Source organism: Anabaena sp. 4-3, assembly GCF_001597745.1.
Classification (GTDB): Bacteria; Cyanobacteriota; Cyanobacteriia; order Cyanobacteriales; family Nostocaceae; genus Trichormus.
In genome coordinates, this window is record NZ_LUHJ01000047.1 from 124,940 (window position 1) to 173,427 (window position 48,488).

Sequence of the window (48,488 nt, forward strand, 5' to 3'; positions counted from 1 at the left end):
ACCCCACGGATAAATCCGGGGGCTTGAATTAGTGTTTTTTCACTTTTTTCTTCTCCATAAATCAATTTAGCGCGAAGTCAGAGCGGAGGTTTCCTCCGCTCTGAACTTCGTAAGAGAGGGGCTTGTATCATTGTTTTCTTCGGTTATGAGTGGAGACGCGATGAATCGCGTCTAGAAAATGGTGAATAGTAAAACAGCTTATTTTTGATTAGCGGATTTAAATCTACCAGCAGTAAAGTTGCGCTTACTTAAATGCTTGGTTTGACGTTTGGTGACTCGTTCCCGCCACATCCGAAAACTAGATTCTTTCATTTCTCGGCGCATTAAAGCAATTACCTCTTTTTCTGATAAGCCGAATTGAATTTCAATAGCCTCAAAAGGGGTTCTATCTTCCCAAGCCATTTCGATAATGCGATCTATGGTTGAAGTATCTAATTCGGGTAACTTCATGTTTTTAGAACAGATTTGCAGTTATTAATATTCTAATAATTCACTTTCCAGTATTCCCAATGTAGTTTAAGCGGTGTGGGTGGGAGTGTTATTTTCGGTTTGAGTTGCTAGCTTTTGTCCTATTTTCGGTTCTGTACCAGCAAGTAAACGCTCAATATTACCTCGGTGGCGCAAAATGACATACAGCCCACCAGCTACACCAAATAAAATATAGGGTAGGGGTTGCTGAAAAATGACCATGAAAATGGAAACAGCGATCGCACCAGCAATTGAACTCAATGATACAATCCGTGATATGGCGACAACGATGGCAAATACACCCACTGTAGCTAAACCGACTTGCCAAGACATCGCCAACAAAATTCCCAAGCTAGTGGCGACAGATTTACCACCTGTAAAGCCTAAAAAGATAGACTTACTGTGTCCCAAAATAGCTGCTAAACCTACTAAGGTAACTAGGCAAGGTTGCCAAAGTTTGATGTCTACTGTGGAAGGAATCAGATTTTGACTAGCAGCGAAGTTGAATAACAAGTAAACTAGAGCGATCGCTAATACTCCCTTTAAGCAATCAACTAATAACACAAATGCGCCCGCACCTTTACCCAAGGTTCTCAGAACATTGGTTGCACCAGTCGAACCTGAACCCACTTCCCGGATATCAATCCCCTTGAGTTGTTTCACTGTAATATAACCCGTAGGAAAAGAACCCAACAGGTAAGCTATTAGTACAATTGCACCACACAAACTTAACCAAACAGCCATAGGAAATTTTCAAGAGTTAATAGTTCATAGTCAATAGTCTATATTGAGTCGTCCCAGAGTTTTTGACTAATGACTCTTGATATCAGTTGCGTGAACTACTCCAACTATAGCGTCAGCTTAGTTGGAGCTTCCAACTTCACGGAAGATTGCCGCATCTTGGATTTGCGTCCGCGAATTGGTCTTATATCCTCTCCATTGGCGTTAGCCTCCCCCGTCCCAGAGGAGGACAGTATCCTGATACCCTCTGCTCTAATATTCATTGCCGCATTACCATCTCTATCGTGATGAGTTCCGCAACTTGGGCAAGTCCAAGTTCTCACATCTAGCGGTAACTCATTCACTTGATAATGACAATTAGAACAAAGTTTTGAACTAGGAAACCATCGATCTATTTCTATCAACTTTCCACTACTACGTTCTAATTTGTAGCTTAGGAAATTTACAAATGTTCCCCATCCAGTATCAGATATCGCTTTTGCTAGTTTGCGGTTATGAACCATGCCCTTGACATTGAGGTTTTCGACTACTACCACTTGATTGTTATCAACTATCTTTCTAGACAGTTTGTGTAGGTAGTCTTGACGGACATTGCTAACTTGTTCATATACCCTAGCGACAATCTTGTTAGCCTTTCTACGACGATTGCTACCTTTGTTTTTCCGTGCAGCAATGCGTTGTTTTACAGCTAGATTTTTTTCGTATTTGGATAGATGTTTTGGGTTTTGATATTTGGAAACTTTCTCCCCATCATAAGTCACAGCAAAATCCTTTACACCTAAGTCAATTCCTATAACCTTACCATCTGTCTTAGATGCAGGATAGTCACCCTCATATTCCATCACAACCGATGCGTAGTATTTACCAGACGGGCATTTACTAACAGTTACGGTTTTGATTACTCCATCAACAGGTCGATGAATTTTTGCATTGACAGTACCCAATCTACCAGGGAACTTCAAAGCGTTATCAACCTGTTTCACTTTTTGAGGATATTGAATTGATTGTCTATGATGTTTTGATTTGAATCTGGGATATTTTGCTCTACCTTCAAAAAAGTTTTGATAAGCACGGCTAAGATTGAGACTCACAGATTGTAAAACCTGTGAATAGCACTCCCCTAACCATTCAGTCTCTTTTTCTTTCTTGAGTTTTGGTAATAAAGAATTTAGTCCAGACTGAGACAAGCCTTTGCCAGTCGCTTTATAGGTTTTGATACATTTGTTCAACCCATAATTCCACCACCAACGCGCACAACCAAAATGTTGAGCTAACACTTGGATCTGCTCATCAGTGGGGTATAGCCTGACTTTTACCGCTTGTCGTCTCATCTAAACTCATCCAAGTATCGACCTGTTACTGTCATATACATATTGTGGTAATTCTGCCCAGAAAATATTTGGCTACTCCTCATATATCTCCTTCTCGCCTTACGGCATTGTCGGAGATACAATCGTCGCATCCCGGCTTATATCCCCACATTCCATTCTTATAGGTGGGGACTTACGCCGATTTTGTTAAAATTTCACGCACCCACTGACGAAATGCTCGTCGTGCTGTACTAGAACCTTGTGTCAGACTTAATTGTAAAAATTGCAATATTCCCTCAATTACAGGCAATTGACCAAATATTGGGCTAGTTTCTACCTGAATATACTCTCCTTGCTCCAGTAAAAAAACTTGTAACTTGCCATCTGCATAACACCAAAGTTCAGGTACTCTCAACGCCACATAAGCAGAAAGCTGAGTTTTGGAAGTGACATCAATTTCAATTGCTAAATCTGGTGGTGGGTCAACTGACAAATCTAACCGTCGCTTGCCAATCATTTTACGCGCGTTTTGGATATAAAAACAGGTATCTGGTTCGATACCTGCTGACATTTCTAAACGCTTGAATGTGGTTGAGCCGTAACCTTCCCAGTCGAGTCCTAACTCATCTAGTACAACCTTAACCATGTCACCGATGAGTTCTTTAGTAACTTCATGTTCCGGTAATGGCATCCGAATTTCTAGCACCCCTTGATAATAGGCAACCCGTGCAGCGCGATGTTCTCCCAGTTCATCTAAAATTGCTTCCAACTCTGTCCAACTAATATCCCGCAATGTCAAGCACTGACCTGGTTTAACATCAATTTGACTCAGTTGCAGTGTAACAACCATTTCATCCTCCGTACTGGTGACTGTTCGGGGCTAGTTCCACACTTCCGTTGACTAATGACTAATGACTAATGACTAATGACTAACTAAAAATCATCTTCATAACTTCTCATAGTTTTAGGATCAGGGGCAAAAGCTAACCACAGAGGAAATTGTAGTAATCCCAGGCTAATTTGCTCCTCAGAATCATCTATGAGAATTAAGGGTAGTTGATTAGCTTTAACTAAACGGTCTGCTTTTTGTGCGAGAGCGTCTGCTGTTTCAAATAATACAACCCCCCGGTCAGGGCCAAAATCTGGACGACCGATACCCAGACAATCTTGTAAACCCCGCCGCCATTCACCGAGACGTTCTGGTGTATTAGCTAAGACTAGAGTACGTAGGCGATCGCCATACAATTTATGCAATATCGAAATAATCGCCGAAGCAATCAAAACATTCTGTAAGCGGCTACCCATTGTCCGCAAAGCACCCCGTCCCCCTTGACTAAAAAACCAATTGGCTACTCTTTCGGCGTGAACTGGTTCAAAAGTCCGGCGTAATTGCCAAGCCGGGCCATAATAATCAGGCTTGTTGCGGTATTGATCAATCAGGCGACGAATTTGCTTAGTTGTATCTTGAAATTGTTGTGCAGCAAATTGCGGCGTTCCTGGTTGGGGTTCAACCTGTTTACTTTCTTTGATAACTACTGCTGGTTTTTCTCTTTCAGTGACAGCAGGTACTAGCTCTAATTGCTCTGCTGCGGCTGCTAAATCCTGTAAACTACCCGTGAGATAATCTTTAAAACCTTGTACTCTAATAGCCAAGTCTTGAGACACCCCTGCAAAACTGGTTCGCATTTCATTGCGAATACGTTCTTGGCGGCGTTCTAGTTGCTCAATGGAAATTTGTAGGGTTTGTTTACGTTGTTCTAATTGTACTAAAGACTCCTGGACAATTTTTCCCAGTGCGGATTGAGTTTCACTGAGTTGTTCTTTGAGAGTGTCATAATTAGCTTGCAGTTCAGCTATTTCTTGTTTTAGGGCTGCTTCAGTGCTTTGCAGTTCAGCTATGCGTTGCTGTGCTTCTGCTTCTGATTGTATTTCTGATTCCGGTGCTGTGTCTTCTGCTTCTAACTCTTGAAGCAACTCTACTTTTGACTCACCTGTGACATCTTGCACTTGATCAGGGACAGGCAAATCAGAATTTGTATTGTCTGATGGTAACTCAACAGATTGATGTTCGGCTACTATCTCCACAACTGACTCTTGAGAGGATGTTTCTTGATTTTCTGGCTTTGGGTTTTCTAATTCAATTTGCTCCAACCACTCATCAATCGGTTCTGGGGTTTGAGATTCCTCTGGGTTCATAGACTATAATGCAATTCCTATAATGCGAATCAATAGTTTTGACTTGCTTGAAAATTCCTGAGTCATCAGTCTAACTCGAAACTACTCAACACAAAGCAGTTGCTACTAAATCCGTGGACAACGTTCTTCTAAGCATTGTCTGAGTGTAGTAGGGTCAAACAAAATCGGCAGAAAGTGAATACTGTTAATTTCTTTAAAATAAAACAAGATAGGGACTTTATTCCAGAATATCCGCCAGTTTTGCCATTCTTGGTAAGGAAAACGGCGAATTAGAGTTTCACCGCGTTTAATATCTAAGTCAGTGGCGGTAAATTGCAAACGTATCGTTACAGTTTGGAATAAGAGAAATAAACCCAAAAGCGCAAACACCGCTCCTACCACGGGTTGTATAAACATGAGTGGAATGGCAGTAATTACCAGAATTACAGGAATATTGTAACTAGGTTTAAGTTCCACAGTTGATGCGGAGTTTGGGGCAATTGAACTTGTCACAGTTTCCCGTCCTGCTTTATTAATTGACACTAACCCCATTTTAGAAGTTATGTGTCAGGTAGGGGAGATGAGGGAGATGAGGAAGATGTAGCTTGCTTCTCTTTCCCTACGGGACGCTCCGCGAACAGAGACGCTACGCGAACCCGCAGGGTGGGAGATGAGGGAGATGATGAAGATGAGGAAGATGAGGGAGTGGAGGAAGCGGAGGAGAGAAACCAATGACTAATGACTAATGACTAATGACTAATGACTAATGACTAATGACTAATGACCAATGACTATTAAAATCCTTGTAACAATGCGCTACCTGTGCCTTGAAACATTATCCAGGAGAGGAAAAAGTTGCTAATAAAGATAATTAGCAAAGCGGTAACAACGGCGGTTGTGGTTGATTGTCCTACACCTTTGGCTCCCCCTGTGGTGGTTAAACCCCAACTACAACCAATGACTGCAATTAACATTCCAAAGCAGCAAGCTTTAATCATCGCGCTGAAAATATCCCAGATACCGACAAGGTTACGCGCTGAATCGAGAAATACAGTATCAGATATTCCATACATATTTGACGCAATCACCAACCCCCCCAACATTCCTGTCACCAAAGACAGAAGGGTTAAAATGGGCAGCATCAAGCAACAAGCTAGTAAACGGGGAATAACTAAATAATCAATAGGATCGGTTCTGAGCATTAACAAAGCATCAATTTGTTCAGTCACGCGCATTGTACCTATTTCGGCTGCAAAGGCAGAACCAACACGACCTGCTAAAATAACGGCTGTCAGCACGGGTGATAATTCTCGTGTTAAAGCTACCGCCAAGACTCCCCCGACAAGATTACCCGCGCCAAAATTAATAAATTCTCGCGCTACCTGAATTGTAAATACTGCACCAACAAATACAGCAGTTAACAGGGCAATAAATAGAGAATCTGGTCCTACTGCTGCCATTTGCTCTGTAGTGTTGCGCCAGTGGATTTTACCCCTGAGTAGGTGAACTATAGCCTGTCCACCCAGAAAAACCGCCGCCAGCAATCGCTGACTCCACGTTCCTAACCCCGATTTGGATGTAGTTCCAGTCAATGTTCTGTAGCTAACTAAGTGACTGACTTAAGAATAGCGAAAGGAAATAGTTAATAGTCAATAGTTAATAGTTAATAGTCAATAGTCATTAGTCATTAGTTTCTCTCCCCTGCTCCCCTGCTCCCCTGCCTCCCCTGCCTCCCCTGCCTCCCCTGCCTCCCCTGCTCCCCCTGCTCCCCCTGCTCTGGAAGCTTACTCTCTGGGGAATCTTAATTTAGCTTAATGTTTTTCTCAGATAACATTGCTTTGCATAAACAGGTTAAAAGTTGTAAATTACCGATATTTTAAAATATAAGCTTGATTTAATAAGGGTTTTAGAAAATATTATGTTTCTTGAAGCTAATGCACTGAGTGTACCCGGTCACTGTGTTTTTTAATGAAAACTTAAGATTTTTGACAGATTGACCTTTGGGGGGCGATCGCTCGTATTGTAGAAGAGAACGGATAGCTGATTGGCTATTTTTGACTTGATTTTAGAGGATGTCGGAAATGTCTACCTTTACTAACTATCTTCGCTCGTTGATGCTTTCGGTTATTTTTAGTTTCGTGACTCCTTTCGTGTTCATCGGTGGCGTATTGCTATTTTTGGGTGTCAGTGGCTATATTCCCCTTCTGCAAGAGTTGGCTGAATTATGTGCCTCTGGTATCTTGACTTTTTTATCTATTTTTGGTAATGGCTCTAGTTTGAATGGGATTTTGGTAATTAGCCTCACTTGTGGTTTTGTGGGTGGGCTGTTTGATACTTACGTTTACTACCGTTACCAAATTTTGCGTCTTGATTCCTAGTGAGAGAATTGCGATCGCCAGATGTTGAGCAACTACATACCAAAATGCCAAGCATTCTCAAAACTAGAGTGTTTGTAATTCCTGACAGCAGTAAGTATTGGAGTTAATCGGTGAGTATTAATTAAGTTTATAAAAAAGCATCAATTAAAAAGTCATTAAATTACTAAAATCTATATATTTACTACCTTGCCTGAGTACAGCTAAAATTTTTCATGCTGGCATCCAGGAAACAAACCTATGTCTATTGACAAGGAATGTCTTTGTTGCTGGTTTAAGTTGTCAGGGATCAAATTCAATTGCTATGCAACGAGAATAGCAAACAAACATCTACGCCAACCAGAAAAATTTCATTAAAATTCTGAATGGTACTGCTGAAAAGAGAAGTGCTAAGGCGATAAATTAGTATTTTTACTTAGAAATCAGCACTAGCGATGCTCACAGAACTCGCCCTAGTTGGGTTATTTTGCCGCTATACCATTTATATTGAAATTATTACTAGGTTTTTTAGTTGCTCATGGTTTGGCCTTTCAAGTCCAAGTTTCGGAAACAAATTGCACGAATTGAAATTACAGGTGCGATCGCTAGTGCTACGCGCAAACGGGTATTAGAAGCCTTAAAGACGATTGAGGAAAAGAAATTTCCCGCTTTACTGCTACGCATTGATAGCCCTGGAGGTACTGTTGGCGATTCGCAAGAAATCTACAGTGCGCTCAAGCGTTTACGCCAAAAAATCAAAATTGTTGCCAGTTTTGGCAATATTTCCGCGTCTGGTGGCGTTTACATTGGTATGGGTGCGGAACACATCATGGCTAACCCCGGAACTATCACGGGTAGCATAGGTGTAATTCTGCGTGGGAATAACTTAGAACGCCTGTTAGAAAAAATTGGTGTTTCCTTCAAGGTAATTAAGTCAGGCCCTTACAAAGATATTTTGGCATTTGATCGGGAATTAACCGAGCCAGAACAACACATCTTACAAGAGTTGATTGACACCAGTTATCAGCAGTTTGTTCAAACTGTAGCCGAGGGGCGGTCTTTAGCAGTAGAAAAAGTGAAAAGTTTTGCTGATGGACGGATTTTCACTGGGCAACAAGCTTTAGAATTGGGTATTGTAGACCGCTTGGGAACGGAAGAAGATGCCCGACGTTGGACAGCAGAGTTAGTTGGACTTGATCCTGAGAAAACCCCCTGTTATACCTTAGAAGAACGTAAACCCCTATTAAGTCGGATTTTACCAGGGAGTCGTCAAGTTTCTTCTAAACTAGGCGCAGGAGTTGACTGGCTGGAATTTGAAATGTCTACCAGTGGTTTACCGTTATGGTTATATAGACCGTAGCGCAGAAAATAGGGAAGTGGGGATTGGGGGAATGAGGGGGATGAGGGGGATGAGGGAGATGAGGGAGATGAGGGAGACAAGAAGAATAACTAATGACTAATGACTAATGACTAATGACTAATGACTAATGACTAATGACTAATAACTAATTCAGGAGGATTTTGGCGTGGAGTGGCGAATGCAAGCGATTCGTGGAGCAACAACAGTTTCTGAGAACACAGTAGAAGCGATGCGAGAAGCGGTGACAGAACTACTAGACGAACTGGAAAGACGAAATCAACTCCACCCACGGGACATGATTAGTGTTACTTTTTCTGTGACGCGAGATTTAGATGCGATTTTTCCGGCGGCGATCGCCAGACCTCGCCCCGGTTGGGATAATGTAGCTATGCTAGATGTGCAGCAAATGCACGTTGAGGGTAGTTTACAGCGTTGCATCCGGTTTTTAATCCACGCCTATCTACCAGTCTCTACCCCCGTTTATCATATTTACTTGCGCGAAGCTAAGAAACTACGTCCTGATTGGAGTTTACCCCAGGCGTTACAAGCCCCACCGCAAGCAGTAGAGTCAAAAGTTTAACTCGGTTAGAAAAACTAGCTTCCGCCCGATTTTGCTAAATTCCAGGGCGGATAATTTTCTCAGCTACTTGGGGAAGCGATCGCTGGAGGAAAAACAACAGTTTAGTTTTACCGATTCGCATCTCATAGCGATCGCTTGTAAAATTATCCCAGAATTCATCTACCAACGCATCAGGTGAGATTTTCCCTTTACCCCGTCCTTGAGTCATCGGTGTATCCACTAAAGGCGCAATAATTTCAAACACTTTAATAGATGTGCTTTCCAATTGCCACCGCAAGGCTTTTGTAGCAATATGTATTCCCGCTTTACTACCGCAGTAGACAGGCGCACTTTGTTTAGGAACTAATCCTAAACCAGAGGAAACATTAACAATAGCCGCTTCTTTTTTTGTCAGCAAATGGGGTAACATCAATTTAATCAATTGCAATGGAGCAATTAAATTAGTGCGTAATTCTGTCTCAATTAACTCTAATTTTATCTCTGGATTAATAAATTCATAGTTGTATTGAATCCCTGCATTATTAATCAAAATATTTACATTTGGGTAGAAATTAACTAGCTTTTGCAAAGCCTTGAAATCATTTAAATCAGCAACTTCAGTGATTATTTCAGGGAATATTTTCTTAACATCAGCTAATTTTTGGGGATTACGTCCAGTAATAATCACTGTATTGTTTTCTTGCAGAAACTTTCGCGCCAGTGCTAAACCAATTCCTGATGAACCGCCAGTAATTAAAACTGTATTACCTTGGGTTGACATTGTAAATTTCTTCACTGAACACTTGACAGCAACAGCAGCTACAAGGATTTGGGCAGCACTGAACCAATAAGGTGTAGATGGGCTAATGTTTTGATATAACCAACCAGCTAACAATGGGGCAATCATTCTAGCTAAAGCTTGTACTGTCTGAATATTGCTGTTGATTCGCCCTTGAGTTTTTTCCCCAACGCTTTTGGACATCAATCCAATTAAGGAAGTTTCTGCTAAAGGCTGTCCAATTCCTACAAGTACAATACTGATATAGAGAACCATCACTGAGCCAGTGATTGCGAATACGCCAGACAAAGTAAAAGCTAATCCGGTGATTAACGCACCATAAAATGCCATGCGGACTTCGCCCCATCTGGGCAATAACCACGGAATAATAATTGCTTGATCGAAAACACTAATTACACCAAATAGGGCAAATAACGGGGCAATTTGTGATGCTTGCCAATTAAATTGCTCATTTGCTAAAGCAGGTAAGTTAGAAATGAGCACAAACATCGCCATATTGACAATCAAAAAGCTTAACATCAGCCAGCGCAGATGCGGCAGTGCGAGACAGGCTTGCAATTGCGTGAAAGGATTTAACTGAGCAAAGCTAGGTTTGGGAGAACGCTGGGCTGGTGGTAAAGTTTCTGGCATGGCGAAATAGCCCCACACCAAAGCCACAAAAAAGGCGATCGCCACAACATACACAGGTAAACTAGGATGAATCCCAGACATTACCCCACTCACAACCGGGCCGACAATCAACCCCAGGGCTATCATCGCACTCACCCAGGAAAAAGCACGAGTGCGCTGTTGATGGGTGGTAGAATCTGCGATCGCTGCAAACGCAATGCTAGCAGTACCATCAGTTAGCCCCACCATCAGCCATCCCGCAAACAGTAACGCTAATGCGCCACCACTCCCAAAGATGAAATATCCCAAACTAGCCCCGAAAAGGCTCACCAGCATCATAAATCGCCGCCCATAGACATCACTAAGACAGCCGATTCCTGGCAAGGTCAAAAATTGGGCTAGTGAGTATGCGGCATATAGCAGCCCAACTTCCCACGCTGTGCCACCATAAAGCCCCACCAAAGTCGGCATAATCGGATTTAGGACTCCGAAGCCCAAAAATGCTAAAAAGCCTGTGTAAAGGATAAAAGGATGTAGGGTTGTTTTCACCATTGCCAGTTGAGTGCGATCGCATTAGATAACATCTTGTTTAGATGTAATCTGAAACAATGGTGAAGTCATTAACTTATGTTAATTTTGCTGAAGATTTTTGCGAATGCGACTGAGAGACACAGGTGAAATTCCCAGATAAGACGCAATATGATATTGCTTAACTCTATTTTCTAAATTGGGGTACTCTTTCAAAAAGTTTTGATATCGTGTGGTAGCGTCATCAAGAAGTAACTCCGCCTCCCGTTTCTCCTTCTTAATAAACAACGCCTCAACCAATTTATGATTAATAGTTTGCCAGCATGAATGAACTGCACATAATTGCACGTACTGACTATAATCTACAACTAACAATAAAGAGTCTTCTAAAGCTTCAATAAAAAATTTGGCAGGTTGGTTTAAAACTAGCGCACTGTAGGCAGTAACAAAATGATTTTCTGGACAAAAGGATTTTGTGAATTCAGTCCCGGCTGAATTCACATAGTAGAGGCGTAAAATACCTGAAACCACAAAACCAATTTGGGAGGGAATTTCACCCGCCCGCATCAAAAAATCTCCATTCTTTAAAGTTAGTGGTTGAAAGACACGAGATAATTTTGCAATTTCATCGGTTGGAATCTCAACCAGATTTTGCAAAACCTTACTAAGTTGGAGATATGCAGAACTAAACATAGAGTTTAATCTTTCGAGAATTCTATTCCTGATGATGATGAAATCGAATCCCTAAAAAGATGTCATAAACAAACTCAAAAAAGTCTTTTTTCTGCAACAAACCTGAAGTTTGATAACAGCCTTTCTCATCTAACAATGGTTTCATCACATAATAAGCTGGCTGGTAATTATACCAGGGAATAGAAGGCCACAAATGATGAATTAGATGATAATTCTGCCCCATAATCAGGATATTGAGCAGTTTTCCAGGGTAGACACGGGCATTTTTCCAGCGATCGCGCTCCACAAACGGACGATGAGGGAGATAATCAAAAAATAACCCCAATGCTATCCCCACAATAAAAGCCGGGATAAACCAAAAATTGAGAATATAGCCTAAAAAGTGGTACTGAACGGAAATATACACAATTGAGACTACAATCAAGCGGCTGATAAACCACTCTAGTAATTCATACTTACGCCACAGTTGCCGTTGAAAGAAAAAGACTTCGTGATACAAAAACCGCACAGCAATTAGCCAGAGAGGCCCACCAGTGGAGACATAATGATCAGGGTCGTCTTTAGGGTGGTTAACATGGCCATGATGCTGCAAATGCACCCGCGTAAACACAGGAAACGCAAAAGCCAATATCAACGCACTACCATGTCCTAACATCGCATTAATTACCCGGTTGCGGTGGGCAGACTTATGACAAGCATCATGAATCACTGTCCCCGCACAATGCAATGCTAAGGTGTTAATGCTAAAGCATAACCAATGAGGCCATTGCCAAAGCCAATAACCAAAGTTAGACAACACCAACATGACCACAGCTGACAGAAATAACAGCATTGTGGGGTTAAAATCACCAGGAGGCTCTAAAAATTCCTTCGGTGGGACTTTTAGCGGCTGCTGTGCCTCCAATGTGAGCATTACTATCTCCTTTTTGTTCAAACATTACGAATATACGACAAAGATTAGTAAATAATAAAGTTTTGTAAGGTTTTGTTGAGCAAGATTTATCTACAAACTTTGTCTAGTATTAGATGAATAACGCTATCATTCCAGACAAGACTTGATCATTTGCTGATTAGGGTGTGCTATCCGCATCAGGAATAATCTTGATGTAAAAATTTCTCAGTGAGGAAGGATGTAACCCAGATTGGTGTACGATATCTACTCTGTGTCACAGTTCCGCCACCTCTAGCGTCGTTTAAGTCACGGATATAGCAGTGACTGAAAATCAAACGCTCCTCAATTTACTATGACTCACTAAATAGCTCCCTTGAATCAGCCCCTATGCAATTAAGAGATTCTGTACGCCGGACAAAAATTGTCGCAACAATAGGCCCCGCCACTAGCAGCCCAGAAATGCTAAAAGCAATTATTGAAGCGGGTGCAACAACGCTGCGGCTCAACTTCTCCCACGGCTCTCATGCCGACCATCAGCGTAATATTCGCTTAATTCGGCAAACTGCCTTTGAACTAAATCAGCCAGTGGCAATTCTCCAAGACTTGCAAGGGCCAAAAATTCGCTTGGGAAAGTTTGAAAACGGGTCTATAGTCTTAGCGAAAGGCGATCGCTTCACCTTGACAAATCGCCCAGTTGTCGGTACTCAAGAAATAAGCTGTGTCACCTACGATTATTTAGCAGAAGAAGTCCCCGTAGGCGCGAAAATTCTCCTCGATGATGGTCGAGTAGAAATGATGGTAGAGGCTATCAACCGTGAAAAAGGTGATTTACATTGTCGTGTCACAGTTGCAGGTAAATTATCTAACAACAAAGGTGTAAACTTCCCTGGGGTTTACCTTTCCATCAAAGCCATGACCGACAAAGACCGCGAGGATTTAATGTTTGGTCTAGACCAGGGTGTAGACTGGGTAGCATTATCCTTTGTGCGTAACCCCCAAGACATCATCGAAATTAAAGAATTAATTTCCAGCACCGGGAAACAAGTCCCAGTCATTGCCAAAATTGAAAAACATGAAGCTATTGAACAAATGGAAGCAGTTCTAGCTTTATGTGATGGCGTAATGGTAGCCAGAGGTGACTTAGGTGTAGAACTACCAGCCGAAGATGTACCCGTACTGCAAAAGCGGTTAATTGCTACAGCCAACCGCTTGGGAATTCCCATCATCACCGCTACCCAAATGTTAGACAGCATGGTGAGTAACCCCCGTCCCACCCGTGCGGAAGTTTCAGACGTAGCCAACGCCATTTTAGATGGCACAGATGCGGTAATGCTTTCTAATGAAACGGCTGTAGGTAGCTACCCAGTGGAAGCCGTGGCGACAATGGCCAGAATTGCCGAACGCATCGAGCAGGAAGAAGACAACGCCGCCAAATTACGGCAAGTACGAGATAATCGTCGCTCTATCCCCAACGCCATTAGCCAAGCTGTCGGTCAAATTGCCGAACAATTGGGAGCAGCCGCAATTATGACTCTCACCCAAACCGGGGCAACAGCTCGCAACGTCTCAAAATTCCGTCCTCACACACCAATTTTAGCCGTCACACCCCACGTTAATGTCGCCCGACAGCTACAGATGGTATGGGGAGTTAAGCCATTATTAGTCTTAGAATTACCTTCCACTGGTCAAACCTTCCAAGCTGCAATTAATGTGGCGCAGGAGCATAAATTGTTGTTTGAGGGTGATTTGGTGGTAATGACAGCTGGTACACTGCAAGGCGTTTCCGGCTCAACCGATTTAATTAAAGTTGAGGTAGTAACAGCAATACTCGGTCAAGGTATTGGACTCGGACAAGGTTCAGTCAGTGGTCGTGCTAGAGTAGCTCACACAGGTTTAGATACCAGTAACTTTAGCCCTGGTGATATTTTAGTCGCTGCTCACACTGGTGCTGAATATGTAGATGCGATTCGCAAAGCCGGCGGAATTATTACAGAAGATGAAAGTTTAACCAGTCACGGTGCTGTAATTGGGTTACGTCTAGGTGTACCCGTAATTGTGGGTGTGAAGAAAGCTACAGAACTAATTCGTGATGGCGCAATTATAACTATGGATTTGCAACGGGGTATAGTTTACTCTGGCGCAGTGGGAACACCATAAAAATTCAAAATGCAAAATGCAAAATCCAAAATTATCAAAAATAATTTTGGATTTTGAATTATCTCACATTATGGCTGTTGCTTAATCACAATTTTTGTAGGGTGGGCATTGCTTGAGATGCGCTCAAATCCTCAGCTTTACGTTTTTAGCAATGCCCACCTGACGCTGATTGAGAATAGTGCAAAATGTCAGATTTTGTAGTTGTTAACAACAGTTAAAACACATTTTCCATAATTATTTTATTGAAAATTTCATTTTAATTAATTGTAATATTTCTCCATATTTTAGCTTCAGCAAAGCGACTTAAGTGCTTGACATTGGTAGTAGCAATTACAATATAACGAGCCGGAAATTCTTCTTTCAACATTTGCCACTGACTACAAATAATAATATCAATATCAAGACTTTTATTATCTGCTGTCGGGACACCTTGAATGCGAGCGTCAGCCCAAAGACTTGATGCTTTTTTCAATAATTCTGATGTGACTGGTAGGAAAGAAATAATTTCTCGAAGTTCATCTAAGCTTTGAATGCTGGGCGGTTGAGTCTGCTTGAGAGATGTTAATATTAAACTTCTTCTAATCTCGTAATCACACAATTCAGAAGAACAAACATAAATTCCGCGAGAAAGTAATCTATAAAGCCATTCTTCACAATCAAATACTTCACCAGTTTTGTGAGGATTAGTTAGAATTCCCAGCACGCCTGAATCAATAAAAACTATCATGACTCTGAATATAATTTTTGTCCCGGAAGTCTTTGTTCATCAACAGTCTTTTTGAATTCTTCAAAAAATTTTTGTCGCTGTAATGATTCAGTATCAGACATATTTTTATTCTGTTCAATAAGTTTTGCTAAAAGTTCCATAGCTCGTTGGTTTTTCAGCAATTGCTTTTCTCTATCCCATCCTGATTGATTTGTGCTATCTGTGTTGTCTTTCTCTAATTCCAGAAATTTTTTCAAACTCTGAGCATCAGATAATTCCAAATTAATAGGGTGAGGATATCCTTCTAAAATCAGTTGATAACTACTATTGTCACTGTCGCTAGCTGGAAGCAGAGCAATAAACCGAGCAACATTTAAAATTTTGCCACTAGGTAGTTCTATTGATGTATTCATGTTGTGATTAATCCGCTTTATTTTCAAAATTTACACGCTCATAAATCTGGCAATGGGGAATTTGACAGTTAGCAGAAACTCAAGTTAAATTTAGCCTACCATTTTTGACTATCTCCCGCCCAGATTATGCAGAATATTCTGTGAAAATTAGCAATAAATTATGTCAGTTCAATTTGACAATCATCACCAATCAAAAATCGTAAGGCTTTAGGACGACGGGGAGCAATAGTTAATTGTGCGCGTTGACCAATGACGCTATCAATAATACGCTGATTAATTCCGACAATTTTCGCACCTTCTAAAATGACGCTGTGTTCTAAATCTGTATCGATCAGCGTGGTATTATCAGCAATGCTACTATAAGGGCCAATGAAGCAATTTTCTAAATAACAATTGCTGCCAATAACTACTGGCCCGCGAATTGTACAATTAATAATCTTAGAATTAACACCAAGTTGAACTCGTCCAATTATCTGACTTTTGCCATCAACTTCGCCTACATTAGATGTTGTTAAATAGGTATCAAGAATTATCCGGTTAGCTTCTAGTAAATCATCTTTTTTACCAGTGTCTAACCACCACCCATTTAGATTACAAGCTACAACTTGTTTTTGCTGATCTATTAAACATTGAATAGCATCGGTGATTTCTAACTCGCCTCTTTTTGAGGGCTGAATTTGAGAAATCGCATCATGAATAATGGCAGAAAAAAAATAAACACCCACCAATGCTAAATTTGATGGTGGAACTTTGGGCTTTTCAATTAATTTTAATACCCGTCCTACATCATCCACCTTAGCTACACCAAAGGCGGTAGGATTGACAACCTCATGCAAAAGAATTAAAGCATCTGGTTGTTGTTTGGTAAATTGTCGCAGAAAGTTTTTTAAATCCCCTTGTTGAATCAGGTTATCACCCAGATACATAATAAAGGGTGAATCGGCTAAAAAAGGACGGGCGACTTTGATAGCATGAGCAAGTCCGGCTGGATGGTCTTGTAAAATATAGGTGATTTTAGCTCCAAAACGCTGGCCATCTCCGGTTTTAGTTTGTACTTCTTTCCCTGTTTCTGGGCTGATGATAATACCAATATCAGTGATACCAGCCGCAACCATTTCTTCAATTCCATACCATAAAATTGGTTTGTTGGCAACTGGGACAAGTTGTTTTGCACCTGTATAAGTGAGTGGACGTAGACGTGTACCTTTACCACCGGAAAGAATTAGTGCTTTCATAATATTTATGAGTTTAACAGTAAGTCTTTGAGCATTAGTCTTAGTCTTTGTCGCCAATGGGGGGGGTAAGTTCCGAGAAATTGTGATATTTTTCCACAAGCCAAAACAGAATAAGCCGGGCGACGGGCTAAGGTGGGATATTCGGCTGTAGTGATAGGAACAATGTTTTTAATTGTGAGGGGAAAGTTTAGATGTTGAGATTCTTCCCAAATAGCCACAGCGAAGTCGTACCAGCTAATAACGCCACTGTTGGTATAGTGATAAATTCCCGCAATTGCTGGTGTTAACTGGGGTATAATTTGGGCGATGACGTGAGCGATATCTTGCGTCCATGTGGGAGTACCAATTTGATCTGCTACTACACGGATTTCTTGGCGTTCTTTACCGAGTCGTAGCATAGTTTTGACAAAGTTACTTTTACCAAATGTTCCATAAACCCAAGCTGTGCGGAGAATGATGTGATGGGGGTGAGTTTGCCCAATTGCTATTTCTCCGGCTAGTTTGGTTTTACCGTAAATATTTATGGGGTTGGTTGTATCTGTTTCTTGGTATGGGTGACTTTGTTCACCATCAAAAACGTAATCTGTGGACAGGTGAATTAAAAATGAGCCGAGTTTTTGACTTTCTTCGGCAATAATTTGAGGTGCGGTTGCATTGACGGTTGTGGCTAGTTCTGGTTCGGTTTCGGCTTTGTCTACAGCAGTGTAAGCGGCGGCGTTAATGATAATCTGTGGTTGGATTTCGCGGATAATTTGACGCAGGTTTTCGGGTCGAGTTAGGTCTATGCTAGGGCGTGCAAGTGCGATAAGTTGGTGATGGGGTGAAAGGATTTGCTGGATTTCTTGCCCGACTTGACCGTTGCTACCTAGTAGTAAGATTGATTTAGTCATATCTTGCAACATTCTCAATCAACTTCAGGCGATGCACAGCTAAAAATATAAAACTCCGAATTTAAGCAAATCTCAAGCAATGCCCACCCTACAAAAGATGTGAGTTTACTCATAGACTTGCGCGCTTTTAAATGGCTTACCATTGCTATCTTTGGCTGATAATATTGGTGGTTGTTTAATAGGCCAGTCTATGGCTAAATCTGGGTCATTCCAGAGAATAGTGCGATCGCCTTGTGGATAATAGTAATCTGTAGTCTTATAAATAACTTCGGCAAGTTCGGAAAGTACGAGAAACCCGTGAGCAAAACCTGGAGGTATCCACATTTGTTGTTGCTTCTCTGCACTCAGTTCATTACCTACCCATTGTCCGAAGGAGGGGGAACTTTTTCTTAAATCTACGGCTACGTCAAAAATATTACCAACAACGACGCGAATCAGTTTACCTTGGGGTTGAATGATTTGATAATGCAGTCCGCGCAAGACATTCTGTTTTGAACTAGAGTGGTTATCTTGCACAAAGTTGGCTGTAATACCCAGTTTATCTATAAATTTTTGTTGATTGTAGGATTCAAAGAAAAAACCGCGATCGTCTGTAAATATCTGCGGTTCGATGAGGAGAACATCGGGGATGGGGGCGGGGATGATGTTCATGGGAATGTTTTAATAGATGCTGGGTAAATCTGGCGATGTGAAATTTCGTAGTTTACAGCAAGTTAAAATTGTAACGGCATCGTCTGATAGGTTTACAAGAAGCGTAATAAAACTTCAACGGTCGTTTTTCCCGTGTTTTCCCAACTAAACTGATTTGCTCTAGCTATACATTGGATGGAAAGCTGCGATCGCAATTCTAAATCATTCACCATCATCTGCATCGCGTCGGTGATTTCTGCTGTATTGTAGGGATTGATCAGAATCGCCGCATCACCAGCTACTTCCGGGAGAGATGACAAGTTAGAGGTGATGACTGGTGTACCGCAAGCCATTGCTTCTAGTACCGGGAAACCGAAACCTTCCCACAGACTAGGAAAAACGAGAGCGATCGCCTGATTAATAATTGTAGGTAATTCACTGTAAGATACATAGTTGAGAAACTTTACTTGATTAGTTATCCCCAATTCTTTAACCTGCATTTGTAAACTTGGCGTGTAACGCGAATCAATAGGGCCTGCTAACCATAGTTCATATTCACTCTGATTTTTTAACCCAGCAAAAGCGGCGATTAATCGATGCAAGTTTTTATAAGGTTCGTGTCGCCCAATGTAGAGAAAATAGTTACGGGTAGGTAGATTTAAATAACGAAAGTGAGTGCGATTATATGCTAAGGGAATAGGAGTAATTTTACTGTCTGGAATTTGATAAAATTCGGTGATGTCCCTAGCTGTAGCTTGAGAATTGCAGATAATGTGTTGAGCCTGTTTCAAAACTTGAGGAACGTAGTAACGATAATAGGGTGTGATAGGCGAGAAGCGTTTGGGAAAGCGCAACGGTATTAAGTCATGAAACATGACAACATCACGGCAATTACTATATAAAGGTGCTTCTGGTATTGGACAAAATAACAGATGAGATTTCAACTGATGATAAATTTTTGGCAACTGCAATTGTGTCCATATTAAGCGACGCAAATGACCTTTTGCGCCTTGTACTGCTGTTTGATTAGGCGGTACTAAATAGCAATTATAGTCAGCCAAATTTTGAGCAACTAAGAGTGTAGGCTGAAGTTGTTGTAAGTGAGGTAGAAGGTTCAACGCATAAGTTGTTGTTCCTGTGGGTTTGGTTAACAGAAATGCCAGATTAATTAATAGATGTTTTGTCACGCGCTCAGGTTATAAAAAATTTATTGCTTAAGTAGCTGGTTGCAATTAAATATAAAATGTGGGATGGGCCGGACAGCCCGTCAACAGGCTAGAAGCCTGTTCCACTATCTAACAATTAATTAAGCCTACTTACTTAGTAAGTAACTGAAGAATTTTTGCAGTTGCTAATCCTCCACCATAGAGATTTTCGGAAACTTCCCTACCAGAAACATTCAGCAACGCATCTGATATACCATTAGCCACATCTGAAGAATTTAGCGGTGGTAGTAGGCGATTCCAACCCAACTGTACTAACTCTATCCACTCCGTTTCTGCTCGTAAAGTGACACAAGGAACACGATAGAAAAATGCTTCTTTCTGCACCCCACCGGAGTCAGTCGCTATAAGTTGAGCATTTTTCTCTAACATCACCATGTCTAAATATCCTACTGGCTCTATTAATTGTAGGGACTGACTAGCTTTTTCCCATAACCCTGCGCGCGACAAAGCAGCACGGGTGCGGGGATGAAGTGGTAAAACTACGGGGATATTCTGAGATATTGCCGCTAAACCTGTAAAAATTGCTTCTAAACGCTTGGGGTCGTCAGTATTTTCTGCACGGTGAATAGTAGCCAAAATGTACTTTTGCGGAGTCAGACCCAGATGTTCTAAAATCAGACTTTTTTGCTCTGCTTTTACTCCATAGTCAATCGCCGCATCATACATGACATCGCCAACCAAGTGAATTTTTTCCTCAGTAATTCCTTCATGGCGTAAGTTGTCTACAGCCGCAGTAGTGGGAGCAAAGAGTAAATCGGCAGCGTGGTCAGTGAGTACACGATTGATTTCTTCTGGCATTTGGCGGTTAAATGAACGCAAACCAGCTTCAACATGAGCTACAGGAATGTGTAGCTTGACTGCGGCGATCGCTCCTGCCAAAGTAGAGTTTGTATCACCATAAACTAGCACCCAATCAGGCGACTCAGCCAGCAAAACTTTTTCAATGGCTTCTAACATCCTTCCTGTTTGTGCGCCATGACTATCAGAACCAACACCTAAATGATAATTAGGTGCAGGAATCTCTAACTCTTGGAAAAACACATCAGACATATTTTCGTCATAGTGCTGACCCGTATGCACCAGCACCTCTTGAATACCAGGATGAGATTGTAACCTTCTAGAAACTGCTGCTGCCTTAATAAACTGTGGACGTGCGCCAACAATTGTGAGAATTTTCATTTATTTAGTGTGCTATAAGTTGTATACAAATTTATTAACTACATTTTCATTTTTCAAAATTCACATTAAAACGTTCTGCCCACAGAATTAAGTTTACCCAACGCCAAATACGGAAATCAAAAACAGATTTTCCCTCTACTACTGCTTGAAATTCTGCTCTCATTTGGGGTAAATTTAACGCAGGAATTTGGTTGGCAATTTCACTGTTTAGCACCCCTTCCACCCAAGGACGTAAACTGTTCAGCCATTTTTGCTCAGGTGTAGCAAAGCCGATTTTATCTTGACGGTCTAAAATAGCATTTGGGACTATACCGCGCATCGCTTGGCGGAAAATTGCTTTAGAAGTTCCATCCTCAGCAATAATAAATTCTTCTGGTAAAGAAAAAATAAAATTCACCAAAGCAGGTGTTAGAAAAGGAACTCGACTTTCAATCGAGTGTGTCATCGAATTACGGTCTTCATAACGTAAAAGCATTGGTAAGCTGGTTTCTGTGAGAGCAGAATAAAGTTCTGAGCGTAGTATTTCTTGAGCAAATTTACCTTGATAGATTGTAGGAATTAGTCCATTTTGATGCAACCAGTTTCTATTTAACCAGCTAGGTTTCACGTCTTTGTTCACTAATTGTCTGACTGATGCTTGAATATTTGGGGGTAAAAGTAGTCCTATAGCCCTTAACAACAACTTATTTTGATTAGTCCCTGGTAATTTTGCTACCCGTTGCCAAAACTCTCTAGCCTTTCTATATTGCCCTTGACATAATAAAGAAGCGAGTCGTGCAGCTAAGTAGGGACGGTATCCACCCAAGAGTTCATCTGCTCCCTGTCCGTCTAACATTACCTTAATTCCTGCCGCTTTTGCCCCTTGGAAAACTCGATACTGAGCATAAATGCTGGTACTACCAAAAGGTTCATCTTGCAAGTCAATGAGTTGATTCAAATCGGTGATTAAGTCTTCAGGAGCAGGTTGTATTTTATGTGCGACAACATTCGCCGCTTCTGTGATTGTATCCACCCATTTTTCTTCACTCAGAGATGAATCTGAGGCGATGTAGCTGAATGTATGGAGTTGTAGTTTTTCACCTTGCAGATGTCGCATTGACATAATAATGGCGGAAGAATCTATACCTCCTGAAAGAGCAGCCCCGACTGCTACATCGCTGCGTAAATGTAAATTGACGCTTTCTAAAAACAGGTGTTGTAGGTGTTTTGTAGCTTCTGTAAATGATATATCTAAATTTTGGTTTAGCTCTAACTGCCAATAACGCTCAATTTGGATTTGCTGGGGTTGCTCTAGAGAAACTTTCAGGAAATGGGAGGGTGGTAATTGTTTAATGTCAGCGAATAGGGTTTCATCACCATAATCAGTTAACCCAGAACGTAAGTAATCGTAGAGTCGCTGGGGGTTGACACGGCGTTTAATCCCAGTTAGCTTTAAGAGTGCTTTAATTTCTGAAGCAAAAGCTAGTCCATTTTGATAGTAGGTGTAATAGAGTGGTTTAATGCCGAAAAAATCGCGGGCTAGAAATATTGTGCGTTCCCAAGTGTCTAGGATAGCAAAGGCAAACATCCCGACTAATTTGTTTAAAGCTGAAACACCCCACTGGGCGTATGCTGCTAACAGCACTTCTGTATCGGAATGGGAATAAAATGGATGTCCTAAAGCTTCTAGTTGGGTTTGCAGTTCGATGTAATTATAAATTTCGCCGTTAAATACAATATAAAATCTGCCGTTGGCTGTTGCCATTGGTTGCCAGCCAGCAGAGCTTAAATCTAAAATTGATAGACGACGATGCAGTAAGTAAATGCGGCTAGCTTGCAAAGTTTCAGGATTGCGGGTAATCTGGACAGGAGATGTTCCTGACCATCCTAAGAAACCTAAGTCATCAGGGCCGCGATCGCCTAAAGAACTGCTGAGAGATTTTAAGATATGGGAATCAATCTCTGAATCATCATCTAATAATATGCCGGCAATTCCACACATTAGCTGATATTACGTCGCTTCATAGTGGTACTTTGTAATACTAGCCACATATTCTAGATTATGCCATTTCTTCACATATTCCAAAGCTAACTCAGAATAATTAGCTAACATATTCCTATCTTCTATACATTGTTTGATTACTTCATAAATATTATTTGGGTTAGCATTAATAATAGTTTTTAAAACATCTGTTGCCATTTCTTGAGGTAGAAAATGTAAATCTTCCTCAGCAATTCTTGCTATGACTGGTTTGCCCATTTTCATAGTTTCTACTGCAAATCCCCCGTACCAACCGATTAAAATTTGGTCTATGACTAAATCCGCATCTTGATAAATTTTCATAGCTTGTGCATGAGGAATATTTTCCACCAACAGCACATCAATAAATTGACCATGAGTTTTTTGTAATTTCTCTAAAGCAGCTAAAATATAAGTGCTTCCTTTAGCTTCCCGGTTAGTTGGTGCATGGACAATCTTGATTTTTTTATGATTTAATTTAGGAGGAAATAAACCTCTGTCATCAACACCCACTGCATAAGGTAAAAAAGATGATTTTTCTGGAGGTAAAAAATAAAGCAAATCTGGATTTAATGCCCAAATATGCTTGACATAACGCTCCATTTTTTTTATACCTTCACGCCGAAAATGGTCTAACTTACCTGAATTACATTGACCATTATAACAGTTGGGATTATGACAAGCTGCTATTTGTGTCCTTTGCATAGTTGGATATTTTTGTCTGATATCACAACCGTTATAGGTAACAAATAGTTTACTTTTTGTGGGATAAAATGGCAGTTCAACCTGATTCAGATATTTAGCGGGGAAATGAATTAATGATGAGCCGAAATTAAAATGAAAAACATCATATTTATTTTTGATTTCCCAAAAAGTTGATAATAGTTTTTCTAACCGTAAAATTTTCAATGGTATATTTTGAATATTTAAATTAATATCAGCAGGATATTCTAACCAATTTTGTTGGGCAACTAACACCGAACTGGTTAACCCTAATCGCTTTTCTCCTTGAGCTAAACCCCAAGAATGACCACCAACAGATGTAGGTAAGTGTAGGATTTTCAAATGTTTTTTACCTCAAATCAACTGAGATTAATGATTCACTGTATTTAAATTTTCGGCAATAGTTTTTTCTATACCTATACTAAAAGGTGTAAACTTAGTATTGATTGTATTTAATAAGTGAATATCAGCAATTAAATCAAATTTTCGGTATTCTTCTATAACTTCTAAATTAACTGATTTATGTAGAAAACTCCCTATAGTCTCAACAATCTGTCTCAGAGTTAAAACTTCATTTCCTGCTAAATTTACACAATTAATGGGATGATGATATAACAAAATATTTGTTAATATTTTTAGTAAGTCATCAATATAAAGCAAAGATATTTTTAACCCATCTAAATCATCTAAATCATGGGGATTTCTTGCCAGAAATATATTTTTTTCCTTATGTACTTTTTCAATTAAATTAGGGATAAGCTTATCAGTTTGGCTAGGGCCATAAACACCAAATAACCGAGCTATAGTAATATCCATATCATTACTAAACAAGGCTAGTGCTTCTTCTGCGTGAATCTTGCTGAGGGAGTACCAATTATTTCTGTTTAGGGGTGAAGTTTCTGTTAAAGGTTGGAAGCTTGGTTGATAGACATTACCCGTAGAAGTATAAATGAATCGCTTCACTTTCGCTTTACGTGCCATATCTGCTACTTTCACAGCACTAACAACATTGACATTGAGTAAATGTGAAGCTTGATCTGGAACTTGGCGATAGTGTGGTGATTGTGCTAGATAAACTACAGCATCAGTGCCAGGGCTAATAGAAAATGTGTCTGATAACATCCCAGTTTTTGGATCAATACCATTTTCTTCAGCAGAACTCACACCATAGACTTCTAATTCCAATAATTTTAAGTGGTTAAACAGATGCTTTCCTATAAATCCTTTGTATCCAATAATCAGTATTTTCATCTGGATATTCCTAAATCTTTATAAGCAGTTTGCAAGCGTTGGGCAAAGGCTTCAAGAGTAAAGTATTTCTCAATATATTGGCGGCTTTTAATACCAATATCCCTGAGTTGTTCTCTACTGTTATATAGTTTCAATAAGTCGGCTTTGAGCGTATCTATATGTGTATTAATAATTGGGCATTCTTCAGGGTGTAAAAGGTATTCTTGCGGTTTTCTAATAAAACACATCACAGGTTTTCCCATCGCCATGCCTTCCAGTGCAAAATAGCCATGAAAGCCTATTAAGCACTGATCAAAGATGACATCGGCGGTACGATATATTTCTAAGGCTTGTGCGTTTGGTATTCTTTCAACAAGACTCAATTCTATAGCAATACCTTCAGCTTGCAGTGTTTCTACTGCTTCTATTAAAAAGTGAGTTCCTTTGAATATGCGATGATTAGGCGCGTGAACAATATGCAGAGGTTGATTATGATTTATTTGCGGATAATTTGGTTGATACTTATCTCTATTGTGTCCATCTAAATCTACAGGCCAGAAAAATAAATCATTGCGGCTACCGGGAGTATATTCAATCATATCTCCCATTGAAAACATTGCGGTTGAATATTGTTGAAGCTTGCCTATATATTTTAGCCGTTTAGATTCATTACATATACAAGCTTGACCTACTAAATTGCACTCTGTACAGCAATTAGGTTCACCGAGTTTTTGTGTAGTTATTTGACTGCGGACATCAGCCCCGTATGTCCAGAAAAAAACCTGTATACCCAAAAGCTTATATACAATTAATTCTTTGAGATTGATTTGTAAAGGTTGCCAAGAAAAAAGTAAGCCGCGATCGCAATATAAATGTAACCTGTCAGCCCAAATACAAGCCCATCCAAAAATCAATAATGAGCATAATTTCCCTACCAAGGGGAAAGTAATCCATTGACTCAAATTGTAGTCAAAAGCTTGGGTAATAAAATAGGTTTCATAAACTAATGATTTTGATTTCACCCCTAACAGACTCTCGGCTTTGGCTTTAAAAGCTAGAGTGATAATAGGTGTACCCAACCACAAGCTTTGTACTGGAGATGAATGTAATTTTTTATAAATAAATCTGAATGGGGATAATAATATTACTAGAATTATCACCCCAATAGATAAAACATCATAAATTAGCCTAAATATAGTTTTCACGGTACTGGCTTGGTTAAAAGAACAGAGATACCATTAGGATTTGCTGGATTAAATTGATAATCTTTAATACCTAATTCCCTCAGCCAACCTTCGACTTCATCCTCAGTATGTTGCCAAGCATTATGAGGATGATACCAATCAAAGTTAACCATATTATTGGTTTCAAAATCAAATGCTTCATTCCAGAAACATTTTAAAAAATTGTAGTAAAGTAATCTTTGCACATCATGAGTACCAGCAGGGATACCGAGAACAGGAATTGGTTGAGTTAATGTAATTTTAGCATTGAGGCGGCTTAATTCTCGTCCTAACTCAGTGATACCTTCACAGGCTTTGTAGCAACTCTCTGGATCAAGTTGAGTAAATGATTCTCTAATATATTGGTCGCAAAATTGCCGGGCTGCTCCCATTTTTTTATAAACATAGAAAAATAATTGACCACCCGGTTTGAGTTTTTGATAAATTGCCAAGAAAGCTTTCTTAGTGTCAGGAGTATGATGAAGTACACCATCAGCAATAATAAACTCAAAGAAGTTATCGTGAAATGGCATATCCATTAAGTCAGCCTGAACTACATAACAGTTTGGCAGATGTTTTGTATTTTCAAATGTAGTAAAAGCTGCTTCAGAAATATCTACTGCAAAGACTTTTCCTGGAGTATTTTCAGCAATAAATTTTGTATTAAAGCCAGAACCAGGGCCAACTTCCAAAATATACTCAAACTTTTGATAAAAAGCTTGTAGTTCTTCTAGAGTAGAAAAACCAAATTTTTTGCAATACCATTCATACAAAAATTCTTGATGACTAGATTCTAATCCATAATTTTGGAAGCGTCTCCACTTGTCGGAAAATGTTTCATTAGTCAGGGATTGCTCTTTAGCGGATTCTCTTTCAAACTCCTCAGCTATAGACGGTAAGTTATATTTTTCTTGAAACCAATTTAAATTAGGTCTTAATGTTCCCTGTAAAAAACAAGGAACACCTTTTAAAACTGGATACCAAACCGGGGAACTGCTGTTTAAAACACCTTCAATAACTTCTTCTGCTTCTGACTGAAAAGTAGTAATTTCTATATCATCAAGCGTTCCAGGTGTACATAAATAAGAAGCCAATTCTGTTTTCATATTATCTATTGCCTTTTGATTATCACCTAATCATATATTGTTTAGTAAGTTTTTGCTTTGATTGAGAAATTTATCATATTGTTCTACTTGTGTTTTCAGGGTATCCCATGAACTATGATGTTTATCTATCCACAGTTTTGAGGCTGATGCCAAATCAGATAATTGGGCAGGATTTTTAATATATGCTTCCAGATTAACAACAAGTTCATCTTCGTTTTTACAGTTGATTACAGGTGGTATTTCACTGTAGTGCTTGAGAATTTCATTTTCATTAATATAAGTACAAATAGGAGCAGCAACGGCCATTGCTTTAAATACAATTCCACCAAACGAGCCAAGTTTAAATTGATCAACTACTACATGACAGGCTTTCGCTGTGCGTTCAAATTGAATAGTTCCCATTGGCTGACTCCAAAGTACGAAATCAACACAATTTTTAGCAGATAAAAGCTTGATACTATCTTGAACATTTGCGCCCCACTGACAACATACCAACCCGACTTTATAACCTGCTTGGCGCAGATGACAAAAGGCATTTAAAAAAATATCATTACCTTTATCGGCATACCCACTTCCAGATACCCAGTCATGACGTGTAGGAAAGAAAAACAAAAAGTCTGCGTTCAATTTCTTACATAGTTCTTGTCTTAATTCTTGCCAACCGTCTACTTGTAAACCATGATTTTCGTCGTAGGGATGATTCATCGCCGAAACACGGTTATCTGCTAAAAAGATGGCATTATTGATGCAGTCTGAGTTGGTGACAAAAACGTGTTCAGCTTCACTATATGCGATTGATGTTAATCTTCCCCGCGCGGTGGGTTCAAAAGGTATATCTCTTAATGTTCCGTGTTCAAAAGCGAAATAGGGATGTTTTGCTAATAAAGGTAAAATGGGGTCTGTAGAATAGCCTTGAATAATATCATAGTTATCGAACAGCTTTTTCCAAAATGGAATAATATGACGATAAGGTTCTAAGTCATCAAAGGATAGTTGATCTTCTCGTTCAGGAAAATTTCGTTGAAATAATTCAACTATTTCCTTAACTCGCTCATCAAATTCGCTACTTTCAGTTTTTTTTGGTAAGCTATTTCTAGATGGAATTAAATTAATTTTTTTAGAAAAATTATCAAAAAAGCTAGTTTTCTGTTTAACAATAGTTATGGTATAGGATTTTAGGCAATAAAAAAAAATAAATATGTAGTGAAAAAACTTAGATATAACCAACCTAGTCTTTTTAACACCCTTGAGAAAATTGAAGATTTTGGCAAGAAAAGGATATTTAGATAATAGCCGATTTATCAAGCAGATATACAATCTTCCAATTTCTAGGGCTTGCCACCACAACCAGGCTGAGATTTTTCGATTTTGACGTTTTGCTACTAAATAATAAATACAAAACTTGAGGAAACCTTGAGCAAACCACTTAGGGCGTTGAAAGTTTTTTAAATCAACTGCATTCCAATTAGGGAAAAATTGGTCTTTAATTTCTCCTTGAAAGTCTGCATCTTCCCATTCGGGACAACCCATAATGTGGTAATAATCATAGCAAATAACGTCACAATCAAATCCTAATTTGTTCAGTAATTTAGCGTTATTGTAGGCGTTGTTGGCTATGTTACCTATGTGTAAGATACTGGGCGATCGCCCATATTTATCTTTGAATTTTTCTACTAATATCAAATAGTTCTTAGCTGGGATTTCCTGCATATTATTGGTAAATTCAGTTAACGAATTTTATTTTTTTAATAAAGATATTAATCATGTTGTTGAGCAATTGATTTATACTTCTGGATAACTCTGATTAAAATTATAATTTTCCAGAATCTATGGTGAAATTGCCGAATATTTTTGCAGTCCAGCCTTCAAGGAATTAATTACTAGCTGTTGATCGCTTTCATTCATGCCAGGGAATATTGGTAATGTAATTGATAAATCTTCAGCATCGGCTGCATTAGGATATTGTTCCGCTTTGAGATTATATTTATTTTGATAATAACCAAGGCGGTGTACAGCATGAGTTCCCGGCCTAGTTTGAATACCATCTGCTGCCATTGCTTCCATAATTGCGTTGCGGCGATTGACACCACCTGCCATGATTCTGATGACGTAAGATTGGTAACTGTGACCACACAGATGAGGTATAATTGGCAAAGCAATATCAGCAATGCCTTCTAGATAGAGATTGTATTGTTTAGCTAGATTGATGCGCTCAGATAAAAGTTGATTTAACTTTTGCATTTGTGCTATGCCGATCGCTGCTTGAATATCAGTGAACCGCAGATTATAACCCAAGTGATCAAAGCGTCCCATATAATAAGGCTTTGTAGCTTCAACATCGGGATTGGGCGAAGCACCATGATTTCTTAAAACTTTGAGTTTTTCTGCTAACTCTGGATTATTAGTTGTCACCATTCCACCTTCACCTGTGGTAATGACTTTCCGGGGATGAAAGGAGAAACAACCAATATCACCCAATCCACCGACTGGTTTGCCATTATATGTAGTACCAACGGCGCAAGCAGCGTCTTCAATGATGGCAAGATTATACTTGTGTGCGATCGCTAAAATTTCTGTCATCGGTGCAGCTAGTCCAAATAGATGCACTACCACTACAGCTTTCGTTTTAGGTGTGATAGCTGCTTCCAAAGCCACAGGATCAATGTTAAATGTATCTCTTTCTACATCAGCAAAGACTACCTTTGCACCAACATATTCTGCACAATGAGCAGATGTCACCCAGGTGAATGCAGGGACAATCACTTCATCTCCTGGTTCTAATTGCAAAGCCATAGCGGCCAGATGTAAACCAGCAGTACAGGAAGTAGTGGCTAGAGCATATTTTACTTGGTGTTGCTGTTGGAATAACTCCTCAAATTGGCGAGTCATTGGCCCCTGTGTCACCCATCCTGAGTCCAAGCATTGCTTGATCATCAGGATTTCTTGCTCGTCGAATGCTGGGGAAGTTATCTGCATTTATTTACCTATAAATTTATCTAAAATTATGCGATCGCCTTCATTTCGGTCTACCAACTCTGTGAAAACTTTGGTAACACTATCTGCTATGTCTAATCACTCGAATTTGTAGCCGTGCGATCGCCACTCCATAGCCACTTTTGAGCTAATCGTAGTTCTACCCGAACCACTCAGACCTGTCAACCAAACTGTCACACCACGCTGTTGCAGTTTTATTTAACCTCCACTAATCCAGCCAGACATAAAATTATAGTGATATGTGGTAGTTTGTCAATCTGAACCACAAGAAAATTATTGGCTCGCTGCATCTGCTAAAGCCTGTCTGAGTTTGCTCCGAATCTGATTTTCCTCTCCCATCCTGGCTGGAGCAGACAAATTAGACACTGGATTACCAACTTTCAGGATAGAGCAACCTATTTGTTGTAATTTTTGGGCAAAATTATCAATAATTGCTTCTGGTGCTTGTACTAACTCTTTATAGGTAATTACCATTTTCCTTTCCTGAGCAACTTGCCCTAAATCTCTATCAATCGCATGACGAATTCCTAGCAACTGTCGGGCTATTTGCTCTTCAGGAGGTAGGTTTTTCAGACTTGCGTAGTTTCTCGTTCTCAAAGACCACCATTTATCAACAGAACCCAGCCTTTCTTGACGCACCCGCCACACTGATTCTGCTACATCAATTAAATTTCTCTGTAAATCTATAAAAAAGACGTTAGGAATTTGCTTTAAAACCGGAATAAAAAAGTCACATAATAAGCACTTAAATAATACTGGTTTTTCAAATACATTCAAAATTGCATTTAATTCTGCACTTAATTGAGCGATATTGACTTTTTGTAAATCCCTTGTATCTGGTTCATGGACATCTTCACAAATTCCCAAATGGCGCGACCAAAAATAACCAAATTCATGGGGTTCTTCAATCCGTTTTGTCACGCCGTGCTGACTTTTGTATTGTCGGCATTCATGAAAGCGATCGCCAATCAGAATTTTTTGCATCACAGCACCCACAGCAGGAGTTTCATAAAATCTAGCCATCAAATTTGATGGATAGCCAATATCTAATCTAGATGCTAATATCTGACTTAATAAAGTAGAACCTGACCTTTGAGTTCCCAAAATTAATATAATCGGATAATTTAATCCCAACACTGCTTGTTTTTCGACCATATTTTGCAGTGGTATGAGCATTTGATTTAAATTTTCAAAAAAGTCTTCTTCAAATTGATTTTTTTGAAAATTAGGTAATCTTTCTTGTGTGTCAAAGGAAGAAACTTCTTTATAATTCTTATTCATGATGTAAATATTATTCTTATTTTTGTAAAACGTGAAAAGGCAAAACATAAAAATATGGGTATTCAGCCAATATTTGTTTACTTGTCAATTGACGTAATGAGGAGGAATTGTCATATTCCTTGATATAATAAAAGTAGGGTTTATCTTTTGTCCCCCAACGAGATTTAAAATTATAAACTCCAGTTTGCGTCAACCATGTCCCCCCCCAATTCCAGTAAAGACAACCCCGTTTTATCGCTTCTAACATAGCTTCATAGATAATCAGACTCATAGGTTGATAAATCCGATAGCTTGCCAGTGTAGCTGGTGTATAATACTCAGCAGTGCAATTGTAGAAAAAAACTAATAATCCAGCAATAATTTGCTCATCTTTTTCCGCTAAATATATGCGATAATCGCGGTCATAAGTAAATGTTTCTCGAATAGCAGAGAACACTGACCAAGGTTTCGGGATTCCCCCAATGGCTAAAATATTCTCATGATGTAAATCTGCCAAAGCTTGTAGTGATGCCAAAGAATCGGAATGATAGATATAAATCTCACTTTTCTGTGCTTTTCTCACACAGTTACGGGTTTTTTGGTGGAATAATCCCATAAGCATTTCGGAAATGCTGTCATCGTTGCTAGTATTGGTAGGTAAATCAACTAATTGTCCAATGCGTTTATCTCGGAATGTATAGGAACAGTGAGATTCATAGAAATTGACATCAGAATCTAAAGGATTAGATATTAATGTAGAAACTACTACAGATTCTTGACTAGCTAAACAGTCAAAAGCATCCAACAATTCTTGTTGAACTTTTTCTGGGTGGGATGCTTGGGGTGAAATAATTATTCCGCCATTACTACCATAAAAAGGTAGAGAGTTGAGTACATTTCCATAGATAGGGTGACGCTTAACGAATGATGGTAATGCACCAACTAAACGTCCAGAATCGTAAGCTAATAGATAATAATCTTGACTGTTAACTAAAATTTTTTGCAAGAAATTCCGATACTTTAATGAGCTATAGAGAAGAGATTCTTGACAATAATGCAAAAAACTTTCATAATCATCCTCTCTATCTTTTGTTAAAATATCTAATTGAATGCTCACGTTTTTTTTACCAGATTGTTTGACAAGCTAAGACGACTTTTTTGATTAGCCAATACCAAAGCAGTAGAACCGCTAGCAACCGCCACCCCACCAGCTAAACCTAAGTAATGTGCTACTTCTATTTCAAACTGATGTACTAACTGTCCTTGAGCAATCATCCCACTTCCTAGTACGACTGTAACAGCTTGTTTGTCAGCATCAGTAATCCAAGGTTGAGAGTGGGTAATCATAAATCAACAATAATTCAATTACTATTTGATTGTTTGCAAGCAGCGTGATAGATTTCCTCTTCAGCATTGATATCATCCCATAATGGGTTAATCAAATCCTTGGGTAGTGGAACTTGATCTGCTGTTAACCGCAACAAAGCAATCATTAACGGTACTGTTTTCTCTTCACCGTGATGCCGCACTAACCATTTTCGCAACTCCAAACCTTTGTTTTGGCGAAATTCTGGATTATCTACCAAAAACAGCAATGCTTGAGCAATATCACCGGGTGTACTAGCATTAACCATAGGTGCAACATCACCCGAATACAAAGGTTTATATTGCTCTGTTCGCAGTTTCATAATCACTGGTTTACCAATTGCTGCTGCTTCCAAAGCAGTTGCACCATAATAACCATAGACGAACTGATCTAATAAAATGTCACAGGAACGATAGTAATCAATTAACCGTTTTTTGCCTACGGGATTGAGAATTATAAATTGATTTTGCATTCCCGATAATTGTAATTTTTGCCTAAATTCACTAGCGTCATTACCCCAGGCGAGAAATATAAACCGAATTTCAGGTTTTTGTTTAGCTACATTAATTAGTGTTTCAAAATATGTTTCGTTCTGCCCTTTAACTTTTTTATCTAATCTAGATGTAGTTAGTACATATACCCCTTTACCATATTTTGCTTCCCACTCTTTTCGTGCTTTCCCTTCCCCTGGAAAATAACGTTGATCATCCATTGGATAAGGTAGATATACACCATTAGTTAAACCCAGCCGCCTACAATGTCCTAAAGTATGAGGATTAGAAATCATCAAAAACCTAGCAGCATTAAAAGATAAATTCATGATTTGCCCAAAATCATGACTCATACCTGCGGAAAACTGCAAATCTCCGCCAGTAGAAGCAACGCAGTAAGGTTTACCACTGAGATAAGCGGCTATGGGAATATTTGTACCGTATATCACATCAAATTGTGACAGGGCTGTTGCTAACTGGTAATATGGATATACGCCTTGATAAGTAATCAAAGGCTCATGACGCAAAGAAAGAGATGCTTTCAATAAATGCAGTAAAGGTGAGCGATCGCCTTCACAAAACTTGAGATATGCTGCATAAAAATCTGACCCTTCTAATGGTATGCGATAACAGGGTATTTCTAAACCAATATTCGGATGAGCATTTAAAAAATTTGCACCATCTAATAAATCTAAATGTTCACCATCAAAATTTTCCCATTCCGGTGCGCTAATAGCACTAACATCTGCAACATTTGGAAATAGAGCCACTTCCTGATCATATTTCTGCACTAACATAGCCCATTTGTGCATATTTTGAGCCATATTATCCAAGAAAGCACATTTCAATGGTTCTTGATGTTGATTAACATAACTTAAGGCAAATTCCCATACAGATTCAGAGTATTTTTGAAATCTACTAATATTGTTTGCTGTCAAATAGGGATGATTCCAAGGAGTGTAATCAATATTGTTATATCTTGTTTCTTCAACATTGTCATTGAGTGCAGTAACCTGATTGTCAACAGGTTCTATTGCGTTTTGTCTAACCTCCAATCTTCTTAACCAACTTGTTAATAATGGCTGGCTCTTTTTAATCTGAGATATTACAGGCAAATTAAATAATATATTTGTTATTTTCTTCATTAAGAGGCTATTTATAAATTAAATATTAAGTAGGGTGTGTTACGGCTATGCAAGGATTTCGGAACATAAGAGAGTCAAAATTAGCCGTAACGCACCATCTTTCTGGGTGGGTTAAGTGTTGCTATAAAGTACCAGGCAATTTAAGGCTTATACCGTTTCTTGATGTAGCTTGCTTGGCGTAGCCATAGATGCACTTTATTCTGCGCTGTAGAGACGTTGCATGCAACGTCTCTACATTGTTTTTCTGTGTAACTTCATAGAGAATTGGTATTACTTGATAACTCATCTCTAATACCTATAAAATTATTTAAATATATTTATATCAAGTTTTAGCTCACCAGACCAAGCATTAATAAATTTCCTCCGCCATTTCTTACCAACTGGGTAACGTAAAACAACATCTTTTACATCCTGTGGTGAAGTTAGTATCAATTGATTATCAACTTTTTTCATCTTGATACTTGCCAGCATTTCTAGCCAGTTAAGGTAGGTTTCCAAACCTAATGCTATCCAACCAGAACGCCGAGACAATGCTATCACCTCCTCATGCAATTTGCGGGTATCCTGAATATTTTGAGGATGAAAGTTAAATACCAGCACCCCAGGATAATTTACTTCTATCTGGTTAGCTAATTTTCGTATACGTTGCGCTGCTTGTTTTTCACTTAATTTCAAAGCATAAATTATCCCATCTCCAAACGCCGTTAATAAACTATAATGATCAGACCAAGTACCATCTAAGCGACGTACTCGCATAGGCAAAAAAGAACCGTTTAAAGCCGTACCATCTGTATTAGTATAATTTACATCTAAAGCAATATTATTTTCTTCCCAAGCTTTTAAATGACCAAGATAACCTTTGCTTAGATAGCCATGATTGCGTAAAGTACGAATTGGTTTTTTACTAAGTTGGCGAATTTCCGCCGCTTGTTCTGCACACAATCTATCATATTCCTCTGGTTTAGCTAAAGCATCTGGATGCAAGCCAATTTCCACATTAGATGGTAATTGAGCTAAAGTCTCTGGAGTGTGACGAGTTTGAGTCACTAAAAAATAAGTAATCGGTATATTATTAATGCAGCGCAATTGTTCAGCATATTTTTCTAAATAAGCCCAATCATCATCCCCGGTTAGAATCACAGCACCTTTAGCACCTTTTGGGAATGGTTCAATGAGTGGATAACCACTCAGAATAGATAAATTTTCCGCCAATAAAAAACCGAGATAGTCAGCCCAAGGTTGTGTAGAATATTCTGGCAAAATTTGTTCTTCAAACAAGTAATTAGCACGCTCATTATTAAAGCCAAATCCCCCCTTATATTCAGCTTCCTCAACTTTTTTAGCATCTCCTTGTCGATGTCGTATAATTTCTTCAGTAACATTAATACCTATCAATAAAATCCGTTGATTATCACCTTTATACCAAGCAACAACACAGCGTCCTTTATCATTAGTCCATACAGGTTCTAAATTATCTCCAGTAAAAGAAATATGTGGTAGTAAAGCATAATATTTAGGTTGACGACTATCAAACCATCTGAGTTTATTTTTATGTGCATAGTAAAACTGTTTACCTAATTCTTGATGACACTTAACAGGAATAGATAAAAACTCGCTAGCATCTGCCGAAATTATCACCTTTGGGGTAACACTATTGAGTTCTCCCACAAAGCCATAAGTGAATAAAATATTTGATATATCCAATAATTTATTCATAAAACATACGTGTTTTTAATCAAAAGGTACTGTGGCAAATAGAATATTATTGATGCGATTTTCTGGCTTCAGAAGGTTAGATAACTGAACTTGCAACGATGGAGAAATATATACAGACAACAAATACCACCACAAATCTGTTAACAAAGGCGGCCAAAAACCAAAAGAGAAATTTTTTTCGACAATCATCCCACTATTTTCAATTAGCTGAATTAAGTCAGGCATTGAGTATAAGTTTTTAGAAGCAGGATCTAATTTCTTGCCAGTATTAAGAGTATACAGATTATTTTTATTAACTGTTCTAATGATAATTTTGCCTCCTGGCTTGACTACACGCTTGAGTTCTGATAGAGCCTTTTCAGGACTTTCAAAATATAACAATGCACCTAAACAAACAGCATGATCAAAGTATTCAGAACTAAAAGGTAAATTTTCTGCATAAACACTATCTAATAAAGTAGCTGAAGTATTTTCTCTAATCATTTCCCAACTAGGAAAAACTAGAGGATCAACCCCTACAACATTAAATCCCAGTGTACTGAGCAAGGCTACATACTTACCAGGCCCACATCCTAATTCTAAAACTTGATTGCTTTGTCCTAACTCTATCCAATCTCCAATACAAGCGTGTAATGGATGAACAGCCATGTTTTTTGCATAATCTTGCTCAAATAAAAAACGTTTAATCAATCTGTCTTGACTTTCTTGCAGTTGACGAATTCTGGTTTTTTCAAAAATATTCATTGCTTGTTGATATCCTCTTTTATATACTCCACAGGAACACGTTGGTTAAGTAATCCAAAATCCAAAGCAGGAAATTCATTATTGACTTTAAACTTCAAATCAGAAACTTTCCGCGCAAATACTTCACTGTAAGGATAATTGTTTTTTATATCCCAACCATTAGCACAGTAAGCAGAAACATGATATTCACCTGCTGATAAGTAGTTTTGATGAAATTTAAAATAAATCGTGACTCTCCCCTCTATATCATGTAAATTTTGATAATCACATCCACTAGATTGCCAAAAAACGTAGACTCCATCTGCACGCATGATTTTTATACCAACATCGACAATAGGGACTAGCCGATTCGCAATTATTGTCACTGCAATTTCAAAAGGTTGTTGTTCATTGATGGCAAATTTTTCTAACCCATCAGCAATCAGGTAAATTTTTTCAATTTCAATATCAGGCTTATTTTCTTCTTGCAGTTTTGTCAGCATTACCTGATATTGCTGATGATCAACATAGGGAATTTGTAGATTTGCAATCCTCGCTTCCCATCCATCTTTTAAAATTTGAGATTCAATAATATCAGCTTTTTCCCAAGTACCTGTCTGATAATTAATAAATTCAATATCTAACTTTTCTTTGTTTAAAATTGATTGACTTTCTAAATAAAGTTTGAGTTTATATTTATTGTCTTCTAAAGGTAAATTTGTAGCTTTAATTACTATATGCCCACCTGTTTTTTTACCTGATTTAGCACTAAGAATCCTACATTCATATTGCTCCTTAGAATATAGCCTACCCCATTCAGAAGTTAGGACATCAAGGTAAACGTCAATCTCTGGATTTTCAAAATCTTGGAGTGTTAACGGAACAGTTTTATTCCCTATTGTTTCACCAGACAGATTGATATTACGAATATAATGTGTATCTGCTAAAATGCCATTTTTTTGATTAGATACGATTCTCAGCAGCAAAACATTAGCATCAGCCACATCTAAAAGATTCAATTTATAACTATTTTGCTGTTTTTTAGCTATATTTCCCGTTCTTGTAGCTTCATCTTCTCTTTTTCTATAATCTTCCTCATAATGATTTAATACATATTGTGCTTCTCCTATTTCTCTAATTGAACCATTATCTAACCAGATAGCTGTATCGCATAACATTTGGATCGCACTGGTAGAGTGACTAACAAATATTAATCCTTTTCCTTGCTCACAAAGTTCTATCATTCTTTTAGTGGCTTTACCCATAAAATAAGCATCGCCAACACTCAAGATTTCATCAACTACTAATATTTCTGGTTTAATTGCAGTTGTAATCGCAAATGCTAGTTTAGCATTCATCCCTGAACTATAGGTTTTCACGGGACTATATATAAAGTGTCCTAGTTCTGTAAACTCAATAATTTCTTCTGTTAAAACTTCAGTATCCGCTTTTTTACAGCCATTCATAATTAAGTTAAAGCGAATATTCTCTAATCCAGTTTCTTCAGGGTTTAAAAATGAAGTTAAACTTAACATGGCAGAAATGTTACCATTAACTTCTATTTTTCCAGAAGTTGGTTTTAAATTACCTGTAATGATTTTTAATAAAGTGCTTTTTCCCGAACCATTCGGCCCTATTATACCTACTCTTTGTTTAGCTTTTATAGAAAAAGTAATATCTTTCAATGCCCAAAATGAATCATGACGTAAATCTCCAGTTAACATTTCCAAAAACATATCTTTCGGACTTTTATAAACAGGATATGCCATTGATAAATTTTTAACTGAAATGATGTCATCATTCATAGCAAATTACCAAACATTACTTTTAATTTATCAAATATTTTGTAACCCATTGAGAAAACAATATGACCTAAAATAATTGAGATAATCCATGAGCTAGGGTGTTCAAATCTACCATAGTAAAGTGTATCTTGATAACACCAAGTGATGTAACTAAAAGGGTTTAGGTATAGTAGAGGACGAAATAGCTGGGGAACTTGTTCTGGTAAATAAAAAATTGGCAGTAAATAAACTCCAACAACAGTAAAAATTTGGACAAAATCTTTAATATCTTTAAAGTATACTCCTATTGCAGAAAGTATGTAAGCAATGCCTATCATCATCAAGGTTTGAATAAATATTAATAGAGGTAGAATAATAAAAGTAAGATGTATAGTCTTGAGATAGAAAATTATATATACAAGCAGAATGAGTAAAAAGATAATCTGGTTAATCAGTGAGGCAATAACACTTTTAATAGGTAATATTTCAATAGGAAATACTAGCTGTTTGACTAAAATTGCATGACTAACTATGACTGTAGTAGACTTTGATAGGATTTCTTGTAAAGTTAACCAAGGAATTAATCCTGATAATAAATAGGTGGTATAGTCGAGGGGCATATTTTTATTTTCCCCAATTTTGACTTTAAATACAAAGACAAATATAAATATATATACGCCTATCAAAGTTAAAGGGTGAATAATTGTCCAAATATTTCCTAAAACTTGCCCCTGATATTTATCTGTAATCTCTCGTTTCGCCATTTCAAAAATTAGTTGTCTATGTTTTTGAAATAAAGAGAAAACCTCCCGAAATTCCCACATAGATTTTTTTAAAATTGACATATTTTATATTGGCTCAATATCAGCTAATTATTCAAAAACAGGTGACACCATTGTTCTAAATTCAACAATGACCAAATTAATAAACGCCGATTTGCTTTACCTTGCAAATGTTCATCTACTAACTTTTGTACGGCTGATTTATCTAAAAATTTATAAATGTTAGCACGGTTATTTTCAGTTGTGCGACGGACGTAATCAATACTTTCGCCTTTAAACCAACTAGCATCAGGTGCAGAAAATCCCTGTTTAACTCGTTCAGTTAGAGTATTCGGAATATAATTACTCATCACTTTACGCAGGAGTAATTTACCGTCTTTGGTTCTCTGAAAATATTTATCAGTTTTATTTCCTGGTTCATTTTCATTTAATCTGACAACTTCTGTGAGATTGCCCAATTTTAACCGAGTCGGGATTTTCATGGCAAAATCTACTAGATCGTTATCGAGAAACGGAACTCTAGTTTCTAAGGAATGAGCCATACTCAATTTATCTTCTACGACTAAAAGCCCATGTAAAAAAGTTTTAGCTTCAAAGTAAAGAGAATGGTTTACATAGTCTTCTGGACGGGTTAACTCAACAGAGTGCTGTTTAAAGACGCTGCTAAAAATATCTTTGGTAGAAATATGTGCTACTTTTGACCAAATTGGTTGAAAAACTTGTTGGATTTCTGGCGGAGATAGTAACCTCTGCCAAAAACTATAATATTTGTCAACGTAATGCTCAAAATCATCATTGACTACTGCACGGTAATAACGCCAAGGATAACCAGCAAATAGTTCATCTCCACCAGTACCAGCAAGAACTACTTTGACAAATTTACTGGCTAACTGTGCTACGTAAAAATTGGGATAACTCTGTCCGACACGGGGTTCTTCTAAATGCCATGCTAAATTAGGCATTACTCGTTCCATATCTCCTGCTTTCAAAACCATTTCATAATGTTCGGTTTTGAACAGATAAGACATATACTCGGCTGCTTCTCGCTCATCATAACTGACTTCTACGCCAGAAGCGGAATTGAGGTCAAAACCACAGGTGAAGGACTTAATATAGGGAAGTTGTTGAGCTGCGATCGCTGTAATTGAGCCACTATCTATCCCTCCACTCAAATAAGCACCCAACTCTACATCACTAATTAACTGACGACTCACTGCTTGATGAAAAAGTCGATCTAATTCTTCGATATATTCCCTTTCATCATCAGGATTTTCTGGCTCAGTAAAGTGATAATCCCAATATTGTTTTTGTACCTGCTTTTGCGTAGCCAAGGATATTTTTAGATATGTGCCAGCCGGAACTAATTTTACTCCTTTGAATAATGTTTTATCAGTTAAAAAGTTTTGAAATGTAAAATATTCTTTTAAGGCTTCAAAATCAATATCTTTGCAGTAAGCAGGATGAGCTAAAATCGCTTTTACTTCAGAGCCAAACAAAAATTTACCATCTACTTGTGTGTAGTATAAAGGCTTAATTCCATAGCGATCGCGTGCTAAAAAAAGCTCTCTTTGCTGTCTATCCCAAACAGCAAAGGCAAACATTCCATTGAATCGCTCTAGACACTTATCACCCCATTTGGCATAGGCATATAGTAATACCTCGGTATCTGTCCGCGACCGAAATTGATAGCCCAAAGACTCTAACTCTATTCGCAGTTCATTAAAGTTATAAATCTCACCGTTATAGCTGACAATAAACCTACCATCCTGGGTAGACATTGGTTGATGTCCCGCAGGAGATAAGTCAATAATTGCTAGGCGGCGATGTCCTAAAGCTAAACAATTGTCTACAAAATGACCTTCTCCATCTGGCCCTCTATGAGCAATGGCATCAGTCATTTTTTTAATCAGCACTGGAGAAGCAGGTTCTCCATTCAAGTTTAATATACCAGCGATTCCGCACATTGACTGGTTTTGTTAAAAGTACACAACTGATTTCTAATGCTATGAGTTTAAACTCAGTGTTTAATCTGTCAATCCTACAGCTAAACGACGACGTGCTACTTCTTCTTTATGAGTTTGTCGCCATTGAATTAATTGTTGTAGTCCTTCCCGTAAATCTGTTTTGGCTCTAAAATCAATTTCTGAGGCAGCTTTTTCAGGACAACCAACACGATTTTTTACAAAGGTAGTTCCAGCAGGTTCATAGTGAATTTTTAAGTCTGAACCTGTCAGTTCTAATATGATTTCTGTGAGTTCTTTAATTGTTGTTTTAATGCCAGTACCCACATTATAAAACTCATCAGTAGCGTCAGATTTCATCCCACAGATATTAGCTCTAGCACAATCTCCCACATAGACAAAATCATAGGCTTGAGAACCATCCCCGTAAACAATTGGTGGTAAACCTTTGTCTATGCGATCAAGAATTTTCATGACGACAGCTACATAAGTACCTCGGTAATCTTGTCTGGGGCCATAAACATTCATGTAGCGTAAACCTACATAATCGAGGTGTTTATCAGTATTTTTGTAACGGTGATATATCGCCCTACACATCTGCTCACCCGCTACTTTAGTTGCTCCATAGAAATTTGTATTATTATAAGGATGATCTTCTGTCATCGGTTCGGTAATTGCATCACCATAAACCGATGCTGAGGAAGAATAAACTAATTTCTTGATGCGATTATTAATACAAGCTTCTAAAACGTTAAATGTGCCACCAATATTAACTTCAAAAGCTGAACGGGGAAAATCATAACAGTGGAGTAACCACAAAGCAGCAAAATGAAATACACCATCAATATCTTTCATTGCTGCATCTAAAATATCTCGATGTAAGATATCTCCACCTAGTTCAAACATTTTGACTCTAGGATCTTTGAGTGCGTCTGCTAAATTCTCTTCTCTCCCTCTGGTGAAGTTATCATAAATTCTAATTTCTGCTACATCTTCTCTTAAAAGAGCATCTACTGTATTAGAACCAATTAATCCTGCACCACCAATAACTAAAAACTTTTTATCTGTTAAATCCATTTATTTACTCCTCAAATATCAAGTTAGGATATGACCTATAATTAAAAAGGCTCAGTATTACTAGGCAGCTATTTACAGTTAATAACTGACGAGAATTTCTTGTTTGACAATTAACACTACAAATTATCAGCTTCTACAGTCAAAGCTTTTCTAATAGTCGCCACAACTCGCTCAATATTCACATAGTCAAGTTCTGGCCAAATTGGTAAACTCAACACTTGAGTAGCTAATAAGTCACTGACTGGATTTGCTGGATATTGCCCTTTGTAAACTGGTAGCTGGTCTTGAGGCACGGGATAATAAATCATAGTGCTGATACCTTGGTCAGCTAGATATTTCTGCACTTGATCGCGTTTCCCATCTAAAATCTTAATTGTATATTGGTGAAACACATGACCATCGGCGATTTCTGGTGTCACCACACCGGGAACATCTGCTAATAGCTGATTATAAGTTTTAGCTACAACCCGTCTTCCTTCATTCCATTTGTCAATGTGGGGTAATTTTACCCGTAAAATTGCGGCTTGCAGTGTATCAAGTCGAGAGTTATAGCCTAAAACTTCATTATGATATTTCTTTTTCGCCCCGTGTACCCGCAACATTCGGGCTGTTTCTGCAATTTGGTCGTCATCAGTAACAATTAAGCCACCATCGCCGTAAGCTCCCAAGTTCTTTGATGGAAAGAATGAATAAGCACCGACATCGCCAATAGTACCAGTGTGTTTACCAGTAATGTTTGTGCGAGTGGTTTCTTGACAGCTATCATTACAACCTGAACAAGTGCCATAGTAACGCGCACCAAAGGATTGGGCGCAGTCTTCAATTACTTTTAAATTATGTGCTTGGGCAATTTCTAAAATAGCCGTCATCGCTGCTGGATTGCCATAGAGATGGACTGGCATAATAGCTTTAGTCTGCGGCGTAATTTTTTCTACTATTTTGGCTGGATCTATATTAAAAGTCTCTGGGTTAATATCCGCAAAGATGGGTGTTGCACCTACATTACTAATTGATTCAGCTGTGGCGAAGAAGCTAAAGGGAGTGGTAATTACTTCATCACCTGCGCCAATACCCAAAGCCCTTAGCCCAATGACTAAAGCATCAGTACCAGAGTTAACAGCGATCGCATGGCGTACCCCTAGATAAGCAGCAACCTCTTGTTCAAATAGCTTCACATCTGGCCCCATAATAAACTGACCAGATTCTAAAACACGAGATATAGCTTCTTGAATCTGGGCTTTTAGCGCATCATATTGGGGTTTGAGGTCAAGAACTGGGATATTATTTTGGCTCATGAGACCCTTATCACTTCTGTGTCTGAGATTTTTTGGTATTTAGCGTCTGTGGAATCAACAGCATAGCCATCAGCATCAAACTTTAGCACATCACCGTAAGCACTCATCCAACCAATAATTTTTGCTGGTACTCCGGCAACCATTGCGTAAGATGGTACATCTTTTGTCACCACTGCGCCAGCAGCCACAAAAGCATATTCATGCAAAGTCACTCCACAAACTATCGTGGCATTTGCCCCAATACTACTACCACGTTTGACTAAAGTTTTCAGGTAATCATTGCTGGTATTGCGTGGGAACTCACAACGGGGTGTTTTGACGTTGGTAAACACCATGCTAGGGCCACAAAAAACGTAGTCTTCTAAAATCACGCCTTCATATAAAGAGACGTTATTTTGAATTTTGCAGTTATCGCCAATAATTACGTTATTCGCCACTAAAACATTTTGTCCAAAAGAACAATTCTTACCAATCTTAGCTTTGCCTAAAATATGGCAAAAGTGCCATATTTTTGTCCCTTCACCAATTTCCGCACCTTCATCCACATAACTGGATTCATGCACAAAATAGTTAGCCATCTAAGGATTTCTGCGCCTCCTCTAAAATTTCTACTACTGCTACACCATTCCAACCATCAGAACGGGGTTTCTGTCGAGTTTTTAGACAATCTAAAAAGTGTTGACACTCTATTTTTAAAGGTTCAGCCGCCGCTACTTCCACAACTTCACTACCTGCGTCGTGATGGTTTAAAGTTTCGTCAATATATTTATGATGAATTGTCACCGTTTGCTGGACTTCATCGTAAACTAGCATTTGCTTTTGGGCAATGACTACTGTACTACGCTCAGTTAAAGGCCAATACCAAGAACAATTAATCTGAGCAGATTGTCGACTTTGAAAGCGCAGGTCTACCTGGACGTGATCGGCAATGTTTGGCTGTAAAATAGCTTTACCTTGGGCTTGGACTTGTTGTAGTTTAGGATTGCCCAACAGGTCTAAGACTACTGATACATCATGGGGGGCAAATGACCACCAGACGTTTTCTTCTGTACGTACCTTGCCCAACTTTAACCTTTTGGTGGCGACGTGTAGGACTTCCCCAGCTTTGCCACTAGCTAAATAATCCCGCATCCAGGCGATCGCAGGTTGATATAATAGCAGATGCCCCACCATGAGAATTCGCCCTTGTTGGTCTGCGTATTCCGCTAAATCACGCGCCTCATCAGTACGCAGTGTCATCGGCTTTTCGACAAAAACATCCTTACCTGCTGCCAAAGCTGCCTTTGCTAATTGATAATGACTAGGTGCGGGAGTTGCTAAAACCAATGCTGAGACATCAGTTTTTAAAGCTGCTTGAAAATCATCATAAGTAGCAACATCTGGGTAGGTTGAGGCGATCGCTTCCCGTAATCCCGGATGGGCTTCCGCAACACCTGCCAATGCCCCTAAACTGTGGAAATTACGCACGAGGTTTTTACCCCAGTTCCCCGCCCCAACAACAATTACTTGTTTTTCGCTCACATCCTTGACCACTTATCCATACCTATAACAGAGTTACTTTATCGTGGTGGCAATCGAGATGACGTGTCACCCCTCTTGTATCTAAGACTGCCTTGGCTTTATCTACCACATTGATGTAATCAATTTGACTATGGTCTGTGGCAATAATCACTAAATCAGCCGATGCAATTGTCTCATCTGTTAGTGGCAAACTGAAGAAAGTTTGACCAGCCACTTCAATTTCTGGCACATAGGGGTCATGATAAGTAACCGTGATTTTATCTTCCAATAGATAGTTAATTACCATAATTGCGGGTGATTCGCGCCAGTCACCAAGGTCTTTTTTATAGGCTGTACCAATAACTAATACCTGAGATTTGGCAGGGGCTAAACCCAACTCATTTAAGACTCTCCTGGCTTTTTCTCTGACAAATATGGGCATAGAACGGTTAATTTCCCCAGCCAAGGCGATAAAATGGGTGTTGAAATTGACTTCTTTGGCTTTCCATTCGAGATAGTGGGGGTCGATGGGAATGCAATGACCGCCTACACCGGGGCCAGGATAAAAAGGCATAATGCCAAAAGGTTTGGTGTTAGCAGCGTCTAAAACTTCCCAGACATTTAAACCGATGCGATCGCACAATAAAGCCAACTCATTCACCAAAGCAATATTAACGGCTCGAAAGGTATTTTCAAACACCTTGACTAATTCTGCTGCCTTGGCACTACTCACAGGTACTATGTGGTCGATGGTTTGCTGATAAAATAACGTTGCCACGGCTAGAGAAGATGGATCAGATGCTCCCACTACTTTGTTAGTGTTTTTTGTGGTGTAGCGTTTATTGCCAGGATCTACCCGTTCTGGGGAATGGGCTAAGAAGAAATCTTGACCCTGTTTTAACCCACTGATTTGTTCTAATACAGGACGCATCACTTCATCTGTAGTTCCTGGATAAGTGGTAGATTCCAGAGTAACTAACTGTCCTGGGCGTAAATGGTGAGCGATCGCATGGGTTACACTTTCTACATAACTCAAATTGGGAGTCAAATTTTTAGTTAACGGTGTTGGGACGCAAATCACAATTACGTCCATATCTGGTACTCGGTCAAAACCCAAAACGGCTTGTAGTTTGCCACTACTAACAACTTCTTTTAAATCTTCGTCTTTGACATCTGTAATATAATTATCAGCCATATTGACCCGTTCGGCTCTTTGGGGATTCTGCTCCACACCCAACACTTGATAGCCTACTTTCGCTTTTTCCACGGCAAATGGTAGACCTACATACCCCAACCCAACCACACCAACAATAGCTGTATGCGCCTTAATTTTTTCCTGTAATTTAACTAAACTTTGCGATTCGTGAGTCATATATTAGCAACTAGATGCAATTCCTCTAGCTAAATAGATTTGTTGTAGATAAATTTACTAGTGTATTAGTCTAACAGGTTTGGGAAACAATATTATTAGTGTTGAGCAAGTTATGAAGCGTGTAGTTTTAGTCACTGGTCACTATTGGCAGTCTAAACGTAAGGCGGGTTTTCATTGGTTAGCAGATGCCTTTTTGCGTCAAGGTTGGGAAGTTGTGTTTTTCACCGCACCCATTAGTTGGCTGTCTGTAATTCGTGGAGACTACCGCCTAGAATATCCTGTTGTGCGAGAAGCTAACCAACTTCAGCAAGTAGAAACAAAAATCTGGAGTTATGTCTGGTTCACACCTTGGCATCCTGCTAACTTGCGATGGGATTTACTTAACTATCTAGCCAGTAAATTATTCCGCCTTTACAGTCAATTTCCTTTGGGTGCAGTTGAACCTATGATTGAGAATGCTGACCTGATTATCTTTGAAAGCACCCCCGCCCTATTGCTATTTGAAAAATTTAAATTTCTTAATCCTAATGCTAAGTTTGTCTATCGTGTTTCAGATGATTTACGGTTATTACGTAATCACCCAGTTGTTTTAGAAACTGAAAAACAAATTAGCTCAAAATTTGATTTGGTAAGTGTTCCTAGCCAATATATATACAAAAAATTTGCAGGATTGCCTAAGTTGCAATTACATTTACATGGCATTCGCAAAGATTTATTTGATAGTAACTATACTAATCCCTACTTAAATTCAAATTGCCCAAACATTATTTTTGTAGGTAACTCTTATTTTGACGTGGAATTTCTAGAATCAGCCAGCCAGCTATTTCCTGATTGGCAATTTCATATTATTGGGCCTATTAATAACCTACCAGCTAATAAAAATATTATTTCCTATGGAGAAATGCCTTTTAAAGACACAATTCCCTATATTAAATATGCAGATATAGCCCTGCAAATACGCTCTTACAGTCCTGGTATAGAGTCCTTGACTGATAGTCTAAAAGTAATTCAGTATACTTACTGTCAGTTACCGATAATTGCTCCTACCTATCTGTCATCTGCTCGACCTCACGTTTTTTATTATCAACCAAGTGATGCTGATAGTATTCAGCAAGCTTTAATTTCTGCACAAAACTTTGACCGTTCACAGATACAAACTGATGATATCTATTCCTGGGATGAACTAATATCAAAGTGGTTGCTTGATTTATATCAGTAAAATACAAACTCAAATTTGTGGCTTAACTGAGCAAATCTGGATCTATTCCTTGAGTACGCAAATACTCAGCTAGTCTATCAGCCCGTTGACGTTCTTGTTCTGCCCGTTGACGTTCTTGTTCCGCCCGTTGACGCTCCTGTTCTGCCCGTTGACGTTCTTGTTCTGTCCGTTGACGTTCTTGTTGTAACTGTTCTGCTAGTTCGGTAGGTACGAGTAATTTGTCACCCGTATCGAGACGATAAAATCCTAATAATTCCCCCTCGACTCTCACCCGCAATTGTAAAGGTTGACATATCCCATCGGTAATTAATTGATAAGTCTCACCCTCTAACCTGTATCCCCGTAACTTTTCTGAAATCCATTCGCCTTTAGGGTCAAATAACCAATATTCTCCAATTCCTAACTGTTCATACAGGTTTTTCTTTTGTTCTTGGTCTTGTTTTTGCGTTCCTTGGGAAGTCATCTCAAATACTACCTGGGGAACTTGTCCTTCTTCCCAAACTTTATAACTATCTCTACCTCCAGGCGGTACATCAAAAATTACCATCACATCCGGTGCTACTCTGAGTCTAGGAAAACCTTGAGCATAGTAGAGGAA

The 48,488-nt window shown here is 38.8% G+C and carries 46 protein-coding genes; 6 read left to right on the top strand and 40 right to left on the bottom strand.

Annotated features, from left to right (window positions below; all coding sequences use genetic code 11):
• Nucleotides 1-198 precede the first annotated feature (198 nt).
• From A3775_RS12730 to A3775_RS12755, 6 genes are all read right to left on the bottom strand, one after another.
• Nucleotides 199-450 carry a TIGR03643 family protein gene (locus tag A3775_RS12730; RefSeq protein ID WP_066377127.1) on the bottom strand — a complete coding sequence of 84 codons (252 nt, stop codon included), beginning with the start codon at nucleotides 448-450 and terminating at the stop codon, nucleotides 199-201.
• Between the two features lie 66 nt (nucleotides 451-516).
• On the bottom strand, nucleotides 517-1,212 hold the full coding sequence (gene plsY, locus A3775_RS12735) for a glycerol-3-phosphate 1-O-acyltransferase PlsY (protein WP_066377126.1): 696 nt from the start codon (nucleotides 1,210-1,212) through the stop codon (nucleotides 517-519).
• 104 nt (nucleotides 1,213-1,316) lie between these two features.
• Entirely contained in the window at nucleotides 1,317-2,540 is a 1,224-nt protein-coding gene (locus A3775_RS12740; RefSeq protein WP_066425231.1) for an RNA-guided endonuclease TnpB family protein, read from the bottom strand.
• A 172-nt stretch (nucleotides 2,541-2,712) separates the two neighbouring features.
• Nucleotides 2,713-3,369 (bottom strand): Uma2 family endonuclease, encoded by a 657-nt coding sequence (locus A3775_RS12745; protein ID WP_066377122.1) that lies wholly within the window; start codon nucleotides 3,367-3,369, stop codon nucleotides 2,713-2,715.
• 83 nt (nucleotides 3,370-3,452) lie between these two features.
• Nucleotides 3,453-4,715 (bottom strand): DUF3086 domain-containing protein, encoded by a 1,263-nt coding sequence (locus A3775_RS12750; RefSeq protein WP_066377120.1) that lies wholly within the window; start codon nucleotides 4,713-4,715, stop codon nucleotides 3,453-3,455.
• Nucleotides 4,716-4,820: 105 nt separating this feature from the next.
• Complete coding sequence (locus tag A3775_RS12755; RefSeq protein WP_369815945.1) at nucleotides 4,821-5,246, bottom strand: DUF3119 family protein; 426 nt, start codon at nucleotides 5,244-5,246, stop codon at nucleotides 4,821-4,823.
• A 12-nt stretch (nucleotides 5,247-5,258) separates the two neighbouring features.
• On the opposite strand from A3775_RS12755, the gene A3775_RS24240 reads away from it, so the two are divergent.
• The gene (locus tag A3775_RS24240) at nucleotides 5,259-5,429 is read left to right on the top strand and encodes a hypothetical protein (protein ID WP_156481625.1); all 171 of its coding nucleotides are present in this window, start codon (nucleotides 5,259-5,261) and stop codon (nucleotides 5,427-5,429) included.
• 59 nt (nucleotides 5,430-5,488) lie between these two features.
• Here A3775_RS24240 and A3775_RS12760 read toward each other — a convergent pair whose 3' ends face one another.
• On the bottom strand, nucleotides 5,489-6,286 hold the full coding sequence (locus A3775_RS12760) for an MlaE family lipid ABC transporter permease subunit (RefSeq protein WP_066377116.1): 798 nt from the start codon (nucleotides 6,284-6,286) through the stop codon (nucleotides 5,489-5,491).
• A 489-nt stretch (nucleotides 6,287-6,775) separates the two neighbouring features.
• On the opposite strand from A3775_RS12760, the gene A3775_RS12765 reads away from it, so the two are divergent.
• From A3775_RS12765 to aroH, 3 genes are all read left to right on the top strand, one after another.
• Nucleotides 6,776-7,072 carry a hypothetical protein gene (locus tag A3775_RS12765; protein WP_066377280.1) on the top strand — a complete coding sequence of 99 codons (297 nt, stop codon included), beginning with the start codon at nucleotides 6,776-6,778 and terminating at the stop codon, nucleotides 7,070-7,072.
• A gap of 514 nt (nucleotides 7,073-7,586) precedes the next feature.
• On the top strand, nucleotides 7,587-8,408 hold the full coding sequence (sppA, locus tag A3775_RS12770) for a signal peptide peptidase SppA (RefSeq protein ID WP_066377114.1): 822 nt from the start codon (nucleotides 7,587-7,589) through the stop codon (nucleotides 8,406-8,408).
• A 166-nt stretch (nucleotides 8,409-8,574) separates the two neighbouring features.
• Nucleotides 8,575-8,988, top strand: a complete 414-nt coding sequence (gene aroH / locus A3775_RS12775; protein ID WP_066377113.1) for a chorismate mutase — start codon at nucleotides 8,575-8,577, stop codon at nucleotides 8,986-8,988.
• Between the two features lie 34 nt (nucleotides 8,989-9,022).
• On the opposite strand, the gene A3775_RS23585 is transcribed toward aroH, so the two are convergent.
• From A3775_RS23585 to crtR, 3 genes are all read right to left on the bottom strand, one after another.
• Nucleotides 9,023-10,927 carry an MFS transporter gene (locus A3775_RS23585; RefSeq protein WP_082803735.1) on the bottom strand — a complete coding sequence of 635 codons (1,905 nt, stop codon included), beginning with the start codon at nucleotides 10,925-10,927 and terminating at the stop codon, nucleotides 9,023-9,025.
• 78 nt (nucleotides 10,928-11,005) lie between these two features.
• Nucleotides 11,006-11,596 carry a Crp/Fnr family transcriptional regulator gene (locus A3775_RS12785; protein WP_066377112.1) on the bottom strand — a complete coding sequence of 197 codons (591 nt, stop codon included), beginning with the start codon at nucleotides 11,594-11,596 and terminating at the stop codon, nucleotides 11,006-11,008.
• A 22-nt stretch (nucleotides 11,597-11,618) separates the two neighbouring features.
• The gene (crtR, locus tag A3775_RS12790) at nucleotides 11,619-12,509 is read right to left on the bottom strand and encodes a beta-carotene hydroxylase (RefSeq protein ID WP_066377111.1); all 891 of its coding nucleotides are present in this window, start codon (nucleotides 12,507-12,509) and stop codon (nucleotides 11,619-11,621) included.
• A 366-nt stretch (nucleotides 12,510-12,875) separates the two neighbouring features.
• On the opposite strand from crtR, the gene pyk reads away from it, so the two are divergent.
• The gene (gene pyk / locus A3775_RS12795) at nucleotides 12,876-14,645 is read left to right on the top strand and encodes a pyruvate kinase (RefSeq protein WP_066377108.1); all 1,770 of its coding nucleotides are present in this window, start codon (nucleotides 12,876-12,878) and stop codon (nucleotides 14,643-14,645) included.
• A gap of 256 nt (nucleotides 14,646-14,901) precedes the next feature.
• On the opposite strand, the gene A3775_RS12800 is transcribed toward pyk, so the two are convergent.
• From A3775_RS12800 to A3775_RS12935, 29 genes are all read right to left on the bottom strand, one after another.
• Nucleotides 14,902-15,372 carry a nucleic acid-binding protein gene (locus A3775_RS12800; protein WP_066377106.1) on the bottom strand — a complete coding sequence of 157 codons (471 nt, stop codon included), beginning with the start codon at nucleotides 15,370-15,372 and terminating at the stop codon, nucleotides 14,902-14,904.
• The gene (locus tag A3775_RS24660) at nucleotides 15,369-15,764 is read right to left on the bottom strand and encodes a hypothetical protein (protein ID WP_066377104.1); all 396 of its coding nucleotides are present in this window, start codon (nucleotides 15,762-15,764) and stop codon (nucleotides 15,369-15,371) included. The genes A3775_RS12800 and A3775_RS24660 overlap by 4 nt, the downstream gene beginning before the upstream one ends.
• Nucleotides 15,765-15,922: 158 nt before the next feature.
• Nucleotides 15,923-16,999, bottom strand: coding sequence for a glucose-1-phosphate thymidylyltransferase (locus A3775_RS12810; RefSeq protein WP_066425232.1), 1,077 nt, complete (start codon nucleotides 16,997-16,999; stop codon nucleotides 15,923-15,925).
• A gap of 5 nt (nucleotides 17,000-17,004) precedes the next feature.
• Nucleotides 17,005-17,889, bottom strand: a complete 885-nt coding sequence (gene rfbD, locus A3775_RS12815) for a dTDP-4-dehydrorhamnose reductase (protein WP_066425273.1) — start codon at nucleotides 17,887-17,889, stop codon at nucleotides 17,005-17,007.
• 105 nt (nucleotides 17,890-17,994) lie between these two features.
• A complete protein-coding gene (gene rfbC, locus A3775_RS12820) occupies nucleotides 17,995-18,540 on the bottom strand; it encodes a dTDP-4-dehydrorhamnose 3,5-epimerase (RefSeq protein WP_066425233.1) in 546 nt (181 codons plus the stop codon).
• A gap of 92 nt (nucleotides 18,541-18,632) precedes the next feature.
• Nucleotides 18,633-19,706, bottom strand: a complete 1,074-nt coding sequence (locus A3775_RS12825; RefSeq protein WP_066425235.1) for a glycosyltransferase family 1 protein — start codon at nucleotides 19,704-19,706, stop codon at nucleotides 18,633-18,635.
• Between the two features lie 129 nt (nucleotides 19,707-19,835).
• Complete coding sequence (gene wecB / locus A3775_RS12830; protein ID WP_066425236.1) at nucleotides 19,836-20,924, bottom strand: non-hydrolyzing UDP-N-acetylglucosamine 2-epimerase; 1,089 nt, start codon at nucleotides 20,922-20,924, stop codon at nucleotides 19,836-19,838.
• A gap of 46 nt (nucleotides 20,925-20,970) precedes the next feature.
• The gene (asnB, locus tag A3775_RS12835; RefSeq protein WP_066425238.1) at nucleotides 20,971-22,905 is read right to left on the bottom strand and encodes an asparagine synthase (glutamine-hydrolyzing); all 1,935 of its coding nucleotides are present in this window, start codon (nucleotides 22,903-22,905) and stop codon (nucleotides 20,971-20,973) included.
• Nucleotides 22,906-22,914: 9 nt separating this feature from the next.
• Nucleotides 22,915-23,988: a glycosyltransferase gene (locus tag A3775_RS12840; RefSeq protein WP_066425240.1), complete on the bottom strand. Its 1,074-nt coding sequence runs from the start codon at nucleotides 23,986-23,988 to the stop codon at nucleotides 22,915-22,917.
• A 27-nt stretch (nucleotides 23,989-24,015) separates the two neighbouring features.
• Nucleotides 24,016-24,897 (bottom strand): NAD(P)-dependent oxidoreductase, encoded by an 882-nt coding sequence (locus tag A3775_RS12845; RefSeq protein ID WP_066425244.1) that lies wholly within the window; start codon nucleotides 24,895-24,897, stop codon nucleotides 24,016-24,018.
• Nucleotides 24,894-26,081: a glycosyltransferase gene (locus tag A3775_RS12850; protein ID WP_066377089.1), complete on the bottom strand. Its 1,188-nt coding sequence runs from the start codon at nucleotides 26,079-26,081 to the stop codon at nucleotides 24,894-24,896. Before A3775_RS12850 ends, A3775_RS12845 begins: the two co-directional genes overlap by 4 nt.
• A complete protein-coding gene (locus A3775_RS12855; protein ID WP_066377087.1) occupies nucleotides 26,078-27,205 on the bottom strand; it encodes a class I SAM-dependent methyltransferase in 1,128 nt (375 codons plus the stop codon). Before A3775_RS12855 ends, A3775_RS12850 begins: the two co-directional genes overlap by 4 nt.
• 30 nt (nucleotides 27,206-27,235) lie before the next feature.
• Nucleotides 27,236-28,915, bottom strand: a complete 1,680-nt coding sequence (locus A3775_RS12860) for a glycosyltransferase family 1 protein (RefSeq protein WP_066425245.1) — start codon at nucleotides 28,913-28,915, stop codon at nucleotides 27,236-27,238.
• A gap of 117 nt (nucleotides 28,916-29,032) precedes the next feature.
• Nucleotides 29,033-30,181, bottom strand: coding sequence for a DegT/DnrJ/EryC1/StrS aminotransferase family protein (locus A3775_RS12865; RefSeq protein ID WP_066377085.1), 1,149 nt, complete (start codon nucleotides 30,179-30,181; stop codon nucleotides 29,033-29,035).
• A gap of 96 nt (nucleotides 30,182-30,277) precedes the next feature.
• The gene (locus tag A3775_RS23590; protein WP_231867003.1) at nucleotides 30,278-30,376 is read right to left on the bottom strand and encodes an adenylyl-sulfate kinase; all 99 of its coding nucleotides are present in this window, start codon (nucleotides 30,374-30,376) and stop codon (nucleotides 30,278-30,280) included.
• Between the two features lie 96 nt (nucleotides 30,377-30,472).
• Nucleotides 30,473-31,480 (bottom strand): sulfotransferase, encoded by a 1,008-nt coding sequence (locus A3775_RS12870; RefSeq protein WP_066377084.1) that lies wholly within the window; start codon nucleotides 31,478-31,480, stop codon nucleotides 30,473-30,475.
• Nucleotides 31,481-31,496: 16 nt separating this feature from the next.
• Entirely contained in the window at nucleotides 31,497-32,576 is a 1,080-nt protein-coding gene (locus A3775_RS12875) for a GNAT family N-acetyltransferase (protein WP_066377083.1), read from the bottom strand.
• Nucleotides 32,573-32,806, bottom strand: coding sequence for a DegT/DnrJ/EryC1/StrS family aminotransferase (locus A3775_RS12880; protein ID WP_066377081.1), 234 nt, complete (start codon nucleotides 32,804-32,806; stop codon nucleotides 32,573-32,575). The genes A3775_RS12875 and A3775_RS12880 overlap by 4 nt, the downstream gene beginning before the upstream one ends.
• A gap of 14 nt (nucleotides 32,807-32,820) precedes the next feature.
• Entirely contained in the window at nucleotides 32,821-34,461 is a 1,641-nt protein-coding gene (locus A3775_RS12885) for a glycosyltransferase (protein ID WP_082803738.1), read from the bottom strand.
• Nucleotides 34,462-34,764: 303 nt separating this feature from the next.
• Nucleotides 34,765-36,177, bottom strand: a complete 1,413-nt coding sequence (locus A3775_RS12890) for a hypothetical protein (protein ID WP_066377078.1) — start codon at nucleotides 36,175-36,177, stop codon at nucleotides 34,765-34,767.
• Between the two features lie 15 nt (nucleotides 36,178-36,192).
• The gene (locus A3775_RS12895) at nucleotides 36,193-36,921 is read right to left on the bottom strand and encodes a class I SAM-dependent methyltransferase (protein WP_066377077.1); all 729 of its coding nucleotides are present in this window, start codon (nucleotides 36,919-36,921) and stop codon (nucleotides 36,193-36,195) included.
• Nucleotides 36,918-38,705, bottom strand: coding sequence for an ABC transporter ATP-binding protein (locus tag A3775_RS12900; RefSeq protein WP_066377072.1), 1,788 nt, complete (start codon nucleotides 38,703-38,705; stop codon nucleotides 36,918-36,920). The genes A3775_RS12895 and A3775_RS12900 overlap by 4 nt, the downstream gene beginning before the upstream one ends.
• Nucleotides 38,702-39,529, bottom strand: coding sequence for an ABC transporter permease (locus A3775_RS12905; RefSeq protein ID WP_066377070.1), 828 nt, complete (start codon nucleotides 39,527-39,529; stop codon nucleotides 38,702-38,704). The genes A3775_RS12900 and A3775_RS12905 overlap by 4 nt, the downstream gene beginning before the upstream one ends.
• A 23-nt stretch (nucleotides 39,530-39,552) precedes the next feature.
• Complete coding sequence (gene asnB, locus A3775_RS12910; protein ID WP_066425247.1) at nucleotides 39,553-41,430, bottom strand: asparagine synthase (glutamine-hydrolyzing); 1,878 nt, start codon at nucleotides 41,428-41,430, stop codon at nucleotides 39,553-39,555.
• Between the two features lie 60 nt (nucleotides 41,431-41,490).
• On the bottom strand, nucleotides 41,491-42,504 hold the full coding sequence (locus tag A3775_RS12915) for an NAD-dependent epimerase/dehydratase family protein (RefSeq protein WP_066425249.1): 1,014 nt from the start codon (nucleotides 42,502-42,504) through the stop codon (nucleotides 41,491-41,493).
• A 116-nt stretch (nucleotides 42,505-42,620) separates the two neighbouring features.
• Nucleotides 42,621-43,799 (bottom strand): DegT/DnrJ/EryC1/StrS aminotransferase family protein, encoded by a 1,179-nt coding sequence (locus A3775_RS12920; protein WP_066425251.1) that lies wholly within the window; start codon nucleotides 43,797-43,799, stop codon nucleotides 42,621-42,623.
• Nucleotides 43,796-44,377 carry an acyltransferase gene (locus tag A3775_RS12925; RefSeq protein WP_066377064.1) on the bottom strand — a complete coding sequence of 194 codons (582 nt, stop codon included), beginning with the start codon at nucleotides 44,375-44,377 and terminating at the stop codon, nucleotides 43,796-43,798. Before A3775_RS12925 ends, A3775_RS12920 begins: the two co-directional genes overlap by 4 nt.
• Nucleotides 44,370-45,320 (bottom strand): Gfo/Idh/MocA family protein, encoded by a 951-nt coding sequence (locus tag A3775_RS12930; RefSeq protein ID WP_231867004.1) that lies wholly within the window; start codon nucleotides 45,318-45,320, stop codon nucleotides 44,370-44,372. Before A3775_RS12930 ends, A3775_RS12925 begins: the two co-directional genes overlap by 8 nt.
• Nucleotides 45,321-45,342: 22 nt before the next feature.
• A complete protein-coding gene (locus A3775_RS12935; RefSeq protein WP_066425256.1) occupies nucleotides 45,343-46,671 on the bottom strand; it encodes a nucleotide sugar dehydrogenase in 1,329 nt (442 codons plus the stop codon).
• A gap of 112 nt (nucleotides 46,672-46,783) precedes the next feature.
• Between A3775_RS12935 and A3775_RS12940 the strand changes: the two genes are divergently transcribed.
• Nucleotides 46,784-47,890: a glucuronosyltransferase gene (locus A3775_RS12940; protein WP_066377060.1), complete on the top strand. Its 1,107-nt coding sequence runs from the start codon at nucleotides 46,784-46,786 to the stop codon at nucleotides 47,888-47,890.
• A 22-nt stretch (nucleotides 47,891-47,912) separates the two neighbouring features.
• Here A3775_RS12940 and A3775_RS12945 read toward each other — a convergent pair.
• The coding region (locus A3775_RS12945; protein ID WP_231867005.1) for a Uma2 family endonuclease at nucleotides 47,913-48,488 on the bottom strand (576 nt) is incomplete at its 5' end.

Excerpts from the sequence above, each read along its gene's own strand:
- A3775_RS12730 (WP_066377127.1), bottom strand. The coding sequence starts at position 450 with ATGAAGTTACCCGAATTAGATACTTCAACCATAGATCGCATTATCGAA.
- plsY (WP_066377126.1), bottom strand. The coding sequence starts at position 1,212 with ATGGCTGTTTGGTTAAGTTTGTGTGGTGCAATTGTACTAATAGCTTAC.
- A3775_RS12740 (WP_066425231.1), bottom strand. The coding sequence starts at position 2,540 with ATGAGACGACAAGCGGTAAAAGTCAGGCTATACCCCACTGATGAGCAG.
- A3775_RS12745 (WP_066377122.1), bottom strand. The coding sequence starts at position 3,369 with ATGGTTGTTACACTGCAACTGAGTCAAATTGATGTTAAACCAGGTCAG.
- A3775_RS12750 (WP_066377120.1), bottom strand. The coding sequence starts at position 4,715 with ATGAACCCAGAGGAATCTCAAACCCCAGAACCGATTGATGAGTGGTTG.
- A3775_RS12755 (WP_369815945.1), bottom strand. The coding sequence starts at position 5,246 with ATGGGGTTAGTGTCAATTAATAAAGCAGGACGGGAAACTGTGACAAGT.
- A3775_RS12765 (WP_066377280.1), top strand. The coding sequence starts at position 6,776 with ATGTCTACCTTTACTAACTATCTTCGCTCGTTGATGCTTTCGGTTATT.
- sppA (WP_066377114.1), top strand. The coding sequence starts at position 7,587 with ATGGTTTGGCCTTTCAAGTCCAAGTTTCGGAAACAAATTGCACGAATT.
- A3775_RS23585 (WP_082803735.1), bottom strand. The coding sequence starts at position 10,927 with ATGGTGAAAACAACCCTACATCCTTTTATCCTTTACACAGGCTTTTTA.
- A3775_RS12785 (WP_066377112.1), bottom strand. The coding sequence starts at position 11,596 with ATGTTTAGTTCTGCATATCTCCAACTTAGTAAGGTTTTGCAAAATCTG.
- crtR (WP_066377111.1), bottom strand. The coding sequence starts at position 12,509 with ATGCTCACATTGGAGGCACAGCAGCCGCTAAAAGTCCCACCGAAGGAA.
- pyk (WP_066377108.1), top strand. The coding sequence starts at position 12,876 with ATGCAATTAAGAGATTCTGTACGCCGGACAAAAATTGTCGCAACAATA.
- A3775_RS12800 (WP_066377106.1), bottom strand. The coding sequence starts at position 15,372 with ATGATAGTTTTTATTGATTCAGGCGTGCTGGGAATTCTAACTAATCCT.
- A3775_RS24660 (WP_066377104.1), bottom strand. The coding sequence starts at position 15,764 with ATGAATACATCAATAGAACTACCTAGTGGCAAAATTTTAAATGTTGCT.
- A3775_RS12810 (WP_066425232.1), bottom strand. The coding sequence starts at position 16,999 with ATGAAAGCACTAATTCTTTCCGGTGGTAAAGGTACACGTCTACGTCCA.
- rfbD (WP_066425273.1), bottom strand. The coding sequence starts at position 17,889 with ATGACTAAATCAATCTTACTACTAGGTAGCAACGGTCAAGTCGGGCAA.
- rfbC (WP_066425233.1), bottom strand. The coding sequence starts at position 18,540 with ATGAACATCATCCCCGCCCCCATCCCCGATGTTCTCCTCATCGAACCG.
- wecB (WP_066425236.1), bottom strand. The coding sequence starts at position 20,924 with ATGAAAATTCTCACAATTGTTGGCGCACGTCCACAGTTTATTAAGGCA.
- asnB (WP_066425238.1), bottom strand. The coding sequence starts at position 22,905 with ATGTGTGGAATTGCCGGCATATTATTAGATGATGATTCAGAGATTGAT.
- A3775_RS12845 (WP_066425244.1), bottom strand. The coding sequence starts at position 24,897 with ATGAAAATACTGATTATTGGATACAAAGGATTTATAGGAAAGCATCTG.
- A3775_RS12855 (WP_066377087.1), bottom strand. The coding sequence starts at position 27,205 with ATGAAAACAGAATTGGCTTCTTATTTATGTACACCTGGAACGCTTGAT.
- A3775_RS12860 (WP_066425245.1), bottom strand. The coding sequence starts at position 28,915 with ATGCAGGAAATCCCAGCTAAGAACTATTTGATATTAGTAGAAAAATTC.
- A3775_RS12865 (WP_066377085.1), bottom strand. The coding sequence starts at position 30,181 with ATGCAGATAACTTCCCCAGCATTCGACGAGCAAGAAATCCTGATGATC.
- A3775_RS12870 (WP_066377084.1), bottom strand. The coding sequence starts at position 31,480 with ATGAATAAGAATTATAAAGAAGTTTCTTCCTTTGACACACAAGAAAGA.
- A3775_RS12880 (WP_066377081.1), bottom strand. The coding sequence starts at position 32,806 with ATGATTACCCACTCTCAACCTTGGATTACTGATGCTGACAAACAAGCT.
- A3775_RS12885 (WP_082803738.1), bottom strand. The coding sequence starts at position 34,461 with ATGAAGAAAATAACAAATATATTATTTAATTTGCCTGTAATATCTCAG.
- A3775_RS12890 (WP_066377078.1), bottom strand. The coding sequence starts at position 36,177 with ATGAATAAATTATTGGATATATCAAATATTTTATTCACTTATGGCTTT.
- A3775_RS12895 (WP_066377077.1), bottom strand. The coding sequence starts at position 36,921 with ATGAATATTTTTGAAAAAACCAGAATTCGTCAACTGCAAGAAAGTCAA.
- A3775_RS12900 (WP_066377072.1), bottom strand. The coding sequence starts at position 38,705 with ATGAATGATGACATCATTTCAGTTAAAAATTTATCAATGGCATATCCT.
- A3775_RS12905 (WP_066377070.1), bottom strand. The coding sequence starts at position 39,529 with ATGTCAATTTTAAAAAAATCTATGTGGGAATTTCGGGAGGTTTTCTCT.
- asnB (WP_066425247.1), bottom strand. The coding sequence starts at position 41,430 with ATGTGCGGAATCGCTGGTATATTAAACTTGAATGGAGAACCTGCTTCT.
- A3775_RS12915 (WP_066425249.1), bottom strand. The coding sequence starts at position 42,504 with ATGGATTTAACAGATAAAAAGTTTTTAGTTATTGGTGGTGCAGGATTA.
- A3775_RS12920 (WP_066425251.1), bottom strand. The coding sequence starts at position 43,799 with ATGAGCCAAAATAATATCCCAGTTCTTGACCTCAAACCCCAATATGAT.
- A3775_RS12925 (WP_066377064.1), bottom strand. The coding sequence starts at position 44,377 with ATGGCTAACTATTTTGTGCATGAATCCAGTTATGTGGATGAAGGTGCG.
- A3775_RS12935 (WP_066425256.1), bottom strand. The coding sequence starts at position 46,671 with ATGACTCACGAATCGCAAAGTTTAGTTAAATTACAGGAAAAAATTAAG.
- A3775_RS12940 (WP_066377060.1), top strand. The coding sequence starts at position 46,784 with ATGAAGCGTGTAGTTTTAGTCACTGGTCACTATTGGCAGTCTAAACGT.